The organism is Demequina gelatinilytica (assembly GCF_000971115.1).
Classification (GTDB): domain Bacteria; phylum Actinomycetota; class Actinomycetes; order Actinomycetales; family Demequinaceae; genus Demequina; species Demequina gelatinilytica.
Map to the genome: position 1 here is coordinate 151,453 of NZ_BBLV01000005.1, position 55,759 is coordinate 207,211.

Consider the following 55,759-nt stretch of genomic DNA (forward strand, 5'->3'; position numbering starts at 1 on the left):
CGATCTGCTCGAGCTCATCCGCCACGAGTGGACCCAGCTCCACATCACCGCGCCGCCGGTGAGCATCCAGCCGGGCACGGGCACCGTGGTCGCGACGCTGCCCACCGTCGCCTTCGCCGACGCGGCGCCGCTGACGCACGGCGCCACCCTGCTCGGCGCCGACGTGACCATCCGCGCCACGCCCACCACCTATCTGTGGGACTGGGGCGACGGCGACACCACCACCACGACCGACCCCGGCGCCCCCTACCCGGACGACACCGTCAGCCACGCCTACACCCGTGCCGCCGACGCCGCCACGATCACGCTCCACACCACGTGGACCGGCCACTACCGCATCGGTGCCGGCGCGTGGACCGCGTTCGAGACCACCCTCACCACGGACTCCACCCCCATCCCGCTCACCGTCACGCACCCCCGCACGCGGCTCGTCGACGGACCGCTCGCCGGCTGACAGCGGCCCGGAGCAGGTGACACGGCCTGGTCGCGGTGCCACGATGAGCAGATGCTCGAGATTCCGCATCTCTACCACCTCGCCGTCGCCGCCGAGTGGGATCCCGCATCGACCGCGGACTACACGACGTCGACGATTGGCCGCAGCCTCGCCGACGAGGGGTTCATCCACCTCAGCCTCGCGCGCCAGGTCGAGGGCGTCGCCCAGGCGTTCTACGCGGACCGCGACGTGGTGCTGCTCGAGATCGACCCCGCGAAGGTGACCGCGCGCGTGCAGTTCGAGCGGGTCCCGGACGCGGACGATGCGTTCCCGCACCTGTACGGCCCCATCCCGCGGGCCGCGATCGTCGCGGCCACGCCGGTGCCGCGCGGCACCGGGGGAGCGCTCGACTTCGACGGGCTGCTGCCCGACCCGATCTGACGTGAGCTGATACGAGCAGCGGCGCCCGTCAGCCGACGGTGATGCGCACGATGCGGTCGTCGCCCTTGGGAGCGTCCCCGTCCCCGGTGTTGCCGGTCATGACGTAGAGCATCCCGTCGGTGCCGGCGGCCACGCTGCGGATGTGGCCGAGCCCGTCGAGGAGCACGTGAGGCTCGCCCGTCGCGTCGGCGGTGAGGGGGATGCGCCACACCCGGTCGCCGGCCAGGGCCGACACGTAGATGCCCTCGTGCGTCGCCGCGATGCCGCCGGGTGTCGCATCCGCCGGGTCCCACACGGCCACAGGTGCGGTGACACCCTGCGCGGTCGCACCGAGCTCGGTGCCCTCCGGCATGCCGGTCAGCCCGTCCGCGCGGGGCCAGCCGTAGTCGCCGCCGGCCACGATGAGGTCGAGCTCGTCCGCGGTCGCGCCGCGGTCGCTCGCGTAGAGCCGCCCGTCGCTCACCCACGCGAGACCCTCGACATCGTGGTGGCCGAGCGACCAGACGCGGGACCCGAACGGGTTGTCCGGGGCCTTCCGGCCGTCCTCGTCGCCTCCGGTGGCCACCACGCGCAGGATCTTCCCCGCGAGCGAGCTCTGCTTCGCGGCGAGCGCGGGACGGCCCGAGTCCCCGGTGCCGATGTACAGGTAGCCGTCGGGCCCGAAGGCGAGGCGGCCGCCGTTGGCATCCTTACCGGACGGGATCCCGTCGACTACGACGGTGGGCTGGCTCAGGAGGTCGTCGTGGAGCTCCATGCGCAGCACCGCGTTGTCGTGCGCGCGGGTGACGTACGCGTACACGTAGGTCCGCTCGCCGGGCAGCACCTCGAGCCCCAGGAGTCCGCCCGAGCCCTCGGCGACAGTCGCGGCGCGCAGCGCCTCCGCGCCGGGACCGTTGAGCGGTGTCGCGACGCCCGCCCGGATCCGCTTCACCGCGCCGGTGACCCGCTCGCTCACCAGCAGCGAGCCGTCGGGCATCGTCACCAGTGCGGACGGTGTGGTGAGTCCCGTGGCGACCACCTCGTCCGTGAGGACGGTCGCGGTCACGGGTCCGCCGACCTCGGTGGGCACGGGCGCCGCCTCGGCGGTGGCCGCGCCGCCGTTCCCGGAGACGATGCGCGAGGGGCTCGGCGTGGAGTCGTCCGCCGCTCCCGTGGAGCATGCGGTGAGGACGAGCGGGAGCGCGCACGCGAGCGCGACGATGCGGGAGCGGGACGACATGATCGACCCAGGGTAGGCAGGCCTCACGTCGATGTAAAAGTTGACACCCGGCGAAGTGTCTGATTGCCCCGGGGGGTACGGCGCGGGCGCGCGCCGTCAGGCGAGCACGAGCCTGCGGAGCGTGGAGAGCGGCACGGCGCCGTAGCCGAGCACCGCGGCGTGGAAGTCGCGGATGTCGAAGCCTGCGCGCTGCTCCGCCTCCGCCCGGAGCGCGAGGATCTCGAGCCTGCCGACCATGTAGGCGAGCGCCTGGCCGGGCATCCCGATGTAGCGGTCCACCTCCTGCTCGATGTGGAAGCGGTCCAGCGGCGAGTGCTCGAGGCAGTACTGGATCGCCTGCTCGCGGCTCCACCCGAGCGCATGGATGCCGGTGTCGACCACCAGGCGGCACGCACGCAGGGAGTCCGCGCTCAGCATGCCCACGCGCGAGAGGTCGGACGAGTACAGCCCCATCTCATCGGCCAGCCGCTCCGTGTAGAGCCCCCAGCCCTCGGCGTACGCGGTGCTGAACAGCTCGCGCTGCACCACGTGGAGCGCCTCGTTCTCGGCGTGGAGCGCGAACTGGAGGTGATGCCCGGGGATCGCCTCGTGATACGCGATCGCCTCGAGCTCGTAGGTCGCCCACGCATGGGGGTCGGCGGTCTTGAAGTAGAAGTCGCCCTCCTTGCCGGTCGACGGCACGGGCGCCGAGTAGTACGCCATCGCGCCGAAGTCCGTCGCGTGGCCCAGGCAACGTGCCTGGGGCATCGTCGAGAACCACGCGGGCGAGGCGGCCTCGGCACGCGCGAGGGCCGACTCGGCGTCGCGCACGATGTCCTCGGCGCGCGTGTAGCGCAGCGACTCGTCGTCGCGGAGCTTGGCGTAGATCTCACCGATGTCGTCCGTGCCGAGCAAGGGGCCGGCGACCTCGCGGTACTCGTCCTCGAGGGAGGCGACCTGGGCGAGCCCGAGGGCGTGCACCTCCTCCGGCGTGATGTCGAGCTGGAGGTGCGACCACATGCGGTCGCGGTAGACCGCGGCGCCGCCCGGGAGGTGCACAAGGCCGGGGCGCTCGTCGGGGAGCCCGCGCTCGGCAAGGCGGCGCAGCCGGTCGGCGAAGCGCGCGACGCCCGCATGCACCACCTCCGCGACCACACGGTCCCTTTCGCGCCGCCACTCGGCCTGCGCCGCATCGTCCACCGCGGTGGGCGGAGCCTGCGCGCACAGGCGGTCCTCGCCCGCATGCGCCTCGCGCAGGTAGGACTCGGCGGCACGCGCCGTGTCGAGCAGGTGGCGTTCGAGCGCGACACGGCCCTGGTCCGCCGCGTCCTCGGCCACGTCGAGGAGGTCGTCGAGGAAGCGGGGGAGGTGGCGGAGCTTGGTGAGGTAGTCGTCCCCGTGCGAGGCGGTGCGCAGAGGGAACGCGTCGATGAAGGACAGGATGTTCTCCCACGCGCCCATGGTGGGGTTGAGGTGGAGCAGCTCGGGCTCCCATGCGAGGTGGAGCGCGGTCGAGCGCGCGTGCGATGCGATGGTGTCGCGCAGCGCGAGCGCCTGGAGGTCGTCGCCCGTGTCGATGCCTTGGGCCGCCGCGGCGAACGCCATGAGGCGCTCGTGCGCGCGGGCACGTCCGTCGACGGAGACGTCGTTCCATTCGGCCAGGTGCTCGAGCCTTCCGTCCCACATGAGGTCGAGAGGGCTGAGCGACATGGCGTAGGCGTAGTACTCGTCGGCGAGCGCGCTGAGATCTGTCATGCCTGCGACGGTACCGGCGTCCGGTCAGGCCTCGCCATCGCTCTCCATCACCGCGACCCAGTTGTCGCCCGGATCCTTGAACCACGCGATCGAGGGCATCATGCCGTCCACATCGCGCGCGATCCCGTCCTCGTCGGTCCATGGCAGCTGCGCGAACGCGACGCCCTTGCTGCGGAGCTCGGTGACCGTCGACTCGAAGTCGTCGGTCGCGAAGTTGAGGACGGTGTGCGTCGCCGGGACGTGGTCCTCCTTCTCGTAGACGAGCGTGGAGCCGCCGCCGGGGTGCTGGATGCGCAGCATCGGGCCCATGCCCTCGTCGTCGCGGTACTCGACCTCGAGCCCGAGCGTCCCGCCGTAGAAGTCCCGCGCCTTCGCCACGGAGTCCGTCGAGAAGCTCCCGAACGCCGTGCTGTCCTTGAACATGGTTCCTCCCGCGCGCCTGAGGGGACGCGCGGCGCCCGACGCGCGGGGCGCCGCTCGCTCCAGTGTGCGCCGGGACGATGCGCGGTGCGCGACGAGAGCGCCACAACCCTCAGGGGTGCTCGGTTGTTGTGAGTGCAAGGCGCGGCAACGGGTGCCGTGCGGGACGGGGGGAGACCGTCATGCGCCTGAACACCGATGCACGCCCTGGGGTCCGTCACACGGCCGCGCGAGCGAGGGTCGTCCTCGTGGTGCTCGTGCTCGTCACCGTGGGCGGAGCGGCAGCGGCGGGGCTTGCCGGCCCGGCGGCCGCCGCGTCCTGGCCCACGGTCGCCGCGGGTCCCGGTGCTCCGCCTCGCGGCATGCCGACCATCAACGGCGCGGTGTGCGCCGAGGTCGTGTTCGCCGCGCGGCATCAGGGTCCGGCCTACTTCAAGCCGCCCGACGGCATCGTCCCGGAGCCGTTCCGGGACCTCGAGGTGCGGTGCGCCACCCGGTTCACCGGTGACGGGCCGACGTACGTGCTCATCCTCGACGGCACGGCGGGCGTCGCGCCCGCGGACCTGGTCCGCGCCCTGGCGGAGGAGGGCTGGGGAGTCGTGTCCGCGAGCATGGACGGAGGCGTCGAGGCCTTCCTCGAGGACCCCGCGTGGACGACCCCGCTCGCGGACTATCGGGGTGCCGACCTCGAGCAGGACATCCTCTTCGTGAATCCCGACGAGGCCTCGCCGATCTCGACGGTCGCGATCGAGTTCCCCCAGACCACCGCCTTCGCCGACGGCAGGGCGACCCTCGAGATCTGGGTCCACGCCGAGAGGGAGCTCGCGTTGTCGGCGCCGAGCTCGTTCACCGAGCTGCGTCCGATCGGCCAGGCGATCCACTCCGGCGGCCAGGTGGTGATGATCGCGTGCGCATCGGTGCTCCTCGCCGTGCTCGCCGGCTACCCGAGCGTGCTGCTCAACCGGGTGATCGGCGCCCGGTGGGACCGTCTCCGCACGGAGGTCGGACGTCGTTGGGTGCGCGTGCGCGATCGTGCGGCGAGGATCGCGCCCGTTGCGGCCGTCGCCTCCGCGGTCCGCGGGCTCGGCGTCGCGGTGGGCAGGTCCTTCGCGCGGATGGACGCGGCGATGCGGCGGCGCGCCGGCCACGCCGACGATGCGTCGGTCCGAGCGCCCGACGGTGCGGTGGTGGAGCCGGGCAGCCCGGCTCGGACGCCTACGTCGGTATGGGCCGGATACGTGGTCGCGGCGCTGATCGCGGGCTGCGTCGACCCCGCCTTCGGCTTCAACTGGATGTCCGTGCGCGTGCTGGTCTCGAGCCTCATGGCGTTCGTGGTCTTCACGGTCGCCGTGGCGTTGCTGGTGCGCCGGGTGATGGCGCGGCGGCACCCGGGGATCGCGTCGGTCATCCGGTTCCGCTGGGGCACGCTGCCCATCGTGCTCGCGACCGTCGTCGTCGCGCGCCTCATCGGCATGCACCCCGGCGTCGTGTTCGGCATGGTGGCGGGGCTGGTGCTCCTCGCGACGCTGCCGCTGCGCGACCGCGCGCTCCGTGTGTCGCTCACCGCGGGCTGGGCGCTGGGGATCGCCGCGATCGGGTGGATCGTCTACAGCCTCCTGTCGCTGGTGCCGAGCTCCGTGCTCGCGGTGCCGCTCGCCGGGGTCCCCCTGCAGTTCGCGACCGACTTCGCGGCGCTTCTCGCGATCCAGGGAGTCTCGACGCTTCCGCTCACGCTGCTGCCGGTGACGGGGCTGGACGGCGCGACGCTCGCCGAGTGGGCACGCGAGCAGGAAGGTGCACGGCGTGCGGCCTGGCTAGGCGCCTACGCCGCGGCGCTCGCCGTCTTCATGCTCGTGATCGTGACCGTGCCCGACGGGCTGCAGTTCTACGGCGACTTCAGCCGATGGGCGATGCTGTTCGTGCTCTACGCGGCCGTGGCGGTCGCCGTGTTCGGGGTGCATGTGCTGCTGGTGAGGCGTGCCCGGGAGGCCGCGGCCTCCGAGGCGCCGCCGCCCGATCTCTAGACGCGGGGGCGACCGGCTCCACCGCGTCACCCATAGAGCGTCGCGAGGCTGTCGAGGCTGCCTTCCCAGCCCGCGGCGTGGCGGTCGCGCTGGTCCTCGTCCCAGAGGCGCACGTGGGTGAGCACCACGTGGCAGCCCTCGTCGGTGGGTGAGATCTCGACGGTCACCTCGGTCGAGTCGGGGGTCGTGTCCTCCCAGCCCCACGTGAAGCGCACCAGCCGCGGAGGGTCGAGCTCGAGGTAGGTGCCGTACGCGGTCATGTCGTCCTCGTCGGCGGTGACGCCGGGGATGGTGAGGCGGTACGTGCCGCCCACGCGGGCATCGGCCTCGCAGGTCGACGTCTTGTACCGGTCGATCGATGGCTTGAGCCACGCGGCGAGGTGCTCCGCGGTGGTCCAGAGCTCGAACATGCGGGCGGGGGAGATGCGGTAGTCCCGCTCGAGGGTGAGCGTGAGGCCGGTGTCGGCGATGGTCATGGCTGCTCCTTGTCGAGCGCCTCGGCGTAGGCGCCGAGGCTGTCGAGCGCGCCGCCCCAGAAGGCGCGTGCGCGGTTCATCCAGTCGAGCGCCTCGTCCATCGCGGACGCATCGACGGTGACGCGGCGCTCGCGGCCGCGTGCGACGCGGGACACGAGCCCCGCCTGCTCGAGCGCCGCGGCGTGCTTGTTCAGCAGCTGCGGCGACATGCCGGTCCCGTCGGCCAGCTCCGACATGGTGATCGGTGCCGGGCTCGTCGCCGCGACGCGGAGGACCTCCCGGCGCGCCGGGTGGGCGAGGGCGGCGAAGACCCGGTCGAGGCGCTCGTCGAGCGGCTCCCGCTGGATCGATTGGTAAACCATAAGGTTTAGTATTTGTCCGGACCGTCCGGATGTCAACCGCACAACCTCACGGGTCCGCCGCCTGTTGTCGGGGCAGCGGTCGCGACCGGCCGCGCGGGGAGGTCCAACGTGAGCCGAGACCTGGGAGACGCGCTCGCCGACGCGCTCGACGGGGCCGATGGGCGCGCGGACAAAGGTCCGCACGCGGGCGTCGACCTGTACGTCCGGGCGGTCGCGGCCACCCGCTCCGCGCGGCGTGCACGATGGCTCGCGGCGGCGGCCGGCCTCGCAGTCGCCGTCACCCTCGCGATGTCGCTGTCCGGCGACGATGGTCAGGGGCCCGCCGCCGCGCCGAGCGCCGCGCCGGCCGCTGCTCCGCGCGCCGTCGCGGACCCCGATGCGCGCCCGGGCGAGGCCGGCTGGACGGTCGCGGGCGTCACCATCGATCCCCGCGGCGCGGCGGAGCCGATCGGTCCCGACTCCGTCCTGCCGCACGCGCTGTCCCAGTACTGCCTCGCGCTCGATGCCTTCGCGAGGCTGGTCGGGGCGGTCGACGGGACCGAGGCGTGGCACCCCGGCGCTTTCGTCGGTGTGAGCGGCGCCGCGCTCGACCTCCACGTCCGCACCTTCGACAACGCGCGCATCGCTGCGGAGTACGTGGATGAGGCACGCGTGATCGGCGGCCGCTGCGTCGCGGACCTCGACGCCCGGTGGGTCGACGCGACACTGACGCACAGCGGTGGCAGCGATGCCGACGACGAGGCGCTGTGGCTCGCCGTGGCGACCGGCGAGGGCGCCGTCGATGCCTGGCGGCTGCGGATGCAACGGGAGGGCAGCACGGTCGTGGCGGCCGTCGCGGAGCCCGGTGCGACGGATCGCACCCTCGCGATCGTGCGCGCATGGCTGAGGGATGGTCCCAGGTGAGGCCGCCCGTCACCGATCAGGCACAACCGATCCGTGGTGCCGGCTGTTGGAAGAGGGAAGGGCCCCGGCGCAGGGCCCGGGGGAGGGCCATGAGGGGACCGGCAGGGATCTCGCTCGCCGGGACGGTCGGCGTCGTCGTCGCCGTCACGGCCGGGTGCGATCGGGCCGAGCCTTCCGTCGCCGACGGCACGCCCACGGCGACAACCGCCTCCGCGCAGGCCGTCGCGCCGGCGGACGATCCCGAGCTGCGAGCCCTTCTCGGCTCCTTCGGGCCCGAGATCGAAGGCTTCGAGGTGCCCGCCCGGTTCGCCCGTGGAGGTCCCGAGCCTGCCTCCGCCCTGGTGCTCGACGCGCCGGACGTGGTCGAGCCCGCCGAGTGCACCGGGTTCCATCAGGCGTCTGCGCTCGCGACCCCCGAGGACCTGGGGGCCGCCGCCGACGACCTCCTCTTCGCGGCCGGATGGTTCTTCCCGGGCGGGGCCATGCCCGACGAGCCGCCGTTCGTCCCCAGCATCGAGGTGGCCGCGCGCGTGTTCGACGATGCGGCGGTGGCGGCGGATCTTGTCGGCGCCCTCCTGGGGTCCGGCTGCGAGGCCTACGTGCGCACCGCGACCTGGGACGACGGCTCGAACACGCTCGAGCACGAGGTCGCGGAGGTGGGTGAGATCGACCTTCCGGGCCTCGAGGCGCGCACCGTGCTCATCGTCTGGGCCCGGGGCACCGCGACCCAGTACGACGCCGCGGGCGAGGTGGTCGGCGTCGATACCCGGGAGTCCTGGCGCCAGTACGTGCACGTCGACGGCGTGGACGCGATCTCGATCGAGACCGCGGGCCTCGAGGACGAGCAGATGGTCGCGGATGTGATCGCCCAGTTCCTCGACCACATGGCGACCGGGTGACGAGGCGGGTGGAACGAGGGACCATGGACGGACGGTGCCGACGGCGGGGAGGCGGCTCACCATGAGGGCGTGGAAGGGTGTGCTCGACACGCTCGTCCGCGAGCGCCGCAGCAGGCTTGTCGGGTACGCCTACCTGATCTCCGGCGACCGGCCCACAGCCGAGGACCTGGTGCACGACGCGATCATCCGCACGTTCTCGCGCGCCCGCCGGCTCGAGGACGTCGACCGCGCGGAGGCCTATGTGCGGCGGACCATCCTCACGCAGTACCTCAACCGGCGGAGCTCGCAGGAGGTCGCACGGGCGAAGCAGCATCTGCTGGTCGAGCGCGACGCCGCACCCGCGGATGAGCACGCGGGGGAGCACGATGCGGTGGTCAGCGCGCTGCGCGAGCTTCCCGCACGCCAGCGCGCATGCGTGGTCCTGCGCCACGTCGAGGAGCTGTCCACCGCCGAGACCGCGGAGCGCATGGGAGTGTCGGAGGGCGCCGTCAAGCGCTATCTGCACGATGCGGTGGCGCGCCTTCGGGACCTGCTGGGCGACCTGCGGTCGATGGACGACGAGCCGGAGAGCATCGCGGTGTCCGCGCCGAGGCGAGGCGCGCGATGACGGACGACCTCAGGACCCTGCTGCTCGGTTCGCTCGCCGCCGAGGAGCGCCGCCGGGCCGCCGAGCCTTCTCAGCCGACGGCGACCGGGTACCGGAGCGAGGTCGGGCGCCGTCGAGCCCTGCGGCGTGCCGTCGAGGCGACGGGTGCGCTCATGGTGGCCGGGGTGATCGCGGTCGCCGTGCTCGTCGCGGGCCACTCCACCCGGGACCTCGCACCGGCGCCGCCCGCGGCCTCAGTGCCGGCCGACCCCGCAGAGCGCGAGTGGTCGCCGCCGGGGACGTTGCACCCCGATGGGGTGGTGATGCCCTGGACCGAGTTCTGGGACGTCGCCTCGGAGCAGGTCCCCGGGTGCGCCGCGCTCGATGCGCTGGGCCGGCTCCGGGGTGCGAGCGAGCTGGGCGGCGAGCCCGTCACGCTCGGCACGGTCGAAGGCGAGGACGGAGGCTCGAACCAGGTGGTCGCACGCGTGTTCCCCTCGACGAGCGCGTCCTCGGCCTTCCTCGACGAGTACTCGGCGGCCGCGGTCGCGTGCCAGGACCAGGTGGCTGCGCTGGATGCGGGTGTCACGGTCGACGTCGCGGATGTGGGCGTCGGCGCCGTCGAGGGGACCGGTGTCCGCGTCGACATCGGCGCGGACGACGGCTACGGCGGGCGGTGGACCAGCTGGGTCCATGTGAGCGGCGAGGAGGCGCTCGCGGTCATGGTCGAGCCCGGGGTCGACAACCTCGGATCGCAGATCATCGCCTCCTGGTTCGCCGCCGGGACCGGGTGACGGTCCTGGGATGGCCCCGGTACACTGCTTCCCAGCAGCGTCGACCCGGCCATCACCGGCGAGCTTGCGGAAGAACGGGCTCCGGCCCCAGTAGAACCGCACGGGCAGCCCGTCACAGCGAAGACGAGCGGCGATCGCACCACCCGGGGCGGTCGCAAGCGGGGTGGTACCGCGCATCGTCCCTCGGGGCGGGGCGTCCTCGCATCACAGAAGATCGCCTGGACCACCAAGAGGAACGCATGACCGCGCGCTACCCCCTTCACCGCAGCTCCGAGCCCGGCTCCCACGCCGAGGTGCCGCCGTCGCCGCACTTCCCGTCGATCGAGACGGACGTGCTCGCGTACTGGGAGGCCGACAGGACGTTCCAGGCGTCGATCGACAACCGCCCCGCGCGGACCGAGGACGGCAACAACGAGTTCGTCTTCTACGACGGCCCGCCTTTCGCGAACGGCCTGCCCCACTACGGCCACCTGCTCACCGGGTACGCGAAGGACGTGGTCCCGCGCTTCGAGACGATGCGCGGCAAGCGTGTCGAGCGTCGCTTCGGCTGGGACACGCACGGCCTGCCCGCGGAGCTCGAGGCGGAGCGCATCCTCGGCATCACGGACAAGTCCCAGATCGAGGAGATGGGCATCGCGGCCTTCAACGACGCGTGCCAGCAGTCGGTGCTGAAGTACACCAAGGAGTGGGAGCAGTACGTCACCCGCCAGGCGCGCTGGGTGGACTTCGAGAACGACTACAAGACCCTCGACGTGACCTTCATGGAGTCCGTCATCTGGGCCTTCAAGGAGCTCTACGACAAGGGGCTGGCCTACGAGGGCTTCCGCGTCCTGCCGTACTGCTGGCGCGACGAGACCCCGCTGTCCAACCACGAGCTGCGCATGGACGACGACGTCTACGCGATGCGCCAGGACCCCGCGCTCACGGTGCTGATGCCGCTGATCGACGCGCCCGGCGAGCTCGCCGATGCATCCGTCATCATCTGGACCACCACGCCGTGGACGCTCCCGAGCAACCTCGCGGTCGCGGTCGGACCCGAGATCGAGTACTCGGTGGTGCGCCCCGTCGAGGGCGCCTTCGCGGGACGCAGGCTGGTCCTCGCCTCGGCGCGTGTGGGGGCGTACGCGCGCGAGCTGGGCGAGGGGGCCGAGACCCTCGCGACCATGTCGGGCGCCGAGCTCGCCGGCCTGCGGTACGTGGCGCCGTTCTCCACCTACGCGGACCGCGACAACGTCCACCAGGTGCTCCCCGGCGACTACGTGTCGACGGAGGACGGCACCGGCATCGTGCACCTGGCCCCGGCCTTCGGTGAGGACGACATGCTCGTGTGCCAGGAGGCCGGCATCGAGCCGGTCATCCCGATCGACTCCAAGGGCCGCTTCACCGCGGAGTTCCCGCAGTACGAGGGCATGCAGGTCTTCGACGCGAACCCCCACGTGATCACGGATCTCAAGGAGGCGGGCATCGTCCTGCGCCACGAGACCTACGACCACAGCTACCCGCACTGCTGGCGCTGCCGCAACCCCCTCATCTACCGCGCCGTGGGCTCGTGGTTCATCCGGGTGAGCGAGTTCCGCGACCGCATGGTCGAGCTCAACCAGGACATCACCTGGGTGCCCGAGCACATCAAGCACGGGCAGTTCGGCAAGTGGCTCGAGGGTGCCCGCGACTGGTCCATCTCGCGCAACCGGTACTTCGGCACGCCCATCCCGGTGTGGGTCTCGGACGACCCCGCGTTCCCGCGCACGGACGTGTACGGCTCGCTCGAGGACCTCGAGCGCGACTTCGGCCGGCTGCCGCTGGATGAGAAGGGCGAGCCCAACCTGCATCGTCCCTTCATCGACGACCTCACCCGGCCCAACCCCGATGACCCGTCGGGAAGCGCCACCATGCGCCGCATCAGCGACGTGTTCGACGTGTGGTTCGACTCGGGCTCGATGCCGTTCGCCCAGGTCCACTACCCGTTCGAGAACCGCGACTGGTTCGACGGGCACAACCCGGCCGACTTCATCGTCGAGTACATCGGCCAGACCCGCGGCTGGTTCTACGTCATGCACGTCCTCGCGACCGCGCTGTTCGACCGCCCGGCGTTCAAGACGTGCGTGAGCCACGGCATCGTGCTCGGCTCCGACGGCCGCAAGATGTCGAAGTCCCTGCGCAACTACCCGGACGTCAACGAGGTCTTCCACCGCGACGGCTCCGACGCGATGCGCTGGTTCCTCATGTCCTCGCCCATCCTCCGCGGCGGCAACCTCATCGTCACCGAGGAGGGCATCCGCGAGGGCGTCCGCCAGGTGCTGCTGCCGCTGTGGTCGACGTACTACTTCTTCACCCTGTACGCGGGCGCCGCACGCGGGGGAGAAGGCGTGCTGGCGGCCCAGGTGGACGATGCGCGTGTGGCGTCGCTGCCCGTGATGGACAGGTACGTGCTGGCCAAGACCGCCGAGCTGGTCGCCGACGTCACCGCGCAGATGGAGGCGTTCGACGTTCCCGGCGCCTCGGACTCGCTGCGCCAGTTCATGGACCTGCTCACCAACTGGTACGTCCGCACCCAGCGCGACCGTTTCTGGGACGAGGACCAGGACGCGTTCGACACGCTCTACACCGTGCTGGTGACGCTGACCAGGCTGGCCGCGCCGCTGCTTCCGCTCGCGACCGAGGAGATCTACCGCGGGCTCACGGGTGAGCGCTCCGTGCACCTCACCGACTACCCGGTCGCGCCGGCGGCCTGGGGCGACGAGTCCCTGGGCGGCACCATGGACCTGGTGCGCGAGGTCGTGTCGAGCGCGCATGCGCTGCGCAAGAAGGAGCAGATCCGTGTGCGTCAGCCGCTCCCGGGCCTCGAGATCGCGGTCGAGGCGCCCGAGGCGCTCGTCGACTACGCGGACCTCATCGCGTCGGAGCTCAACGTCAAGGCGGTCGGGATGGTCGCGGTCGACGTGTTCACCGCCGCGAACCCGGTCGAGCGCAGCCTGACGGTCAACGCGCGCGCCGCGGGCCCGCGCATCGGCAAGGACGTGCAGGCCGCGATCAAGGGCTCCAAGACGGGGGACTGGTCCGAGTCCGCGTCGGGCGAGGTCGTGTCCGGCGGCATCGCGCTGGTGGAGGGCGAGTACGAGCTCGCGACCGTGATCGGAGGCGGAGCCGACGGCGAGTCGGCGGCCGCCGTGCTCCCGACCGGAGGCTTCGTGCTGCTCCGCACCGGGATCACCCCCGAGCTCGAGGCCGAGGGCTTCGCCCGCGACCTCATCCGCGCGATCCAGGACGAGCGCAAGAGCGCCGGGCTGAACGTGTCCGACCGCATCGTGCTCACGCTCACCGTCTCGGCGGAGCGGCTGGAGGCGGTGGCGACCCACCAGGAGCTCATCGAGGGCGAGGTGCTCGCGGTCGAGACCCACGTCTCCGCGGGCGAGCAGTCGGTGCGGGTCGCGAAGGCCTGACGCCCGCCCCACCCCCCTGACAGCCACAACGGAGTTCGGCGCGACACGCCGGTGGATCGGTGCCTTCCGGGGCCGGCCACCGGCGTGTCGCGTTCGGATCCGTTGGCGCTGTCGAGGCGGAGCGCGGGTGGCGGGGCTAGGTTGAAACCATGAGCGTCCTCATCTCGGTGCCCGAGCTCGCCGAAGCCCTCGCATCGTCCGCACCGCCGCGGCTCCTCGATGTCCGCTGGTCGCTGGCGCAGCCCGACGGGCACGCCGACTTCGAGGGCGGGCATATCCCCGGCGCCGTCTACGTCGACCTCGACACCGAGCTCGCGGACATCGGCGACCCGGCCCGTGGCCGCCACCCGCTGCCCACGCCCGAGGCGTTCCACGCCGCCGCGCGCGGATGGGGGCTGAACGACGGCGAGGCCGTGGTGGTCTACGACGCAGGCCCGTCCTACGGTGCCGCCCGCGCATGGTGGCTGCTGCGTCACGCGGGGGTCCACGACGTCCGGATCCTCGACGGCGGGTTCGCGGAGTGGGTCGCCGAGCGCGGAGACGTCGAGTCCGGCACGGTCGAGCCGCCGCACGGCTCGATCACGCTCGGCTGGGGCGAGATGCCGGTGATCGACGGTGACGGCGCGGCGGCGTGGCCGGAGCATGGCTTCCTCCTCGACGCGCGCGCACCCGAGCGCTTCCGCGGCGACATCGAGCCCATGGACCCCGTCGCCGGGCACATCCCGGGGGCGGTCAGCGCGCCGACGTCGGACAACCTCGCCGAGGACGGCCGCTTCTACGGACGCGGAGGTCTCGGCGAACGGTTCGCGGACCTCGGGATCGACGCCGCCGACGCGGTCGCGGTGTACTGCGGCTCCGGCGTGACCGCCGCGCATCAGATCGCGGCGCTCGAGATCGCGGGGTTCCGTGCGGCGCTCTACCCGGGCTCGTGGTCCGAGTGGGCGAACACCCCGGGCCGCCCTGTCGGGACGGGGGAGCAGTCCGTGGGCCGCCTCGGCCACCCGCTCCCGCACCCCAAGGGTCACGTCGCACGCCAGCAGGCGCCCTAGGCGGCGGCCGCGCCGTCGCTGGGCACTGCCAACGGATCTCGCCGCGACGCGCCGGAGACGCAAGGGAGATGCGCCTCGCGCATCGGCGTGTCGGGACCAGCTCCGTTGGTGCTGTCCGGGGGTCAGCCGTGATCGAGGATGTCCGCGTTGACCGCCCCGGTGAGGTCGCGGTCGACGGGGTAGGCGCGGCCGTCGAGCTCGCGGATGGGGCGCAGCAGGTTGACGGAGTCCGTGAGCCACAGCGCGTCGGCGCCCTCGAGCTCCTCGACCCGCACATCGCGGTACACGCAGTCGAGACCGCGTGCGCTCAGGGCGTCGAACGCCGCGCGCTGCGCGGTCCCGTGGAGCAGCCCGCCGTCGATCGCCGGGGTGACCACCTGGTCGCCGAGGCGCACCAGCACGGTCGCACGGGGCGCCTCGAGCACGTAGCCGTCGGTGGTGGTGAAGATCGCCTCCTCGGCGCCGCGCGCCTTGACGTGGCGAAGCGCGGCCATGTTGACCGCGTAGGACAGCGTCTTCGCGCCCACGAGCAGCCAGGGTGCCTCGGCCCCGATCCCGTGCGGGTAGCCGCGCGAGAGCGTGAGGACGGCGATGCCCTCGGTGCGCTCGCGCGAGACGTCGGGGTAGACGTCCGCGTAGGCGAAGCCCGTGGGCTGCGCATCGGCGACCCCCTCGAGCCCGCGCGTGTAGACCACCTTGCACAGCGCCGTCGCAGGGACCTCGTCGAGCCCGTCGAGCAGCGTGCGTACCGCGAGCGCGATGGCGTCGCGGAACATCCCGAGGTCGGGCGCCGGGAGGTCGAGCATCGCGGCCGACTGCGCGAGCCTCTCGAGATGCGGCTCGAGATCGTGCATCCGGCCGTGGTGGACGCCGACGGTCTCGAACACGCCGTCGCCGCGGGTGAGCCCCGCATCGGTCACCAGGATCGCCGGGTCGTCGGGCGACGCCAGCACGCACGCGGCGCCCGGCCTTCCTGCGGTGGGCGCCCCGCAGATCACAAGAATGGGCATGCTGACCTCCTGAGACGCCACCGTAGCGCGCCACCGGCGGCCGGGCGACGATGCGGGCGACGATGCGGGCGACGGGTCGCTACGAGGACGTCGCGGGGCTCGTGTCCGTGGTCACCACGGAATCGGGCTGGGGGTGGGCGTCCTGCTCCATCTCCTCGCGCTGCGCCACGAACGCGATGGCGACGAGCGCGACCCCCAGGAGCGCCACCGAGGCGATGATGCCGAGCACGGCGGCGAGGCCGAGCCGGTGCCTGGGCTCCGCGGGCTCGTCGGTGCTCGCGGCGAGCAGGCGCGAGTGCTCGGTCCACGCCGCGCCGTCCCAGTAGCGCAGGAAGCCGGCGCGCTCGGGATCCGCGTACCAGCCCGCGACGGGCTGCGCAGGCGCGTTCCAAGGCGGTTCGCTCACGACACCCCCTCAAGCATCCGCGTCAACCGTGGGCTCAAGGTACCGCCTGCGTGCCGTCCTGTCACCAGCCTCGGGCGCGGAAAGTACGTTCGTCGTGCCTGCTACGCGGGCCCCGGTCAATCCGTCAGGGAGCGGACCGCGATCGCGTCCGGCTCGAGCGGGCCCGCCTCCACGCGGGAGTCGCGCACGGTGAGCGCGCCCTCGGCGGTCTCGTGCTCGATCGCGGCGCCCCGCGGCGCGGTGTTGCCCACCACCATCGCCATCGAGAGCTCGACGTCCGCGTCGGGGGACCTCAGCAGCAGCCCCCCGCCGGCGACGGTGGCGGTGTTGTCCACCACGGTGGTCGCCCGCAGCCGCAGCGGGGCGTCCACGACGGCGAGCGCTCCGCCGAGCCCGCACGAGTTGCCCAGGAAGGCCGCTCCCCGCACCCTGACGGGCGCGACCATGTCGCGCGCGAGCACCGCGCCTCCCGCGCTCGCCTCGGGATCGCTGCAGGTGTTGCCGGCGAAGGTCACCGCGTCGAGCGTGAGCCTGCCGCCGTCCATCGCGACCGCGCCGCCGCCGGTGAGCCGTTCATCGTCCTCGACCACGCGCGGGGCGGCGCCGCCCTCCAGGACCAGCCGCGACAGGACCAGGTGGGGCACCGGCGCTCCGGTGCAGCCTCCTTCGCTCGCGGTGCACCCGCGCGCCTCGATGAGCCGCCCGGCCCCCGCGCCGACGAGCGTGATGGCGTCTCCGCCCTCGATCCGCACGCGCGCCACGGAGGGCTCGCCGGGGGCGCAGCCTCCCGCGGCGCACACCCTCAGGGGCTCGGTGAGGACGATGCGCGCGGGGCCGCCGCAGTCGAAGGTCACCGTGCCGCCGCGGGCGACCGCGCGGCCGAGCGCGGCGGCCGTGCATGACTGCCGGGTGCCGTCGCCCACCACCGCACGCCCGTCGACCACGTGCATCGTGCCTCGTCCCGTGCGGCTCGGGGCGGGCGGGAGCACGTCGGTGGCGTCCTCGTACGGCTGAGGCGGGAGCACGGCAGGTGCCGTGATCGGCGGCTCGACCGTGCGCGCGGCGTGCGGCGCGGGAGGCGTGTCGGAGGAGGGCGGCGGGGAGTGGCGGCTGACGTCGGGCACCGGGGAGCAGGCGGCGGCGGTGATCACGACCGCGACCACCCATGCGTGCCTCGCCCACCCGGTGCGCATGACCAGAGCGTAAGGGATGAAACGGACGATGGCGTGCACGGCCGTGTGTCGAGCCTCTGCGTGTCGCGAGGGCGCCCGGGACGCTACGGTAAAGAGAGAATAATACCTGGTAGCTAACCGATTTTCACGGGTAGGGCAAGCGCTTTCCGGGTTGTGTCACAAGCACTCGATTCCGTGCCGCACAATTGCTTCTCGTGACAACGGATGTCTTCCCCGAATTGAGCCTCGCCGAGGCCGAGCGCGAGATCGACGCGCACATCTTCGCCCGTACGCCCGAGGCCGATCACGAGGCCAAGCTCCTGCGCGTGGCGCAGGCCCTCTCGCTCCTCGGCGACCCCCATCGCTCGCTCGACATCATCCATGTCACCGGCACCAACGGGAAGACGTCGACCAGCCGCATGATCGAGTCGCTGCTGCGCGCCCACGGGCTGCGCACGGGGCTGTTCACGTCGCCGCATCTGACCACGCTGCGCGAGCGCATCATGATCGACGGCGCGCCGCTCGCCCAGGACGCCCTGGTGCGCCTGTGGCAGCAGGTCTCTCCCGCGATCCATGCGGTCGACCAGGCGTCGCTCCAGCGCGGCGGCCCGCGCATGAGCTTCTTCGAGGTGCTCACGGTGCTCGGCTTCGTCGCCTACGCGGACGCGAAGGTCGATGCGCTGGTGCTCGAGGTCGGCATCGGCGGCCTGCGCGACGCCACCAACGTCGCCGATGGACGCGTCGCCGTCCTCACCCCGATGGCGCGCGACCACGACAAGTACTTCGTGGGCGGCCTGCCCGGCGTGGCGCACGAGAAGTCGGGGATCATCAAGCCCGGCGCGACCGTCGTCAGCGCGCTGCAGAAGGACGAGGCGGCGCAAATCATCGTCGCCGCCGCCGCGCAGCGCCAGGCCTCGGTGTTCTGGGAGGGTGCGCACATGTCGGTTGCGTCGCGCCGCGTGGTGCCGGGCGGCCAGGTGGTCACCCTGCGTACGGCGGCCCGCAACTACGTCGACGTGTTCGTGCCGCTGCACGGGGAGTTCCAGGCGCAGAACGCGCTGATCGCGCTCGCCGCCGCGGAGGCGTTCATGGGTGACGGCGTGCCTCGCGCGCTCAGCCTTCCCGCCGTCGCGCGCGGCTTCGCCGGAGCGACGTCGCCCGGTCGCATGGAGGTCGTCTCCGCGGAGCCGACCGTCATCGTCGACGCCGCGCACAACCCGCACGGCATCGCCGCGCTCGCCGACACGCTGCGCGAGACCTTCAGCTTCGACAAGCTCGTGGGCGTGGTCGCGGTGCTCGCGGACAAGGACGCGGACGGCATCCTCACGGGGCTTGCGGGCCTCATCGACGAGGTGGTGATCACGCAGACCCGCTCGCACCGCGCGGCCGATGCCGAGGAGCTCGCCGAGCGGGCGCGCCTCGTGTTCGGCGCCGACCGCGTCCGGGTCGCGGCGTCCGTCCCCGACGCCGTCCAGATGGCCACCGCGATCGCGTCCGAGGCGGAGGGCGAGGCGGGCGTGCTCATCGCCGGCTCGATCACGCTGGTGGGGGAGGCGCGCCGTCACCTGCAGGCGACGCACATGCCCGCGACCGTCGACGCGCACACGGTGGTGACGGCCTCGGCTGCCTCCGACGCGCCCGTCGAGGAGGCGCCGCTGTCCGCACGCGATCAGGGCGTCGGCGACTCGCCGCTCGAGGACGCTGGCGACGCGGGCGCGATCCCGGCCTGACTCACGCCGCCGCGTCGGCGGTCCGTGAGGGCTGCCGCGCGGCGACGCGGGCACCGTCCGTGGCGCCGTCCCGAGCCGCCTGGGCGATCCAGCGGTCGCGGCGCTCGTCGGAGGCATGGCGCGCCTCGGGCAGGCGCCGTACGCCGATGGTCTTGACGCCCACGTAGCCGAGCGTCGCGTACCGCATCGCGGAGACCATCGCGTCGCGGTAGACGATCGCGTTCCACCACGCCGGGGAGTCCATGGTGCACGTGAGGCGCGCGGTCTTCCCGGCCCACAGCTTCGCGGGTGCGCGATCCTCCTTGACGTACGCGACGCCGCTGACGAACGCGCGGTCCACGAAGGCCTTGAACACGGCCGGATAGGTGCCCCACCACTGCGGGTAGAAGAACGCGAGGTGGTCGGACGCGCTGAGCGTGGCGACCATGCGCGCCACCGCATCGTCCAGGTGGGCGAGATCGCCTCCCGGGGCCCGCAGGTCCGCGGGCGCCGACGGGTTCGGGGCGAAGCCGTGCTCAGCGAGGTCGATGACGCGGACCTCGGCGTGCGCCGACGCGGCATCCGCGTAGGCGCGCGCGAGGCGCGAGGTGAGGGTGTCGGGCAGCGGGTGGCCGATGACGACGGCGATGGTGCTCATGGCTGTTCTCCAGGGTCGGTCGGGAGCCCGAGCACGCGGGCGAGCGTGTCGAGCTGGTGGCGCAGGGCGAATTCGTCGAGCTCGGGGTGGAGCGTGAAGAGGTCGGAGAACTCCGCCTCGAGACGGGCGCCCGCGGAGGAGACGAGCTCGTAGGCGCGGGGCGTGGGGACGATGCGCAGCCGGCGCCCGTGATGGGGGTCCGGTTCCGCGGTGAGGTAACCGTCGCGCACCAGGGGCGGGATGCGCTTGCTCGCCGCGGCCTTCGACATGCCCGCGCCGCGCGCGAGGGAGGTCACGTCCGCGCCCGGCAGCGCGGCCGCGACGGCGAGGAAGCCGAACGTCGCGAACGTCACGCCGTGCTCGCGGCGCAGCAGATCGTCGGCGTAGGTGTCCATCGCGACGACGACGCGGTGGAGGAGGAAGGAGGTGGGTTCGCTCACGCCGCCATGTCAACACGTTGACATCATTGTGTCAACTGGTTGACAACATTCGTGCGTCGGGCCCGCGTGCCGCCGTGACAGACTTGTGGGCATGACCGACCTTGACCTCGGTGGCCTGAGCCTCGAGGAGGCCGAGCGCGAGATCTACGCGCACATCGTCTCCCGCAATCCCGAGCACGACTTCGAGCCCACCCTCGACCGCGTCCGTGAGGCGTGCGACCTGCTGGGCAGCCCGCAGCACGCCTACAAGGTGATCCACCTCACCGGCACCAACGGCAAGACCTCCACGGCGCGCATGACCGGGTCGCTGGTGCGCGAGCACGGCCTGCGCACGGGTCTCTTCACGTCGCCGCACCTCACCACCGTGCGCGAGCGCATCCAGATCGACGGCGAGCCCATCTCGCAGGAGGACTTCGTCCGGCTGTGGCTGGACGTCGCACCCATCCTCCACATGGTCGACGTCCGCTCGGCGGCGAACGGCGGCCCGCGCATGAGCTTCTTCGAGGTGCTCGTGGTGCTCGCCTACGCGGCCTTCGCGGACGCGCCCGTCGACGTGGCGGTCATCGAGGTCGGGATGGGCGGCGTGTGGGACGCCACCAACGTGGCGGACGGAGACGTGGCCGTCATCACCCCGATCGGGCTCGACCACCAGGAGTGGCTCGGCGACTCGCTCGCGGACATCGCGGCAGAGAAGGCCGGGATCATCAAGGACGGAGCCGCCGTGGTGCTCGCCCCGCAGTCCGCGTCCGTCGACCCTGTGCTCGATGCGGCGATCGAGGAGCGCGGCGCGCGCGCCTACCGCGAGGACGTCGACCTCGAGGTGGTCGAGCGCCAGCCGGGCGTCGGCGGTCAGCTGGTGACGCTCCGTACGCCCGCCGCCACCTACACGGACATCTTCGTCCCGCTCTACGGCCCGTACCAGGCCCACAACGCGCTGCTCGCGCTCGCGGCCACGGAGCTCCTGCTCGCCGACGGGGGAGCGCCCTCGTCGCTCGCGGGCGAGACCGTCGAGGCGGCCTTCGCGGCCGTGAGCTCGCCGGGACGCCTCGAGGCGGTGCGGACCGCGCCGCTCATCCTGGTGGACGCCGCGCACAACCCGCACGGCGTCGAGGCCATGGTCGAGGCCCTCGACGAGTCCTTCGCGTTCGAGACGCTCGTGGGCGTGGTCGGCATCCTGCGGGACAAGGACGCCGAGGGCATCCTCGCGGCGCTCGAGCCCGCGCTCGCGCATGTGGTGATCACCGCATCGTCCTCTCCGCGCGCCATCCCCGTCGAGGAGCTCGCGCCGCTCGCGCGCGAGATCTTCGGAGAGGACCGCGTGACGGAGACCGAGGCGCTGCCCGACGCGATCGACGCCGCCGTGCAGCGCGCCGAGCGCGACAACGACCTGGGCGCCGGGGTGCTCGTGGTCGGGTCCATCACGCTCGTGGCCGATGCGCGCCTTCTGACCGGCGCGGACCGCCGCAAGGGGACGGGGAAGGCCCGATGACCGCGCGCAAGAAGCGCTCCGCGCGGTTGACGTTCTGCCAGACCGTGCTCGCGCTCCAGTCGCTCGCCGCGTTCTTCGCCACGCTGGTCCTGTGGGGCCTCGACCGCGCGGGCGAGGTCTCCATCCCCGGCCCCGTGCTGTGGGGCGGCGGGCTAGGGATGGTGGTGCTGCTTGGGTACGCCGCCGGGCAGCAGAAGAGGCGCTGGGGGCTCGCGCTCGGCTGGGCCCTCCAGGTGCCGATGCTGCTCGGGGGGTTCATCGAGCCCGACATCGCGGTCATCGGGGCGATGTTCCTGCTCACGTGGCTCGCCGGCGTGCGGCTCGGCGGCCGGATCGACCGCGAGCGCGCCGAGTACGACGCCGCGGCGGAGGCCGCCGCGGGCGAGGTGGCGTGAGCGGCTTCCTGTGGCGCATGGGCGGCGCCCTCGCGCTCGGCCTGCTGGGGCTCACGCTGGTCTTCTGGCAGCTCGAGCACGCGCAGCTCTACGCCTTCGCCGGTCTGGGGCGTCCGTCGCCCGCGGTGTACGCGCTGCTGTTCGCGGGCCTGCTCGCCCTCAACGTCGCGGTCTTCTACGCGCTCACGCGGTGGTCGCGGTTCGTGCGGGAGCACCCGGACACGCGTCAGCTCCCGCCGTGGTTCCTCATCGGGATCGCCGTCGTGTGCGGCGGTGTGCTGGTCACCGGGATCGCGGTGCACGCCGGCTACCTGCGCTCGCTCGATCCGCTGCCCATGACCATCAGCCAGGGCTTCGTCGCGTTCGAGGCCGTGTTCGCGGGCCTCGCGCTGGTCCCGCTGGTGCTGCTCGCGGTGCGATGGTCGACGGGCTACCGGCGCTGAGCCGTCAGACGACCACGACCGACGTCACCTCGTAGCCCTCGAGCGCCTCGCGACCCGGCAGCGCGCCGATCTCGATGAGGAAGCTGAAGCGCACCGAGGCGGCGCCGCCGCGCTCGAGCATCTCCGCCACCGCCCGGGCGGTGCCGCCCGTCGCGAGGACGTCGTCGATCACCAGCACGTGGCGGCCCTCGACGGATCCCGCGCTCACGGCGAGGTCGCGCGCGCCGTACTCGATCTCCGCGGTGGACTCGAGCAGGTCGGTGCCGGGCATCTTGCCCTTCTTGCGGACCATCGCCATGCCCACGTCGAGCGTCTGCGCGACCACGGGAGCGAAGATGAAGCCGCGCGCGTCCACGCCGGCCACGATGTCCACCGTGGCGTCGCTGGGCGGCATCAGCTGGATGCACGCCTCGCGGAAGCGCTCCGGGCTCGCAAGGATGGGCGCGATGTCGTAGAAGAGGATGCCCTCGACGGGGAAGTCGGGATACGTGTCGAAGTCGTCGAGCGTGATCACGGGGTCCATCCTGTCACGCACGCAGCGGGCCGACCCCCGGCGCCGCACCGGGTCCCACCCGCTAGGCTCCGTGCCATGACGGAACGCACCCTCATCCTGGTCAAGCCGGACGGAGTGAAGCGCGCGCTGTCGGGGGAGGTCCTCCGACGCATCGAGGCGAAGGGCTACACGCTGGTCGCGGTGGAGCTGCGCAAGGCGACCCCCGAGCTGCTCGCGGACCACTACGCGGAGCACGTGGGCAAGCCCTTCTACGACCCGTTGGTCGAGTTCATGCTGTCCGGACAGGTGCTCGCCGTCGTCGCCGAGGGTCAGCGCGTCATCGAGGGCTTCCGCTCGCTCGCCGGCGCCACCGATCCGACCGTGGCCGCACCGGGCACCATCCGCGGCGACCTCGCCCGTCAGTGGGACCTGCCGGTGATCCACAACATCGTGCACGGCTCGGACTCGCCCGAGTCCGCCGAGCGCGAGATCGGCATCTGGTTCCCGGGCCTGTAAGGTCTCGCACACCCGCGGCCGCGGCGTGCCTCGCGCGCACGCCGGGCTGCTCGCCGTCCCGTCCCCCCCGGAAGGTCCTGATGCGCACCACCGCCGAGCACGCCCTCGAGCGCGGCCTCTTCGCCACCCGCTGGCTCCTCGCCCCCATGTACGTGGGCCTCGTCGCAGGCCTGGGGGTGGTGCTGGTGAAGTTCTTCCTCGAGCTGTGGCACCTCATCTCCGAGTTCTCGCTCGAGAGCGAGGCCGACGAGATCACGGTCGCGATCCTGTCGCTCATCGACATCGCGCTGCTGGGCAACCTCGTGGTCATCGTCATCTTCGCGGGCTACGAGAACTTCGTGTCGAAGATCGAGGCCGCGAAGGGCAACGAGGACCGTCCGTCGTGGATGGGGCACGTCGACTTCTCGGGCCTCAAGATGAAGCTCATCGGCTCGCTGGTCGCGATCTCGGTGATCCTGCTGCTCAAGGACTTCGTCGCGATCGACGGCAAGGGCGAGGACGCGGACTACACCTCCGTGGCGTGGCGCATCGGGCTGCACTTCACGTTCGTGCTGTCGGGCGTCCTGTTCGCGATCATGGACTACTGGGGCGCCAAGCGTCAGGTGCTGCTCGCGGACGCCCACGCGCACCACCCGGAGCTCGAGGACACGGAGATGGACCGCGTCACGCCGTAGCCGGAGGGCGCCGGTCGCGCCTCGGCTGAGCGGGGGAGCGCCTGCCCTACACTCGCACCCATGCATCTCAAGACGCTGACGCTGCGAGGCTTCAAGTCCTTCGCGTCGGCGACGACCCTCGAGTTCGAGCCGGGTGTCACGTGCGTGGTCGGGCCGAACGGTTCCGGCAAGTCCAACGTGGTGGACGCGCTCGCGTGGGTGATGGGCGAGCAGGGCGCGAAGACCCTGCGCGGCGGGCAGATGGCGGACGTCATCTTCGCCGGCACGTCGGGGCGCGCCCCGCTGGGCCGCGCGGAGGTCTCGCTCACCATCGACAACACCGACGGCGCGCTCCCGATCGACTACACCGAGGTCACCATCAGCCGCACGCTGTTCCGCAGCGGCGGCTCGGAGTACGCCATCAACGGCTCCGCATGCCGTCTGCTGGACATCCAGGACCTGCTCTCCGACAGCGGCCTGGGCCGCGAGATGCATGTGATCGTGGGTCAGGGCCAGCTCGACGCCGTGCTGCGTGCGACCCCCGAGGACCGCCGCCACTTCATCGAGGAGGCGGCCGGCATCCTCAAGCACCGCCGCCGCAAGGACAAGGCGCTGCGCAAGCTCGACTCGATGCAGGCCAACCTCACGCGCGTGCAGGACCTCACGGGGGAGATCCGCCGCCAGCTCGGTCCGCTGGGCAAGCAGGCCGAGGTCGCCCGCCAGGCGCAGCGCATCCAGGTCGACGTCCGCGATGCGCGTTCGCGCCTGCTCGCGGACGACATCGCGACGCTCACCGAGTCGATGTCCAAGGACAAGGCCGATGAGACGGCTCTGCTCGAACGGCGCGCGACCGTCGAGAAGGCGCTCGCGGAGGCGCGCGACCAGCTCGCCGAGCTCGAGCGTCACGCGGCGGAGGCCGCTCCCGCTCTCACCCGGGCGAACGACATCTTCTACCGCCTCAGCGCGATCCGTGAGCGCCTGCGCAACCTCCACACCCTCGCGGAGGAGCGCGTGCGGATGCTGGGGACGCAGACCGATGCGGCGCCGCCCACCGACCTTGTCGACCTCGACGAGCAGGTCGAGCGCGCGAAGGCGGCACGCGCCGAGCTCGAGGCCGAGGTGGCTGCGGCCGCCGATGCGCTCGAGGCGGCGATCGAGGCGCGCAAGGATGCCGAGGACACGGCGTTCCAGTCGGACCGCCACCACGCGAACCTGCTGCGCTCGGTCGCCGACCGCCGCGAGGGCGTCGCGCGCCTCGCCGGCCAGGTCGCCGCGAAGCGCTCGCGCGTCGAGTCCGCCGAGGCGGAGATCGGGCGCCTTGAGGAGCAGCTCGCGGCGGCGGAGCGTCGCGCGCACGATGCGACGGCCGAGTTCCAGCACGTCGAGACCTCGGTCGCGGCGGTCGAGCCCGGCGAGCAGGACCTCGACGTCCAGCACGAGGCCGCGACGCAGGAGTGGGAGGCCGCCAAGACGGCCGTCGCCGAGCTCAAGGACGCGGTCCACCACGCGAGGCGCGAGCGCGACACGTGGGCGGCCCGCGGCGAGGCCCTCGAGCTCTCCCTGGTGCGCAAGGACGGCGCGGGTGCGCTGCTGGCGAGCGGCACGCGCGCGGTCATGGGCACGGTCGCCTCGCTCATCGAGGTGGGCGGCGATGCGGAGGACGCGATCGCCGCCGCGCTGGGCCCGCTCGCGGATGCCCTCGCGGTCGCGACGGTCGAGGACGCCGTGGACGCGATCCGCTGGCTGCGCGACGAAGATGCCGGGCGCGCCCGCTTCCTGGTCGCCGACCCCTCCGCGCGTGCCGAGAACCCGGCGGTCGAGCTCCCGGAGGGATCCGCCTGGGCGACCGACCTCGTGTCGGGGCCGTCGGGACTGGTCGACACCGTCCGTGCGCTCGTCGCGGGCGTCGCGGTGGTCGAGGACCTTGCGGCGGCGCGAGCGCTCGTCTCGGCGCATCGTGAGGTCACGGCCGTCACGCGCCGTGGCGATGTCCTGGGCGGGCGCACCGCATCGGGTGGCGCCGGCGACGCTCCGAGCGTGATCCACATGCAGGCGGCCTACGACGATGCGCGCGACAAGCGCGATGCGGCAGCAGCCGAGCTGGAGAAGGCGCAGGCGCGCCTCGCCGATGCGGAGACGGCGGAGTCGGAGGCGCGCGGTCTGCACGAGCGCACGCTCGCCCGCCTCACCGAGGCCGATGCGAAGGTCGCCGCCGTGGCCGACCAGCTGAGCCGTCTGGGCGCGGAGGCGCGTGCGGCCAAGGCCGAGGTCGAACGCTTCACGGTCCAGCTCGACCAGGCGAGGGAGCGCCTGGCGACGGACGAGGACGAGCTCGCGAGCCTCACCGAGCGCCTCGGAGCCGCGCAGGCCGAGCCGGAGCAGTTCGAGTCGGACACCCGCGAGGCGCAGGAGCGTCGCGACGCCGACGAGGCAGCTGCGCGGGACGCGCGTTCCAAGGAGACCGAGGCACGCCTCGCCCTGCGCACCTCGGAGGAGCGGGCCCGAGCCCTCGCGAGCCGCGCCGAGAGCCTCGAGCGTGCGGCCGTGGCCGAGCGCGAGGCCCGTGCGCGAGCCGAGGCGGCGGCCGCACGTCGCGAGCTGCAGGCCCAGGCGGCGCGTGAGGTGATCGCGGGCAGCCGCGACGCGATCGCGCTCATCGACGTGTCGGTGCAGCATGCTGACGACAACCGGGCGGCCGTCGAGGCCCAGCGCGCCGAGCGCACCGGCACCCTCGCCCAGGTCCGCCGCGCGGTCGACGACCTCTCGACCGAGCACTCCCGCCTCACGGACGACGCTCACCGCGACGAGGTCGCGCGTGCCGAGCAGAACGTGCGGCTCGAGCAGATGCGCCAGCGCGCGGTGGACGAGCTGGGCGTGGACCCCGACCGCCTGGTCGAGGAGTACGGCCCGCACCTGGGAGTGCCCGTGGTCGACGCGGATGCGGACCCGGAGGGGGAGCCGGAGACCGTCCCGTACGTGAGGGAGCAGCAGGAGAAGCGCCTGCGTCAGGCCGAGCGCGCCATGAACCAGCTGGGGCGCGTCAACCCGCTCGCGCTCGAGGAGTTCGCGGCGCTGGAGGAGCGTCACAAGTTCCTCACCGACCAGCTCGCGGATATCAAGCGCTCGCGCGAGGACCTGCTCACCATCGTCAAGGAGATCGACGAGCGCGTCGAGGTGATCTTCGCGGAGGCGTTCGCGGACACCGCGGCGCAGTTCGACCGCGTGTTCCCGCGCCTGTTCCCCGGGGGGGAGGGCCGGCTGGTCCTGACGGACCCGGCGAACATGCTCACCACCGGCATCGAGGTCGAGGCCCGTCCCGCAGGCAAGAAGGTCAAGCGCCTGTCGCTGCTGTCGGGCGGCGAGCGCTCGCTCACCGCGGTCGCCCTGCTGGTGTCGATCTTCAAGGCGCGTCCCAGCCCGTTCTACGTGATGGACGAGGTCGAGGCCGCGCTCGACGACGTCAACCTGGGACGCCTGCTGGAGATCTTCCGCGAGCTCCAGGAGGACTCGCAGCTCATCGTCATCACGCACCAGAAGCGCACCATGGAGATCGCCGACGCGCTCTACGGCGTCACCATGCGCGGCGACGGTGTCACCACGGTCATCAGCCAGCGCCTGCGGGACGACGCCTCCGTCTGACCTGCCTGCTATCCCGCTGATGTGCGGGTGTCGGGAAACTTCCACGCCCGTCGCACGTTAATCAGCCGGACGCCGACGAGCATTCGTCGGACTTGTCCGATCTGTACGGATGCGGCACCATGCTCTGGCACGGGACCGGCGACGGAGGGAGCGGGATGTTCAGCCAGATGGAGGGGACCCTCGTGGTCGCCGGGATCATCGCCCTCATCGTTTTCGCAGCGGCGTTCGCCGCGGAGGGCCGCGGGCGCCGGGTGGTCCGCCTGATGCTGGGCGTCGAGGAGCGGCGGCCCGTGGCCGAGCACCTGTACGACGAGCTGGAGCGCCCCGCGGCGACGCTCGACGTGGTCGGCGAGCTCGGCCGGGAGACCGCCTCGATCCCCGTGGTCGCCCCGAACGTGCGCCACCGCCACTGAACCCCCGGCGGGGCCGGGACGGGCATCCGCCACCGACCTGAGAGACTGTGCCCGTGGACGTCTCATGGATTCCTGGTGACAGCGACCTCCTGGTGACCGTGGTCGCCGGGCTCGTGGTGCTCGGCGGTGTCGGCGCCGCCCTGGTGGGCAGGACGCGCAAGGCGCCTCCCCGGCAGGCCCCGTCCGCGAGGGACGATGCGGCGGTCGCCGCCCCGACGGCGGCACCGGAGGCTCCCGAGGCCGCTGCCGGGCCCGCCGCACCGACGGTCGAGGCGCCGGAGGCCGTGGACCATCGGTTCGGACGTCTGCGCGGGCGCGTCGGCACCGGTCTCGGACAGTCGCTCCTCGCGATCTTCCGCCGCGGAGGGCTGTCGCAGGACGACTGGGACGAGCTCGAGGAGACGCTACTCATGGCCGACGTCGGGGCGGCGGCCACCGACGAGCTCATGGCGGACCTCAAGGCACGCCTCAAGGCCGCGCCCGACGGCGACCCCCGCGAGCTGCTGCGCGCGGCGCTGCTCGACGTGGTCGATCCCGCGCTCGACCGGTCGCTTGCGCTGGGCGAGGCCGGCGACGGCGCGCTCCACTCCGCCGTCGTGGTGGGCGTCAACGGTGTGGGCAAGACGACCACGGTGGGCAAGCTCGCGCGCGTGCTGGTGGCGGAGGACCGTTCGGTGGTGCTCGGTGCCGCCGACACGTTCCGTGCCGCCGCCGCCGACCAGCTCGAGACCTGGGGCTCACGCGTCGGCGTGCCCGTGGTGCGCTCGCACCAGGACGGTGCGGATCCCGCCTCGGTGGCCTTCGAGGCCGCCGACCGCGCGCGTTCCGAGCAGGCCGAGGTGCTGCTGGTCGACACCGCGGGCCGCCTCCAGAACAAGCAGGGGCTCATGGACGAGCTCGGGAAGATCGTGCGCGTGGTGTCCAAGGTCGCGCCGCCCTCCGAGGTGCTGCTGGTGCTCGACGCGACCACGGGCCAGAACGGGCTCACCCAGGCCCGCGTGTTCGGGCAGGTCGCCCCGCTCACCGGCATCGTGCTCACCAAGCTCGACGGCACCGCCAAGGGCGGCATCGTCCTCGCCGTGCAGCGCGAGCTGGGGGTCCCGGTGAAGTTCGTGGGCCTGGGTGAGGGCGCGGACGACCTCGCGCCCTTCGACGCCGAGGGCTTCGTCGACTCGCTCCTGGGCGAGTAGCCGCGCGCCGCGGGAGGTGGCGCTGCCGCACCCGCGGAGCCGCCCCGCTACCAGGCAGGAGCCGGGTTCAAACGGGCGAGGGGCCGGCGGTGTTCCGAATCGTACGTCTGCGCAACGCACCTTTTACCTGCGCAAGGCTGATGTAACCGTTACGAAACACAAGGGTCGTTCAGGGGTAACAGGCGTGCGGGAGTCTTCTTGACGACTAGCCGACGGGCTAGCGAAAAGGAGAAGCAGAATGGATAGCGGCAACATCGCCTGGCTCCTGACTTCTGCCTCGCTCGTGCTCCTGATGACGCCTGCCCTGGCGTTCTTCTACGGCGGCATGTCGCGAAGCAAGTCGGTCCTCAACATGATGATGATGAGCTTCGGTGCCCTCGGCGTCGGCATGCTCGCCTGGGTGCTCTTCGGGTACTCGATCTCGGCGGGCGACACCGTCAACAACCTGTTCGGCGACCCCCTGTCGAACCTCGGCATGGTCGACGTCCTGAACAACTACGCGGAGGACCCCGACTCGGTCATCGCGGCCGGCTTCGGCGCGACCTTCGCGATCATCACCGTCGCGCTGATCTCGGGCTCCGTTGCGGACCGCATGAAGTTCAGCTCCTGGCTGCTCTTCGCGTTCCTCTGGGTCGTCCTGGTCTACTCGCCCGTCTCGCACTGGGTGTGGGGCACCGGTACCGCCGATCAGGGCTTCGACGCGCTCCTCGGCGGCGGCGGTCCGCTCTTCGCCGACCTGCCCGGCCCGTACGACTTCGCGGGCGGCACGGTCGTCCACATCAACGCCGGTGTGGCCGGCCTGGTGCTCGCGCTCCTGCTCGGCGTCCGCAAGGGCTTCGGCAAGGAGCCCATGCGTCCGCACAACCTGCCGTTCGTCATGCTCGGCGCCGCGCTCCTGTGGTTCGGCTGGTTCGGCTTCAACGCCGGTTCGGCCTTCGCCGCCGACGGCTACGCCGCCCTCGCGTGGGTCAACACCACCACCGCCACCGCGGTCGCGATGCTCGGCTGGCTCTTCACGGAGAAGCTGCGCGACGGCAAGGCCACGTCGCTCGGTGCCGCCTCCGGTGTGGTCGCCGGTCTGGTCGCCATCACCCCGTCGTGCGCCTCGGTCGACACGTGGGGCGCGATCGTCATCGGCTTCTTCGCGGGTGTCCTCTCGGCCCTCGCGGTGGGTCTCAAGTACAAGCTGGGCTACGACGACTCGCTCGACGTCGTGGGTGTCCACCTCGTCTCGGGTCTCTGGGGCACGCTGGCCATCGGCCTCGTCGCGTCGGGCACCATCAACGGTGACGCCGGTCTGTTCTACGGTGGTGGCATCACGCTCCTCGGCGTGCAGGCGGCCGCTGCGGCCATCGTCATCGTCTACTCGGCGATCATGACCCTGATCCTCGGCCTGCTGATCAAGTACACGCTTGGTCTGCGCGTCAGCGAGGATGTCGAGGTGTCGGGTATCGACCTCGCCGAGCACGGCGAGACCGCTTACGAGGAGGCGAAGTAACCATGAAGCTGGTCACCGCGATCATCCAGCCCCACCGCGTCGACGAGGTCCGTGCGGCCCTCGAGGCCGCGGGTGTCAAGGGCGTCACGGTCTCCGAGGCTGCCGGTTACGGCCGCCAGAAGGGCCACACCGAGGTCTACCGTGGCGCCGAGTACACGGTCGACCTGGTGCCGAAGACGCGCCTCGAGGTCCTCGTGGACGACGCCGATGCCGCAACCGTGACCGAGGCGATCGTCTCGGCCGCGCAGACCGGCAAGATCGGTGACGGCAAGGTCTGGGTCGTCCCCGTCGACGACGTGGCCCGGGTCCGTACCGGCGAGCACGGCGCGGACGCCCTGTAAGGGTCACCGCATCACGCATGGGCAGCCACGACGGCTCCCGCGCTGAGGTCCCGCACCCCCGTGGGGTGCGGGACCTCAAGCGTGTGAGGAGAGAGCACGCGGAGATGCTGGCCGCGAGCGCGCTCAGCGGGCGCGAGCGCCGCCAGTCCATGAGCGACCTGGTGTTCGCGCACCTCAAGGAGCACTGGGACGAGCACTCCGAGGGGATGCGCGACGGCATCGCCTTCGGCGCGGTCGGATCGGTGGGACGCGGCGACGCGGGACCGTTGTCGGACCTCGACCTCGTGATCCTTCACGATGGCGCCACGCACAAGAAGGAGGCCGTCGCGGAGCTCGCGCAGCGCCTCTGGTACCCCATCTGGGACGCGGGTCTCGAGCTCGACTACTCGACCCGCACGCTCACCGAGTGCCGCCAGGTGGCCTCGAAGGACCTCGCCGCAGCCGCCGGCCTGCTCGACCTGCACCTCATCGCGGGCGACGAGCAGCTGCTGAAGCAGGCGCGCACCCACATCTACCAGGACTGGCGCGCGGCGTCACGCAAGCGCCTGCCCGACCTCCTGGCCGCCTCGCGGGCGCGTGCCGAGCGTCACGGCGAGCTCGCCTACCTGATCGAGCCGCACCTCAAGGAGGCCCGCGGCGGCCTGCGCGACTACGTGAGCCTCACCGCGTTGTCGGCGACCTGGCTGACCGACCGCCCGCATGGCGCGGTCGACGACGCGGGCGAGCTCCTCATGGATGTGCGCGACGCCCTCCAGCTCGAGTCGGGCCGCGCGGTCAACGTGCTGGGCCGGCACGTCGCCCCCGAGGTAGGGGAGCGGCTCGGCTACGACGACCCCGACGACCTCCTGGCCGCGATCGCCGAGGCGGGCCGCACCATCGCGTACGCGCTCGACACGACCGAGCGTGGCGCGAGGCGCTCGCTCGAGCGTTCCGGCGTCGGCTCCCGCGCGTTCCTCGCGCGCCGCCGTGCCGCGGCCCCGCGGCACGTCAAGGTCGCGGAGGGGCTCATCGACGTCGACGGTGAGATCGCGCTCGCGCCAGGGCACCGTGCGGAGGACGATGCGCTGCTGCCGCTGCGCGCCGCCGCCACCGCGGCGTCGACGGGGCTGACGTTCACCCCGACGCTGCTCGAGGCGCTCCAGCGCTGTCCCGACCTGCCGGTGCCGTGGCCCGCCGAGGCGCGCACCTACCTGCGCGACCTGCTGCGCTCGAGCACGCACCTGGTACCCGTGTGGGAGGCCCTGGACCTCCATGGTGCGGTGGTCCGGTGGATCCCCCAGTGGGAGGGCGTGCGCAACCGCCCCCAGCGCAGCCCCATCCACGTCTACACCGTGGACCGGCACATGCTCGAGGCGGTGACGCTCGCCTCGCGGCATCGTCGAGGCGCGCACCGCTCGGACCTGCTGCACCTCGCGGCGCTGCTGCACGACATCGGCAAGCGCGCGGGATCCACCGACCACTCGGTGGACGGCGCGGCGCTGATCCCTGCCATCGCGGCGCATCTGGGGCTGTCGGAGGGCACGGCCCACGACCTCGAGCTGCTGGTGCGCGAGCACCTCACCCTCGCGTCGCTCGCGACCACGCGCGACCCCGAGGACCCCGCGACGGTGGCCGCGCTCCTCGCTGCCGTCGAGCATCGTGCCGACCTCCTCGACATCCTGCGCGCGCTCACCGAGGCGGATGCGAAGGCCGCCGGGCCCAAGGTGTGGACGGCGTGGCGCGCCCAGCTGGTCGACACGCTGACCGAGCGTGCTCGCAGGGAGCTCGCCTCCGAAGGGGGGCCGGCGGGACGGTAGTCTGGTGGGCACGTTGTGAAGGGATATCCGTGTTCGCCAACCTCTCCGATCGCCTGACAGAGACGTTCCGCAACCTGCGGGGCAAGGGCCGCCTGACCGAGGCGGACATCGACGGCACCATCCGCGAGATCCGTCGCGCGCTGCTCGACGCCGATGTCGCGGTCCCCGTGGTCCGCACGTTCACCGGCAACATCCGTGAGCGCGCGCTCGGCGCCGAGGTCTCGGGTGCGCTCAACCCGGGCCAGCAGGTCGTCAAGATCGTCAACGAGGAGCTCATCGCGATCCTGGGCGGCGAGACCCGCCCCATGCGCTTCGCGAAGAACGGCCCGACCGTCATCATGCTCGCGGGTCTGCAGGGTGCGGGAAAGACCACCCTCGCGGGCAAGCTCGCGCACCACCTCAAGGGTCAGGGGCACACCCCGCTCCTCGTGGCCGCGGACCTCCAGCGCCCCAACGCGGTGACGCAGCTCAAGGTGGTCGGCGAGCGCGCCGGGGTCCCGGTGTTCGCGCCCGAGGCAGGCGTGACGCGCGAGGACGAGCGCCCGCGCGGCAACCCGGTCAAGGTCGCCAAGAAGGGCCTCAAGGAGGCCGAGCAGCGCCAGCACAGCGTGGTGATCATCGACACCGCCGGTCGCCTGGGCATCGACCAGGAGCTCATGCGTCAGGCCTCGGACATCCGGAAGGCCACCGAGCCCGACGAGGTCCTCTTCGTCATCGACGCGATGATCGGTCAGGACGCCGTGGCCACCGCGACGGCGTTCCAGGAGGGCGTCGACTTCACGGGCGTGGTCCTCACCAAGCTCGACGGCGATGCGCGCGGCGGTGCCGCGCTCTCGGTCGCGGAGGTCACCGGCCGCCCGATCATGTTCGCGTCCACGGGTGAGAAGCTCGACGACTTCGAGGTGTTCCACCCCGACCGCATGGCGTCGCGCATCCTCGACATGGGCGACATCCTCACGCTCATCGAGCAGGCCGAGCGCACGTTCGACCAGGCCGAGGCCGAGCGCATGGCGGAGAAGGTCACCAAGGGCGAGGACTTCACGCTCGCGGACTTCCTCAGCCAGATGCAGCAGCTCAAGAACATGGGCTCGATGAAGAAGATGCTGACGATGCTCCCGGGCATGGGTCAGATCCGCGATCAGATCGAGAACTTCGACGAGCGCGAGCTGGTCCGCACCGAGGCGATCATCCAGTCGATGACGCCGGCCGAGCGCGACAACCCCAAGATCCTCAACGGCTCGCGCCGCTCGCGCATCGCGGCGGGCTCGGGCATGCAGGTCTCGGACGTCAACTCGCTGGTCAAGCGGTTCGAGCAGGCGCAGCAGATGATGCGCGCGATGTCCCGCGGCGGCGGGATGCCGGGGATGCCGGGCATGCCCGGCGCGGGCGGCGCTCCCGGGGCCTTCGGCGGCCTGCCCGGCGGGAAGAAGTCCAAGGGCAAGCAGGCGCCGCAGCGCAAGGTCAAGGGCAAGTCGGGCAACCCGGCCAAGCGGGCGCAGCAGGAGGCCGATGCCCGGGCCGGTCGTCCCGCGCAGGCACCGTCGCAGGGCTCCGCGTTCGGGCTGGGCGCCCAGCAGCCGCAGGACGTCGACCGGGACGCGCTGAGCGCGGACCTCTCGAAGTACCTGGGAAGGTGACGTGAGCCTCCACCTCACGGGCCCCGTGGTCGTCGGCGACGCCGACGTGCGCGACGAGGCCTGGGTGGTGGACGGGCGCGTCACGTACCGGCGCCCCGAGGAGGCGGTCCAGCACACCGTCGACGGCATCGTGCTGCCCGGGCTCGTGGACGTCCACTGCCACGTGGGGCTCGACAGCGGCGGCGCCGTCGACACGGAGCTCGCCCTCAAGCAGGCCCTGGTCGACCGCGACGCCGGCACGCTCCTGATCCGCGACGCGGGCTCGCCCACGGACACGCGCTTCATCGACGACGTCCCGACGGCGCCGCGGATCATCCGCGCGGGCCGGTTCATCGCGCGCCCCATGCGCTACCTGCGCCACTACGCACGCGAGATCGAGGTCGCGGACCTTCCTCGCGTCATGGCCGAGGAGGCGCGCGCGGGCGACGGCTGGGTGAAGGTCATCGCGGACTGGATCGACCGCGAGGTGGGCGACCTCACGCCGCTGTGGCCGGCCGAGGTCCTCGCCGAGGGCATCGCCGCGGCGCATGAGGCGGGCGCGCGCGTCACGGCGCACACCTTCGCGACAGAGACCGTCGATGCGCTGCTCGAAGGCGGCATCGACTGCATCGAGCATGGCACCGGCATGACCGCGGAGCACATGCAGGAGGCCGCGCGCCGCGGGGTCCCGGTGGTGCCCACGCTCCTCCAGGTCGCGAACTTCGAGGGCTACGCGGCGCAGGGCGAGGCACGCTTCCCGGCCTACGCCGCGCGCATGCGGCCGATGCACGAGCGTCGCCTCGCGCACGCCCTCGCGCTGTACGAGGCCGGTGTCCCGCTGCTCATCGGGACCGATGCGGGCGGCACCATCGGCCACGGCGCGCTGCCGGCGGAGGCCGCGCACCTGGTCGCGGCCGGCATCCCCGCGGCCGAGGTGGTCGCGATGGCCTCGTGGAGGGCCCGCGCCTTCCTGCGCGCGCCCGGGCTCGAGGAGGGTGCTCCTGCCGATCTCGTGGTGTACGCCGAGGACCCGCGCGAGGACATCGCCGCGCTCGCGCGTCCGCGGCACGTGGTGCTGCGCGGCGCGGTCGTCTAGCGACTCCCAGCCAACTCCGAGGATCGGCACCACGCGCTCCCAGGTTCGCACGGTGATATGAGCGTTATGAAGCGCTCCTCAAGCATCATCGTGACCGGGATCTCCGCCACGCTCCTCTCCGTCGGCGCGGTGATGGGTTCGGGCTTCCTCGACACCGGGACCTCGACCTCCACGGCGGCGTCGAGCGGCTCCTCGACCGCGCTCGACGTCCCCTCGGGCACCTCCGCGGAGACGTCGACGGACTCGTCCGCGGACACCTCCACCGACACGTCGACCGACACGGCCACGTCGGACGCGGGCTCCTCGGGTACGAGCGGCTCATCCGGCGGCTCCGGCACCTACGACGGCGAGGCGGTGAGCTCGCGCTACGGCACCTTCCAGGCGGAGATCACGGTCGAGGACGGCGTCATCACCGACATCGCGTGGCTCCAGTCGGGCGAGTCGGACCACCACTCGCAGGCCATCAACGAGTACGCGATCCCCGTCCTCGAGGACGCGATCCTCCAGGCCCAGGACACCAACGTCGGGTACGTCTCCGGCGCGAGCTACACGTCGGAGGCGGTCGAGGAGGCCATCGACAGCGCGATGCAGGCCGCGGGGCTCGCATGACCGCCGTCGCGCCGGGGCGCCCCGGCAGGCAGGCCGCGCCGCGCATCGTCCCCGAGGCGCGCGTGACCGCCCGCGAGGAGCGCGCACCTCGCCTCGGCCGGCGCCGCGACGTGCTCGAGGCCGCCGCGTGGCTCGTCGGCGTCCTCGGGGTGGCCTTCATGCTCGCCTCGGGCAGCGTCGACGTGACGTCGCTCCCGGGCCTGCTCGTCACGCTCGGTCGGGTCGCCGGGATCGCCGCGTCGACGATGATCATGGCGCAGCTCATCCTCATCGCCCGGATCCCGCTGGTCGAGCGCGCGATCGGTCACGACCGCGCCGCCCACCTCCACGGCCAGCTGGGCCGGCTCGGCTTCATCGTCATCCTCGCCCACATCGTCCTGCTGGTGGCCGGGTACGCGATGCCGACGCAGACGGGGATCCTTGCGCAGGTATGGGACTTCGCGATCGGCTGGGGCGGTCCGATGTTCATGGCGAGCGTGGGCTTCCTGGTGCTGGTCGCCGTGGTGGTGACGTCCTACGCGATCGTGCGGCGCCGGTGGCGCTACGAGTCGTGGCATGCCGTCCACATCTTCAGCTACCTCGCGATCGGGCTCTCGATCCCGCACCAGCTCACCGACGGCGAGACCTTCATGTCGATGGGCGTCGCCTGGTGGTACTGGGTGGTCCTGTGGACCGTGGCCGTGGGCGGGCTGCTCGCGTTCCGGGTGGTCCGGCCCCTGGCGCGGTTCCGGCGCCACAGCGTCCGGGTCGCGGCGGTGGGGACGCTCGAGGACGGCTCCACCGTCGTCGCGATGCACGGGCGGCGCCTCAAGGAGCTCGGCGCGAAGGGCGGCCAGTTCTTCCTGTTCCGCTTCCTCCAGCGGGACATGTGGGGGCAGGCGCACCCGTACTCGACCTCGCGGACCGTGCGCGACGGCTGGATGCGGATCACCGTCAAGCCGTTGGGCGACGGCTCCGCGGCGCTCCGCGGGCTCAAGCCCGGCACGCGCGTCATGCTCGAGGGGCCGCTCGGCATCTTCACGGACGACCAGCGCACCGGCGAACGGCTGGTGCTCGTCGGTGCCGGCGTGGGCATCACCCCGATCCTCGCGCTTCTCGAGGATGCGGACATCCGGCCGGGGGAGTGCACGGTGATCGTGCGCGCGCACACCCCGGCGGAGATCCCGCACCTCGACGAGCTCCGCGAGCTCGCGGCGGCGCGCGGTGCGACGCTCCACGTCCTCACGGGCGCGCGCGGCAGCGGCTGGTCGCCGGCGGCCGCGCCGGTCACGCTCGCCGACCTGGTGCCCGGGCTCTCCCGCGCGGACGTCTATGCGTGCGGGCCGGCGCCGTGGATCGAGGCCGTCATGGACGATGCGGCGCGTGCCGGGGTGCCCCAGGAGAGGCGGCACCTGGAGGAGTTCGCCTGGTAGCGCGCAGCGCGCAGCGCGCGCGACCGCGACCTTCAGGGAATCCTCAGGAATCGCACGGCCGCCGCAGAGCCCCCAGCACGTACGATGCACATGCGTTGCCCGGGACGCCTCCTGGGCTGCGCACATGGCAGTCCCCGTCCCCGACCCCCCGGAGGCCACGTGAGCACGCTCGAGGCGTACGCGCGCCGCACCCGCGCGCGCGGATGGTGGCGAGACGGGCTCGAGGCCTCGATCTACCTTGTCGCCGCCGTGGGCGTCGCGTTCATGATCGCCGGGGGCGGGCTGCTCGCGACGGCCCCGCGCGACTACGCCTACGGCCTGGGCCGCATGGTGGGCATCGTCGCGGCCGTGCTGGTGCTCGCGCAGATCACGCTGATCTCGCGCGCCCCGTTCGTCGAGCGGGCCTTCGGGCACGATCGCGCCGCGGCGGTCCACACGCGGCTCGGCAAGGTCGCCTTCATCCTCATGCTCGTCCACGTCGCCTTGATCCTGGTGGTCTCCGCGCAGTACGACGGCCGCTCGATCCTCGCGCAGACCGTCGCGTTCTGGGACCTGGGCTGGTTCATGGTTGCGGCGCAGGTGGGGCTCGCGCTGTTCGCCGTGGTGGTCGCCACCTCGCTCGTCGCGGTCAGGTCGCGGTGGCGCTACGAGCGGTGGCACGCGGTCCACCTGCTCGTCTACCTGGCGATCGCCGCCGTGGTGCCCCATCAGTTCCTCGAGGGGGCGACGTTCCGCGGCGCCGGTGCCGCCTGGTGGTTCTGGCTCGCGCTGTACGTCCTCGCGATCGGCTCCTTCGTGATGTTCCGCCTGGTGCGCCCGCTCGTGCTGCTCGCACGGCACGGCCTCCGTGTCGCGGAGGTCGAGGGGCTGCCCGACGGGTCCACCAGCATCGTCGTGTCGGGCCGCGGGCTCGACAGGCTCGGCGCGAGGCCCGGGCAGTTCCTGCTGTGGAGGTTCCTGGACCGCGAGAGGTGGACGCAGGCGCACCCGTGGTCGCTGTCGCGTGCGCCGCGCCCGGACTCGTTGCGGATCACCGTCAAGCCCTCGGGGGACACCTCCGCCGCGGTGCGCGACCTCCGCGTGGGCACGCGCGTGCTGGTGGAGGGTCCGCTCGGCATCTTCACCGAGGCGTCCCGCACCAGGCCCGGTGCGGCGCTCATCGCGTCGGGGATCGGCGTCACGCCCATCCGGGCGCTGCTCGAGCAGGCGGAAGGGCCCTGCACCGTCGTCTACCGGGTACGCTCGCGCTCCGAGGCGCCGCTGCTCGAGGAGGTCGAGGAGCTGGCCGCCGCGCGCGGCGCGGAGCTCGTGGTGGTCAGCGGTCCCCGTGGGACGGGCTGGGGCACGGCGGCGGGGGAGAGCCTCGCGGCGCTCGTGGCCGATCTCGCCGACAGGGACCTGTACATCTGCGGTCCGCTGCCGTGGGCCGATGCCGTCGAGGCGGACGCGCGCGCGGCAGGCGTGCCCGCCACCGCGATCCACCGCGAGCGGTTCGCGTTGTAGGGAGAGGGAGACACGATGAGGACGATGACCAGGACCGCGGGGGCGCTCGCCTTCGCCGGCGCCGCGAGCACCCTGCTCGCCGGCTGCGGCGGGGACGCCGAGGCGGGGACCGCGGATGCAGTCGCGACGAGCTACGCGGACGGCACCTACGACGGCGCGCGCGTGGTCAACGAGAAGGGCGGCTTCCAGGCCCAGGTGATCATCGAGGGCGGCGAGATCACCAGCGTCGCAGCGATCGAGGCCGGTACCCAGGATCCGCAGTCGACCACGATCAACGCCACGGCGATCCCCGAGCTCGCGGAGAAGGTCGTCGCCGCGCAGAGCGCCGACGTGGACGCGGTCTCCGGCGCCTCGTACACGTCGCCCGGCTTCCTCGAGTCGGTCGCGGACGCGCTCGCGCAGGCGGCGGGGTAGGCGATGCGTACGTCCCGTGCCGTGATGGTCGCGGGCGGCTGCGCCGCGATCGTCGGCGCGGGCTGGGCCGCCTCGCCCAAGGAGCTGCCCACGCTCGAGCTTGTCGCGCCGTCCACGCCCGAGCCGTCCGAGAGCCCGAGCGTCGCGGCCAGCCCCGAGGAGAGCCCCTCGCCGTCACCGTCCGCGGTGGTCGAGGAGGACGACGACCACGACGATGACGACGCCGGGGACGACAAGGGCGGCGAGCGCGACGACGACGAGAGCGACGACGTCGCCACGCCCGCGCCCGCGCAGCCGGAGCCGGTGGTGACGCCCGACCCCGTCGTCACGCCCCCTCCGGCCGAGGAGCCCGCGGCGCCCGCCGCGCAGACGTTCGACGGGCCCGTGGTGACCAACGCGCGCGGCGAGTTCCAGGCGCGGATCACGGTCGAGGGCGGCGTGGTGACCGAGGTGCAGGCCGTGGCTGCCGGGACGCAGGACGCCCAGTCCGTGCAGATCAACGCGAACGCGATCCCGATCCTGCGCGAGGAGATGCTCGCAGCCCAGAGCTGGGACGTGGCGGCGGTGAGCGGGGCCTCGTTCACCTCGCCCGGGTTCATCGAGTCCGCTCGCGGGGCGTTCGGCAAGGCGGGGCTGTGACCGGCACCTTCCGCACCACCGTCCACGCGATGGCCATGCCGTTCGTGGTCGAGCTCGACGAGCCGGACCCCGTCGAGGTCGAGCCTGCCGTCGCGGAGTTCCATGCGAGCCTCGTGTGGGCCGACGAGGTCTTCTCGCTCTGGAAGGACGACTCGTACCTGACCGCGTACCTGCGCGGCGACCTCATGCTCGACGAGGCACCGCAGGAGCTGCGCGAGGTCCTCGAGGCGTGCGAGTGGTACCGCGAGGCGACCGGCGGTGGCTTCGACGCCCGCCGTGCCGACGGTGTCCTCGATCCGACAGGGCTGGTCAAGGGCTGGGCGGTCGCGCGTGCGTCCGCCCACCTGCGCGCGGCGCGTGCGAGCGGCTGGATGGTCGGGGCCTCGGGCGACATCCTCGTCTCGGAGGGCTGCCGGCGCCGCATCGGGATCGCCGACCCGCGCGTCCAGGGAGACCCCCAGGGGACGCCGGTGGTCGACGTGGTCGAGCTGGGAGGGACGTTCACCGCGCTCGCGACCTCGGGCGGCGCGCAGGTGGTCGATCACATCTGGGATCCCGTGACCGGCGACGTGGCGCGCCACTACATGCAGGTCTCGGTCGCCGGACGGGACCTCACCGCATGCGACGCGTGGGCGACCGCGATCACGGGCGGCGGGCCGCGCATCGTGCCTCTCGCCCTCGCGCAGGGGCTCGAGGTGCTGCTCATCACGGGGGGCCGCTACGACGGCACCTTCGACGCCCAGACCAGCCCCGGGTGGCCGAGCGTGCGATGACGCGCACGGCGTTTGGCCGTGCGAGGCCGGTTCTGGCACAATGGGTCGCTGGCACGCGCGGCCCTCTACCCGTGCATGCCTATTCGTCTTGTCAGTGCGCGACACCGTGTTTCCCCGCGGCGAGCGCTCCGGCTCACACCGAATTCAGAAGGAGACAGCCATGGCTGTGAAGATCCGCCTCAAGCGCTTCGGCAAGAAGCGCGCCCCGTTCTACCGCGTCGTCGTCATGGACTCGCGCACCAAGCGCGACGGCCGTGCGATCGAGGAGATCGGCAAGTACCACCCCACCGAGGAGCCCTCGGTCATCGAGATCGACTCCGAGCGCGCGCAGTACTGGCTCTCCGTGGGCGCGCAGCCCACCGAGCAGGTCGCCGCGCTGCTCAAGCTCACCGGCGACTGGGGCACCTTCAAGGGTGAGAAGGACGCCAAGAGCACCGTGAAGGTTGCCGGCGCCAAGGCCGACGCCGCCGACGCCATCAAGGCGCACGCGGACGCCGCGGAGAAGGCCAAGGCCGACGCCGCCGCCAAGAAGGAGGCCGCCAAGGCCGAGGAGGCTGCCGCCGCCGACGCCGACGAGGCCACCGACGAGGCCGCCGAGGCCCCTGCCGAGGAGAACTGACGATGGTCGTCGACGCTCTCGAGTTCCTGGTCCGCAGCATCGTCCGCAACCCGGACGACGTCCGCGTGACCGAGCGCTCCGGGCGTCGCGGCACCACCCTCAACGTGGTGGTGCACCCTGACGACCTCCCCCGGGTCATCGGTCGCCGCGGTCGCACCGCGACGGCGATCCGGACGGTCGTCGAGGCCGTCGCGAGGGACGACGTCCGCGTCAACATCGTGGACGTCGCCTGACCTCAGGCATCGAGCAGTCGAGAACGCCCCTCCCCACCGGGAGGGGCGTTCTTGCGTGTCGGAGGGACGAGGCGGCGGTCAGGTGGCGGGCGCGCCGCGGAACCACGCCGACGCGCGTCGCGTCGACAGCAACGCGATGACCACGAGCGCGAGCGGGATCTCGATCGCGGCCTGCAGCGCGAAGGTGCCGCCGATGCTGCCCAGCCCGTATGCGGCGGCGGCGATCCGCACGATCATCACCAGGATGACCAGCACGCGCGCCCCTTGGGAGCCCATCGCGAGCCCGGCCGCGACCGCGGCGGTGAACACCGCGATCGCGAGCGTGGTGAGCCCGTACCAGAGCAGGTTGCCCGCCTCGATCTCATCGCTGAGATCCTCCGGGTGGTAGTAGAGCCAGATCAGCGCGGCCCCCGCGATGAGGTCCATCGCGGCGGCGAGCCACGTGAGTGCCGAGACGATCGTGACGGATCCTGGACGGTCCTGTGCCATGGCGTGCTCCTTCGTAGCGGCGCGTATCGCGCCTGCTCTCAGGATGACCGGAAGTACGCGAAAGCGCGCGGCGTGGCGAGCGCGACGATGACGAGCACCGATCCGAGCAGCTGCCCGGGGACCTGCCACCGCACCAGCTCGCCCAGGACGCTCGTCGCGTAGACCGCGCCCGCGATGCGCCCCGCCATGAGGAGCATCACCAGGACGCGCGAGAGCTGCGAGCCCGCGCCGATCCCGAGCGCGAAGGCCGCCGCAAGGAGCCCGCTCGCGAGCAGGGCGAAGCCGTAGCCGCGCGTCTCGGACTCCGTCAGCGGGATCGACGCCCGCTGCATGTGCAGGCTGAGCCACACGAACGCCGCGCCTGTCACCAGATCGGTGACGGCGGCCACCCACGTGAGGATCACGGCGAACGTGACGCCCGCCGGGCGCCCCACGGTGTCGGCCATCGTGCTCCTCTCCGAGTGTCGGGTCAACGCTAGCGTGCGGCCGGGTCTGTTCCGGGGTGAAAGTACGCTGGTGTCATGAGATTGACCGTCGCCCGCATCGGCCGTGCCCATGGGCTCAAGGGGGAGGTGTCCGTCGAGCTCCGGACCGACATCCCCGAGGAGCGCCTGGTTCCCGGCGAGGTGTTCGAGACCGAGCCCCCGTCCGCAGGCCCTCTGACCGTCGCCCGGGTACGCGTCCAGGCGGGGCGCTGGTACGTCCACTTCGCCGAGCTGGGCGACCGCAATGCCGCCGAGGCCGCTCGTGGAGTGGAGCTCACCATCGAGGGAGCCGAGTCGGACGAGGAGGACGCGTGGTACGTCCATGAGCTCGTGGGCCTCGCGGCGGTGCGCCCGGACGGCAGCGCCGTCGGCGAGGTCGTCGACCTGGTGACGATGCCCGCGCAGGACCTGCTGGTGGTCAAGCAGGCGGGGGGTCACCGCGCGATGATCCCGTTCGTCGAGGAGTTCGTGCCGGAGGTCGACCTCGAGGGCCGGCGCGTCGTGGTGACGCCGCCCTACGGCCTCCTCGCGGGTGAGGAGCCCGAGGTGACGGGGGAGACCGCGTCATGAGGATGCGGATCGACGTCGTCACCATCTTCCCCGAGTTCTTCGGGGTGCTCGACGTGTCGCTGCTGGGCAAGGCGCGCCAGAGCGAGCTGGTCGAGACCCATGTGCATGACCTCCGCGACTACGCGGCGTTCAAGGCGGACGGCTCGCCCGATGTGCACCGTACGGTCGACGACGCCCCGTTCGGCGGCGGCGCCGGCATGGTGATGAAGCCCGACGTGTGGGGCAAGGCGCTCGACGACGTGCTGCGGCCCACCGGGGTGCTGGTGATCCCCTCGCCGGCGGGCGTCCCGTTCACCCAGGCCCTCGCGGCCGAGCTCTCCGAGGCGCCGCAGCTGGTGTTCGCCTGCGGGCGCTACGAGGGCATCGACGCGCGCGTCGCGGAGCACTACGCCCAGGACGGCTACCGCGTGGTCGAGGCGAGCCTCGGCGACTACGTGCTCAACGGGGGAGAGGTGGCCGCGGTCGCGATGATCGAGGCGATCACGCGGCTCATCCCCGGCTTCATGGGCAACGCCCAGTCGATCGTCGAGGAGTCGCACTCGGACGGCCTGCTCGAGTACCCGTCCTACACGCGGCCCGCATCGTGGCGCGGCCTCGACGTGCCCGACATCCTGCTGAGCGGGCATCACGCGAACATCGCGACGTGGCGCCATGAGCAGCAGCTCTCCCGCACGCGCGAGCGGCGGCCGGACCTGCTGCCCCCCGGGGAGGACGGCGCCTGGTGACCGGGCCCGCCGTCGCGTCCCTCGCATCGTCCGGGCACGGTGTGGCAGAATAGACCCTCGGTGCGCGCGGAGCCACGGCCTGCCACAGGGGGCCCGGCTCGGGACGCGACGCATCATCCACTATCGATCGCCGCAAGGCGGATACCGTATGTGACCTGTGGCATGTGCGAGGAGAGACAGTCATGCAGAAGCTTGACAACGTGGTCGCGGGCCAGCTCCGCGACGACATCCCGGCGTTCCGCGCCGGTGACACCGTGAAGGTCCACGTCAAGGTCATCGAGGGCAACCGCTCGCGTGTCCAGGTGTTCCAGGGCATCGTGATCGCGCGTGCCGGCCAGGGCATCGGCGAGACCTTCACCGTGCGCAAGATCTCGTTCGGCGTCGGCGTCGAGCGCGTCTTCCCGATCCACGCCCCCACGATCGAGAAGATCGAGGTCGAGCGTCGCGGCGACGTGCGTCGCGCGAAGCTCTACTACCTCCGCGGCCTCCGCGGCAAGGCGGCGCGTATCCGCGAGAAGCGCGAGAACTAAGATCGCCACCAGCGCCGACGCACCGGCGGAGGGCTCGCCCTCCGCCGGTCGTCGTGCGTGGGGCTGGGCGAAGGAGGTCGTCCTGGTCATCGCGAGCGCCCTGCTGCTCTCGCTGGTGATCAAGACCTTCTTCTTCCAGTCCTTCTACATCCCCTCGGAGTCGATGGAGCCGACCCTCATCAAGGGCGACCGGATCCTCGTCACCAAGTGGCGACCCGACCCGCTGCCGCTGCGACGCGGCGACGTGGTGGTCTTCAAGGACCCCGCGAACTGGCTCGGCACCCCCGTCGACAACGACACCGCGCTCGAGCGCGTCGCCAAGGACATCCTCACGTGGACCGGGCTCCTTCCCGAGGACGCCGGCGAGCACCTGGTGAAGCGCGTGATCGGGCTGCCCGGGGACGTGGTCGAGTGCACCGATCCCGATGGCCAGGTGACGGTCAACGGCGAGGCTCTCGACGAGTCCTACATCGCCGAGGGCTCGCGCGCGTGCGGCACCGAGTTCCGCGTCGAGGTCCCCGAGGACTACATCTGGGTCATGGGCGACAACCGTGACCACAGCGCGGACTCGCGCGCGCACATGGGCGACCCGGGCGGCGGCACGGTGCCGCTCGACAACGTCGTCGGCACCACCTTCGCGGTCGTATGGCCCTTCGACCGCTTCGGCGGCGTCGGCAACCCGTGGGGCGACGACGCCCCGTCGACGGACGATGCCGCTGCCGCCACCGCGGAGTGACATGAGCGTCTCGCTCACGCATGAGGCGGAGCTCTGGGATGCCGGGCTCCCTGTGGTGGCCGGGATCGACGAGGTCGGCCGCGGCGCGCTCGCCGGTCCCGTCTCCGTGGGCGTGGTCGCCGTGACGCGCTGCGACTCGTGGCCCGAGGGCCTCACCGACTCCAAGCTGCTGAGCGCGGCACGCCGTGAGGCGCTCATCGCGCCGCTCGCGGAGTTCGGCGTCGCGCGTGCGGTGGGGCATGCCTCGTCGGTCGAGATCGACGCGATCGGCATCGTCGCGGCGCTGCGGCTCGCCGCGCGCCGTGCGCTCGATGCGATGGATCTCGAGATCGACGCCGTCCTGCTCGACGGCACGCACGACTGGCTCACGCCGCCGCCCGCGGACCTGTTCTCGGACGATGCGGAGGAGTGGGCCGCGCCGCCGGTCACCATGGTGGTCAAGGGCGACCGCGCATGCGCGTCGATCGCGGCCGCGTCGGTGCTCGCCAAGGTCGAGCGCGACGCCCTCATGGCCGCCGCGCACGCGGAGCATCCCGTCTACGCATGGGACAGCAACAAGGGCTACGGTGCGGCCTCGCACCTCGACGCGCTGCGCGAGCACGGTCCGTCGCCGCTGCATCGCGTGTCGTGGAAGCTGCCGTTCCGCGCATGACGCCAGGTCCCGGCGACCTTCCGGCGCGGGACTCGCACATCGGCGGCGGTTCGCGCCATCATTGACGGGTGAGCCACGAAGACCTCGAGAACTACGAGACCGAAGCCGAGCTCGCCCTCTACCGCGAGTACCGGGACGTCGTCGGGCTGTTCCAGTACGTCGTGGAGACGGAGCGCCGCTTCTACCTGTGCAACAAGGTCGATCTGCAGGTCAAAGCCTCGGGCGGCGACATCTACTTCGAGGTCACCATGGCCGACGCGTGGGTGTGGGACGTCTACCGCAGCGCCCGCCTGGTGAAGAACGTGCGGGTGGTGACGTTCAAGGACGTCAACATCGAGGAGCTCGCGCGCGACGACGACCTCCCGGACATCCGCCAGCTCCGCGGTCGCTGATCCCTGCGCGCGAGCGCCGCGACGCACACGACGGACGGCGATCTCTGCAAATCTGCACTTGACGCAAAAGTGCAGTGACTGCAATAATGGGTGCATGCCCACCTCGACCTCCGACGCCCCCGCCACCGGTCTGCGCGAGCGCAACCGCATCCGGCGGACGCGCCGCGTCGAGCACGCGGCGCTCACGCTCGCCCTCGAGCACGGTGTCGACCACGTCACGGTGGACATGATCTGCGAGGCGAGCGACATCTCGCCGCGCACGTACTTCAACTACTTCGGCACCAAGGAGGGGGCGCTCCTCGGCCAGCCCGCGCCGGATCCCGACGAGTCGCTCGTCGGCGACTTCCTCGCCGCGCACGGGCCGATCGTCGAGGACCTCATGGTCCTCATGGCGCGCACCTTCCTCGCCTCCTCGCCCGATCGGGAGGTGTTCGCCATGCGGCGCCGCCTGTTCGCGCAGGAGCCGGAGCTCCACGCCCTCCAGGTGACCCGCGTCGCGCACAAGCGCCAGGCGACCGTCGCACTGGTGCTGCGCCGCCTCACCGAGCGGTGCCCGGACCTCGACGCCGCGGCGGCGCGCGACCATGCTCAGCTCGTGATGAGCGTGGCTATGGGCGCCTTCCTCGTCGTCAGCCTCAAGTGGGCCGAGGGCTCGGGCGAGCACTCCGACATCGAGACCTACATCCACGCCGCGATCGACCAGATCCGGCGCATCGTCACCCCCTGACGCGCGATCCGCGTCACCGGGTCCTGTGTGAAAGAAGGACCATGACCGACACGACGCCTGCGCGCGCCCGAACGGCGCCCGCCACCGACCGCAGGGGCATCCTGCTGGTCTTCGTCGGGCTCATGACAGCCATGCTGCTGTCCGCCCTCGACCAGACCATCTTCTCCACCGCGCTGCCGACCATCGTCGGCGACCTCGACGGCGTCGACCACATGCTGTGGGTCACCACCGCCTACATCCTCGCCGCGACCATCATGATGCCGGTCTACGGCAAGGTGGGCGACCTCATCGGCCGCAAGCCCCTGTTCATGATCGCGATCGGGCTCTTCATGCTCGGATCCGTGGTGGGCGCGCTGTCCACCGGGATGACCGAGCTCATCGTCGGCCGCGCGATCCAGGGCCTCGGTGGCGGAGGGCTGATGATCCTCTCGCAGGCCGTGATCGCCGACATCGTGCCGGCTCGCGAACGCGGCAAGTACATGGGGCTCATGGGTGGCGTGTTCGCGCTCGCCTCCGTGGTCGGCCCGCTGCTGGGCGGCTGGTTCACCGAGTCGATCGGCTGGCAGTGGTGCATGTGGATCAACGTGCCGCTGGGCCTCATCGCCATGGCGTCCGTCGCGATCTTCCTGCACCCCGCCCCGCGCGACCGCGCCAAGCCGCGCCTCGACGTGGCGGGCATGGCCCTCATCGCGATCGCCTCCGCGTCGCTCGTGCTCTTCACCTCCTGGGGTGGCGGCACCTACGAGTGGACCTCGCCCATGATCCTGGGCCTCATCGCGCTGACCCTCGCAGCGGGGGCCGCGTTCGTCGCGGTCGAGCTGCGTGCCGCGGAGCCGATCATGCCGATGACGCTGTTCAAGGAGCGCAACTTCACGCTCACCACCGCGGCCGGCCTGCTGACCGGCATCGCGATGTTCGGCACGCTCGCCTACATGCCGACCTACCTCCAGATGGTGGCGCAGGTCGACGCGACCACGGCAGGCCTGCTGATGATCCCGATGATGGGCGCGATGCTCCCGACCTCGATCATCGTGGGCCGCGCGGTCTCCCGCACCGGCCGCTACAAGGTGTACCCGCTCGTCGGGGCATCGGTGATCGCTGTCGGCATGTTCCTGCTGTCGACCATGTCCTACAGCCAGCCGGTGTGGGTCACCTGCGTGTACCTCGCGGTGTTCGGCATGGGGCTGGGCTTCGCGATGCAGACGCTCGTGCTCATCGTGCAGAACACCTTCCCGCTGACGATGGTCGGCACCGCGACGGCGGCCAACAACTACTTCCGCCAGATCGGCGCCTCGCTGGGCGCCGCGGTGGTGGGCTCGATCTTCACCAACAACCTCATCGCGCTCCTCGCGGAGCGTGCCCCGGAGGGTGCGGCGAGCCTCGGTGGTGCCAACAGCCTCACGCCGGAGGCCGTGCAGCAGCTCCCGCAGCAGGCGCAGGACGTCATCGTGAGCTCGTACAACGACGCGCTCACGCCCGTGTTCCTCTACATCGTGCCGCTCGCGCTGCTCGCGCTCGTGCTCCTCATGTTCGTCAAGGAGGTGCCGCTGCGCACCACGCTCGAGCGTGACGCCGCCGCGCCGGGTGTCGACGCCGACGGGTCCATGCCCCTCGTGGCCGACGAGGCCGCGGGCGAGGCGCCGGGCGCCGGGGACGGCGAGCGTCGGGAGCCGTCGCTGGTCTGATCCGTCCGCGGGCGGCAGCGCGAAGGGCGAGGAGGGGAGACCCTCCTCGCCCTTCCGTGCGTCATACCTGGTGCGAGGGTGCACTTGACGCAAACTTGCAGAGACTGCAATGATGCGTCGTGTGCACGATGCGCCGCTGCGCCGTGCCGAGTCCCCACCGACGCGCCCGACGCGTCCGAGTCCCCTGAGGAGGATCCACTCGATGACGACCACGCTCGACAGATCAGCGAAGGCGCCCGCCGCCTCCAAGGGGGTCATCCCGGTCTTCATCGGCCTCATGACGGCGATGCTGCTCGCCTCGCTCAGTCAGACGATCTTCGCGACGGCGCTGCCCACCATCGTGGGCGAGCTCGACGGGGTGGACCACATGCTGTGGGTGACCACGGCGTACATCCTCGCGTCGACCATCATGATCCCCGTCTACGGCAAGCTCGGCGACCTCATCGGCCGCAAGCACCTGTTCATGGCGGCCATCTCGATCTTCGTGATCGGGTCCATCGTCGGCGGCCTCGCGACGTCGATGCCGCTGCTCATCACCGCCCGCGCGATCCAGGGCATCGGCGGTGGCGGCCTGATGATCCTGTCGCAGGCGATCATCGCGGACATCGTGCCGGCGCGCGAGCGCGGCAAGTACATGGGCATCATGGGCGCCGCGTTCGCGGTGTCCTCCGTGGCGGGCCCTCTGCTGGGCGGCTGGTTCACCGAGGGCATCGGCTGGCGCTGGGGCCTGTGGATCAACATCCCCCTGGGCATCCTCGCGATCGTCATGGCCGCTGCCTTCCTCCACCCGGCCCCCGAGGACCGTGCGAGGCCGCGCCTCGATGTCGCCGGCATGGCGCTGCTCGCGATCGCGACCACCGCGATCGTGCTCGTGACGTCCTTCGGCGGACGGACCTACGCCTGGGACTCCCCCCAGATCATCGGTCTCGGCGCCGTCACCGTGGTCGCCGCCGTGGCGTTCGTGCTGGTCGAGCGTCGGGCCGCCGAGCCGGTGATGCCGCTGCATCTGTTCCGCTCGCGCACCTTCAACCTCACCACCATCGCGGGCATGCTCACGGGCGTCGGGCTGTTCGGCGTGATCGGCTACATGCCCACCTACCTCCAGATGGTGGCGTCCGTGGACGCGACCGAGGCGGGCCTGCTCACCGCGCCGATGATGCTCACCATGCTGGTGACCTCGACCGTGACCGGCTTCATCGTGTCCAGGACCGGCCGGTACAAGTGGTACCCCGTGGCCGGCTCGGTGCTCATCGCGATCGCGCTCTACCTGCTGTCGACCCTGGAGTTCGACACGTCGATCTGGATCACGGTGGCCTACCTCGCGATGCTGGGCCTGGGCCTCGGCTTCTCGATGCAGACCATCGTCCTCATGGTGCAGAACGCGTTCCCGCTGCGCATCGTGGGCACCGCGACGGCGGGCAACAACTACTTCCGTCAGGTGGGTGCCTCGCTCGGCACGGCGGTGGTGGGCTCGATGTTCACCACGCGTCTGCTCGACCTCCTCGCCGAGCGGCTGCCGGCCGAGGCGCTCCAGGGCGGCGGCGGGTCGAACTCGCTCACGCCGGCGGCCGTCGCCGAGCTGCCGGACCAGATCCACGACATCATCGTCGGCGCGTACAACGATGCCCTCACGCCCGCGTTCCTGCTCATGGCGCCGCTCGCGGTGATCGGGGCCGTGCTGCTCCTGCTCGTCGAGGAGACGCCGCTGCGGACCACCGTCGCGAAGGACGCGGTGCCCGAGTCGCTCGAGGTCGACGGCGCGAGCTCCGAGTACCTCGAGCCGCATGACGCCGAGGTCGTCGAGGACGGCGCGCTGCCCGCACGCCGCTGACACGTCGACGGGAGGGCGGGGAGCGCGCTCCCCGCCCTCCCGCCATGTCCGGGGACGATGCGTCGGGCCGACCGCGTCCTTGTGCCGATGTGCACGGGGCACGCATCCGCGCATCCCCTCCACACGCGGAGGTGCGTCGTACCTCGCATCGCCTTCGCGTCCTCCACCGTGGGCCGCGGAGGTGACGCATGGCGGTCAAGGATGCGGTCGGACGGTACGGCGAGGACCTGGTGGTCCGCACGCTCGCGGAGGACGGCTGGGAGGTGCTGGCGCGCAACTGGCGCTGCCCGCTCGGTGAGATCGACATCGTCGCGCGGGACGGGACCGCGGTGGTGTTCGTCGAGGTCAAGACGCGACGCTCGGACGCGTTCGGCGGGGCGCTCGCGGCCGTCACACGCGGCAAGCTCGCGCGGCTGCGCCTGCTCGCGGGGGAGTGGGTCGCCGGTCAGGCCGCGCGGTGGCCGGAGATGCGGATCGACGTGGTCGGCGTGACCATCCCGCGCTCCGGGCGCGCGGTGATCGAGCACCTGCGAGGCGTCGGGTGATCGGGCGCTGCAGGTCGGTGGTGCTCACCGGGCTCATGGGCCACGTGATCGACGTCGAGGCCCACGTAGCGCGCGGGCTGCCCGCCTTCGCCATCGTCGGGTTGCCGGACGCGTCGCTCGCGGAGGCCAAGGATCGGGTCCGTGCCGCCGTCGCATCCTCGGGCGTGGAATGGCCGCGCCATCGGATCACCGTCAACCTGTCGCCCGCCTCGCTGCCCAAGTCCGGATCGGCGACGGACCTCGCGATCGCGGTCGCCGTGCTCGCGGCGGCCGGTGTGGTCGATGCGGGCCTGGCGCGAGAGCTCGTGCTGCTGGGCGAGCTGGGCCTCGACGGCCGGGTCCGGCCTGTCCGCGGCGTGCTCCCCGCGATCGCGGCGGCGGTCCAGGCGGGGGCCGCACGCGCGGTGGTGCCCGCGGGGAACGCGCGCGAGGCCGCGCTGGTCGCGGGCGCGCAGGTGGAGGGAGCCATCGCGCTCGCGAGCGTCCTCGGCGCGCTCGGGGCGGAGGCGACCGCCGAGTCGCTCGAACCCGTGCCGGCGCCCGCCATGCGGGTGCAGCGCGCCGTGGCGCGCGATCTCGCGGACGTCCGCGGTCAACCGCTCGCACGCCACGCGCTCGAGGTCGCGGCCGCGGGCGGGCATCATCTCCTCATGGTCGGTCCCCCCGGCGCGGGCAAGACCATGCTCGCCGAGCGGCTGCCCGGCATCCTCCCTGACCTCGACGACGCCGAGGCGGTCCGCGTCACGGCCGTCCACTCGCTGGCCGGCACCTTCGACGCGGGGGCGGGGCTCATGCGCCGGCCACCCCTCGAGGCACCGCACCACACCGCGTCGTCGGCGGCGATCGTGGGAGGCGGCAGCGGACTCGCGCGCCCGGGGGCCGTCTCGCTCGCGCACGCGGGTGTGCTCCTCCTCGATGAGGCGCCCGAGTTCCCCACCCGCGTGCTCGACACGCTGCGCCAGCCGCTCGAGCGGGGCGAGATCGTGCTGCACCGCGCGCACGGCGCGACCCGGTACCCGGCCCGCTTCCAGCTGGTGATGGCGGCCAACCCGTGCCCATGCGGGATGTTCGCGGGCACGGGGGAGGGCTGCAGCTGCACGGCGTTGGCGAGGCGGCGCTACCTGGGCCGCCTCTCCGGGCCGCTGCTCGACCGGGTCGACATCCGCGTCGAGGTGGGCGCCGCGGCGCGCGCGGACCAGCCGGGGGAGCCCACGGCCCGGGTCGCCGCTCGGGTCCGGGAGGCGCGCGACGCTGCTCGCGAGCGGCTCGCTCCCCATGGATGGACGCTCGCCGGCGAGGCCACGGGTCCATGGCTGCGCCGCGCCACGTCCCGAACCGCATGCGCGGGGCTGTGGCGCGCGGTCGAGCGCGGCGCGCTCACCGCGCGCGGCTTCGACCGCTCCCTCCGCCTCGCGTGGACCCTGTGCGACCTCGAGGGTGCCGCGTCTCCCGGGGTCGAGCACATCACGCAGGCGCTCGCCTTGCGCGAGGGTGCGGCCTCGTGACCAGCGAGGCGGACGCCGCGGTCGCGTGGAGCGCGCTCGCGGAACCCTGCGATGCGGCCGCCCTCGCCCTGATCCGTGTGCTGGGCCACGCCGGCGCGCTCGTCTGGGTGCGTGAGGCGGCAGAGGACCTCACCGCTGCCGCGTTCGAGCTCGCGTCGGTCCCCGAGACCGCCCGACGGGTCATGCCGGCGTGCGAGCGCTGGATCGCGCGGCTCGGGATCGCGGAGCCCGATGCTCTGCGTGCGCGCGCGTCACGCGTGGGAGCGCGGGCGATCACGCGCGGCGAACCGGGGTGGCCCGCGAGGCTCGCCGATCTCGAGGACGCGGAGCCGCATGCGTTGTGGGTGCGCGGATCGATCGACCTCGACGTGGCATGGTCCGCCTCCGTGGCGATCGTCGGCGCGCGCGCGGCCACGGCGTACGGGGCGCACATCAGCGCCGAGCTCGCCGCGGTCGCGGCGGAGGCCGGCCTCGCCGTCATCAGCGGCGGCGCGTACGGGATCGACGCTGCCGCCCATCGGGGCGCGCTCGGGGCGGGCGGGGTGACGGTCGCGGTCCTCGCCGGCGGGGTGGACCGCCTCTACCCGGCCGGCAATGCTCCGCTCCTCGAGCGCATCGCAGCCACCGGGGCCGTGGTGAGCGAGCTGCCGCCTGGCTTCGCGCCGCATCGTTCACGCTTCCTGCGGCGCAACCGGCTCATCGCCGCGGCGCGGGCGACGGTGGTGGTGGAGGCAGGTCTTCGCTCGGGCGCGCTCAGCACGGCGCGCGAGGCGCGCGAGCTGGTCCGTCCGCTCGGGGTGGTGCCGGGCCCGATGACGTCCGCGTCCTCGGCAGGGTGCCACGCGCTCGTGCGAGACCACCCCGAGAGCGTCGTGGTCCTCGGATCGCCGTCGCATGTGCTGGAGCTCGCGCGTCCCATCGGCGAGGCGCCCGAGCCGGACCTCCCGCGCGGCGGACCCGACTTCGGCTCGGAGCATGAGCGCCAGGCCTATGGCGCCATCCCGCTCCGTGGGGCCTCCGCGGCGGTGATAGCGATCGCCGCCGGGCTTACCGGGAAGGAGGCGACCGAGGCGCTCGCGGCCTTGCGAGGCCGCGGTCTCGCGACCGTCGCGGCCGGCGTCTGGAACCGCGCCGATCACCCTGATCCGCCTGATAAACCGGACAATACCCGACAAAGCCGCAGTGAATTCTGAGGTTGGTGTGACAAATGTTACTCAAGGTATTGATTTGACTGATGTGACGGTGCCATGGTGGCCGCATGGTCACCACGGACGCCGCCGCGAGCGAGCTGCTCGCCGCCTTCGAGAGGCACCTGCGCCACGAGCGCGGCCTCTCGGGGAACACGGTGCGCGCCTACCTCGGCGACCTGGTGCACCTCGGCACGCATCTGGGCGCCGCCGGTGACGGCCTGGACGCCGCGCTGACGGCCGTGACCCTCGCCGACCTGCGCACGTGGCTCGCGGCGATGGCGGAGGAGGGTCTCAGCCGGACCACGCTGGCGCGCCGCGGTGCCGCCGCCCGTGCCTTCTTCGCGTGGGCGGCCGACACGGACCGCATCGTCCCCAACCCTGCTCTGCGCCTCGCCTCCGCGCGACCCGCCACGGTGCTGCCGACCGTGCTGTCGCCGAGCGACGTGGTGACGCTGCTCGAGGTCGCGCGCACCCGCGCCGACGACGGCTCAGCGGTGCACCTGCGCGACTGGGCGGCGGTCGAGCTGCTGTACGCGACCGGGATGCGCGTGGGCGAGCTCGCGGGGATCGACCTTGCCGACCTCGACCTCGACCAGCTGCTGGTGCGCGTGGTCGGCAAGGGAGACAAGGAGCGCGTGGTGCCCTTCGGGACACCCGCCGCTGCCGCGCTTGCGGAGTGGATCGAGCGCGGCCGGCCGGAGCTGGTCGGCGCCGCGACGGACTCCGCGCTGTTCCTGGGCCGTCGCGGGCTGAGGGTCGACCAGCGCCAGGTGCGCGAGGCCGTCCACGAGCTCTGCAGGCTCGCCGGGGTCGCGGAGGTCGCGCCGCACGCGCTGCGTCACACCGCAGCGACGCATCTGCTCACGGGAGGCTCCGACCTGCGGAGCGTCCAAGAGGTCCTGGGTCACGCGAGCCTCGCCACGACCCAGCGCTACACGCATGTATCCGCCGAGCGGCTCCGCGCCGCCTACCACCTCGCCCATCCGCGCGCCTAGAGGGAGACGCCGATATGAACGAGCTCAACACGATGCTGTCCGAGGCCGAGCCGGAGACGCCGCTGGCCGTCCCCGACGCGACCACCGAGTGGTGGGAGCTGCTCGCGGCACGGGGCGCCGACGCCCCCGCCGCGCGCGACGCCCTCATCACGCACTACGCGCCGCTCGTGACCCATGTCGCGACGCGCATGATCGGCAAGCTCCCCGACACCGTCGAGCTCGCCGACCTCGTCTCCTACGGCATGTTCGGCCTCATCGACGCCGTCGAGCGCTTCGAGGCGGCGCGTGGCTTCAAGTTCGAGACCTACGCGTCGACGCGTATCCGCGGCGCGATCATCGACGAGCTCCGTGCTGCGGACTGGGTCCCGCGCTCGGTGCGGTCCAAGGCGAAGACCCTCGAGCACGCGACGCGCTCGCTCGAGCAGGAGCTGCTCCGACCCGTGACGGACGAGGACGTCGCGCAGCACCTCGGATGGGAGACGGCCGAGGTGCGGACCGTGCGCGCCCAGGTCGCGCTCTCGCACGTCGCCGCGCTCGACGGCATGCCGGCCGAGCCCGATACGCAGCCCATCCCCACGCTCGGGTCGTCCGCGATGGTGCAGGCCTCCGCACGGCTCGAGGCCCGTGAGACCTCGACGCTCCTCGCCGCCGCGGTGCAGGGCGTGCGGGACCGCGAGCAGGAGGTCCTGCGCCTCTACTACTACGAGAACCTCACGCTCGCGCAGATCGGATCGATCCTGGGCGTGA

At 72.2% G+C, this 55,759-nt stretch carries 58 protein-coding genes (2 of these 58 running past the window's edge); 45 read left to right on the forward strand and 13 right to left on the reverse strand.

The features are described 5' to 3' along the window. Both AOM00_RS05690 and AOM00_RS05695 read left to right on the forward strand, forming a co-directional pair. Positions 1 to 454, forward strand: partial view of a hypothetical protein gene (locus AOM00_RS05690; RefSeq protein WP_156159053.1) — the 3' portion only. 344 nt of this gene lie to the left of the window's left edge; only the last 454 of its 798 coding nucleotides appear in the window; its start codon lies off the left edge, out of view; the stop codon is at positions 452 to 454. 51 nt (positions 455 to 505) lie between these two features. Then, a complete protein-coding gene (locus tag AOM00_RS05695; protein WP_082096657.1) occupies positions 506 to 874 on the forward strand; it encodes a DUF952 domain-containing protein in 369 nt (122 codons plus the stop codon). A gap of 28 nt (positions 875 to 902) precedes the next feature. Here the strand turns inward: AOM00_RS05695 and AOM00_RS05700 are convergent, their stop codons facing one another. The 3 genes from AOM00_RS05700 to AOM00_RS05710 all read right to left on the reverse strand — a co-directional run bounded on the left by AOM00_RS05700 (position 903) and on the right by AOM00_RS05710 (position 4,250). Continuing rightward, the gene (locus AOM00_RS05700) at positions 903 to 2,093 is read right to left on the reverse strand and encodes a PQQ-dependent sugar dehydrogenase (protein WP_062516867.1); all 1,191 of its coding nucleotides are present in this window, start codon (positions 2,091 to 2,093) and stop codon (positions 903 to 905) included. Positions 2,094 to 2,189: 96 nt separating this feature from the next. Continuing rightward, complete coding sequence (locus AOM00_RS05705; RefSeq protein ID WP_062516868.1) at positions 2,190 to 3,827, reverse strand: DUF885 domain-containing protein; 1,638 nt, start codon at positions 3,825 to 3,827, stop codon at positions 2,190 to 2,192. A 24-nt stretch (positions 3,828 to 3,851) separates the two neighbouring features. Beyond that, complete coding sequence (locus AOM00_RS05710) at positions 3,852 to 4,250, reverse strand: VOC family protein (RefSeq protein ID WP_062516869.1); 399 nt, start codon at positions 4,248 to 4,250, stop codon at positions 3,852 to 3,854. 245 nt (positions 4,251 to 4,495) lie between these two features. Here AOM00_RS05710 and AOM00_RS05715 point away from each other — a divergent pair, with 245 nt between their 5' ends. Beyond that, on the forward strand, positions 4,496 to 6,271 hold the full coding sequence (locus AOM00_RS05715) for a hypothetical protein (RefSeq protein WP_156159054.1): 1,776 nt from the start codon (positions 4,496 to 4,498) through the stop codon (positions 6,269 to 6,271). Positions 6,272 to 6,297: 26 nt separating this feature from the next. On the opposite strand, the gene AOM00_RS05720 is transcribed toward AOM00_RS05715, so the two are convergent. Both AOM00_RS05720 and AOM00_RS05725 read right to left on the reverse strand, forming a co-directional pair. After that, the gene (locus AOM00_RS05720; protein ID WP_062516871.1) at positions 6,298 to 6,747 is read right to left on the reverse strand and encodes an SRPBCC family protein; all 450 of its coding nucleotides are present in this window, start codon (positions 6,745 to 6,747) and stop codon (positions 6,298 to 6,300) included. Beyond that, positions 6,744 to 7,109: an ArsR/SmtB family transcription factor gene (locus AOM00_RS05725; RefSeq protein ID WP_062516872.1), complete on the reverse strand. Its 366-nt coding sequence runs from the start codon at positions 7,107 to 7,109 to the stop codon at positions 6,744 to 6,746. The genes AOM00_RS05720 and AOM00_RS05725 overlap by 4 nt, the downstream gene beginning before the upstream one ends. A gap of 108 nt (positions 7,110 to 7,217) precedes the next feature. On the opposite strand from AOM00_RS05725, the gene AOM00_RS05730 reads away from it, so the two are divergent. The 6 genes from AOM00_RS05730 to AOM00_RS05755 all read left to right on the forward strand — a co-directional run bounded on the left by AOM00_RS05730 (position 7,218) and on the right by AOM00_RS05755 (position 14,780). Then, the gene (locus AOM00_RS05730) at positions 7,218 to 8,012 is read left to right on the forward strand and encodes a hypothetical protein (protein ID WP_062516873.1); all 795 of its coding nucleotides are present in this window, start codon (positions 7,218 to 7,220) and stop codon (positions 8,010 to 8,012) included. 89 nt (positions 8,013 to 8,101) lie between these two features. Continuing rightward, positions 8,102 to 8,911, forward strand: coding sequence for a hypothetical protein (locus AOM00_RS05735; protein WP_062516874.1), 810 nt, complete (start codon positions 8,102 to 8,104; stop codon positions 8,909 to 8,911). 61 nt (positions 8,912 to 8,972) lie between these two features. After that, positions 8,973 to 9,518: a sigma-70 family RNA polymerase sigma factor gene (locus tag AOM00_RS05740; protein WP_062516875.1), complete on the forward strand. Its 546-nt coding sequence runs from the start codon at positions 8,973 to 8,975 to the stop codon at positions 9,516 to 9,518. After that, a complete protein-coding gene (locus AOM00_RS15385; RefSeq protein ID WP_062516876.1) occupies positions 9,515 to 10,291 on the forward strand; it encodes a hypothetical protein in 777 nt (258 codons plus the stop codon). Before AOM00_RS05740 ends, AOM00_RS15385 begins: the two co-directional genes overlap by 4 nt. 239 nt (positions 10,292 to 10,530) lie before the next feature. After that, positions 10,531 to 13,731 carry an isoleucine--tRNA ligase gene (ileS, locus tag AOM00_RS05750; RefSeq protein WP_062516877.1) on the forward strand — a complete coding sequence of 1,067 codons (3,201 nt, stop codon included), beginning with the start codon at positions 10,531 to 10,533 and terminating at the stop codon, positions 13,729 to 13,731. 149 nt (positions 13,732 to 13,880) lie between these two features. Then, a complete protein-coding gene (locus AOM00_RS05755) occupies positions 13,881 to 14,780 on the forward strand; it encodes a sulfurtransferase (protein WP_062516878.1) in 900 nt (299 codons plus the stop codon). A gap of 122 nt (positions 14,781 to 14,902) precedes the next feature. Here AOM00_RS05755 and AOM00_RS05760 read toward each other — a convergent pair whose 3' ends face one another. The 3 genes from AOM00_RS05760 to AOM00_RS05770 all read right to left on the reverse strand — a co-directional run bounded on the left by AOM00_RS05760 (position 14,903) and on the right by AOM00_RS05770 (position 17,389). Next, entirely contained in the window at positions 14,903 to 15,790 is an 888-nt protein-coding gene (locus tag AOM00_RS05760; protein ID WP_082096659.1) for an aminotransferase class IV, read from the reverse strand. A 79-nt stretch (positions 15,791 to 15,869) separates the two neighbouring features. Continuing rightward, positions 15,870 to 16,196 (reverse strand): DUF2510 domain-containing protein, encoded by a 327-nt coding sequence (locus AOM00_RS05765; RefSeq protein WP_062516880.1) that lies wholly within the window; start codon positions 16,194 to 16,196, stop codon positions 15,870 to 15,872. Between the two features lie 116 nt (positions 16,197 to 16,312). After that, the gene (locus tag AOM00_RS05770) at positions 16,313 to 17,389 is read right to left on the reverse strand and encodes a hypothetical protein (protein WP_156159055.1); all 1,077 of its coding nucleotides are present in this window, start codon (positions 17,387 to 17,389) and stop codon (positions 16,313 to 16,315) included. Between the two features lie 194 nt (positions 17,390 to 17,583). Between AOM00_RS05770 and AOM00_RS05775 the strand changes: the two genes are divergently transcribed. Continuing rightward, complete coding sequence (locus AOM00_RS05775; RefSeq protein WP_169746816.1) at positions 17,584 to 19,098, forward strand: bifunctional folylpolyglutamate synthase/dihydrofolate synthase; 1,515 nt, start codon at positions 17,584 to 17,586, stop codon at positions 19,096 to 19,098. Between the two features lies 1 nt (position 19,099). Here AOM00_RS05775 and AOM00_RS05780 read toward each other — a convergent pair whose 3' ends face one another. After that, positions 19,100 to 19,735, reverse strand: a complete 636-nt coding sequence (locus AOM00_RS05780; protein ID WP_062516882.1) for an NAD(P)H-dependent oxidoreductase — start codon at positions 19,733 to 19,735, stop codon at positions 19,100 to 19,102. After that, positions 19,732 to 20,175 (reverse strand): MarR family winged helix-turn-helix transcriptional regulator, encoded by a 444-nt coding sequence (locus AOM00_RS05785; protein ID WP_062516883.1) that lies wholly within the window; start codon positions 20,173 to 20,175, stop codon positions 19,732 to 19,734. Before AOM00_RS05785 ends, AOM00_RS05780 begins: the two co-directional genes overlap by 4 nt. 91 nt (positions 20,176 to 20,266) lie before the next feature. On the opposite strand from AOM00_RS05785, the gene AOM00_RS05790 reads away from it, so the two are divergent. From AOM00_RS05790 to AOM00_RS05800, 3 genes are read left to right on the forward strand one after another with little or no spacing between them, the layout of a single operon-like run. Further along, positions 20,267 to 21,664 (forward strand): bifunctional folylpolyglutamate synthase/dihydrofolate synthase, encoded by a 1,398-nt coding sequence (locus tag AOM00_RS05790; RefSeq protein WP_062516884.1) that lies wholly within the window; start codon positions 20,267 to 20,269, stop codon positions 21,662 to 21,664. Then, positions 21,661 to 22,059, forward strand: a complete 399-nt coding sequence (locus AOM00_RS05795; RefSeq protein ID WP_062516885.1) for a DUF4233 domain-containing protein — start codon at positions 21,661 to 21,663, stop codon at positions 22,057 to 22,059. The genes AOM00_RS05790 and AOM00_RS05795 overlap by 4 nt, the downstream gene beginning before the upstream one ends. Beyond that, positions 22,056 to 22,502 (forward strand): hypothetical protein, encoded by a 447-nt coding sequence (locus AOM00_RS05800; protein WP_062516886.1) that lies wholly within the window; start codon positions 22,056 to 22,058, stop codon positions 22,500 to 22,502. Before AOM00_RS05795 ends, AOM00_RS05800 begins: the two co-directional genes overlap by 4 nt. Before the next feature lie 4 nt (positions 22,503 to 22,506). Here AOM00_RS05800 and AOM00_RS05805 read toward each other — a convergent pair whose 3' ends face one another. Beyond that, on the reverse strand, positions 22,507 to 23,016 hold the full coding sequence (locus AOM00_RS05805; protein ID WP_062516887.1) for an adenine phosphoribosyltransferase: 510 nt from the start codon (positions 23,014 to 23,016) through the stop codon (positions 22,507 to 22,509). A gap of 75 nt (positions 23,017 to 23,091) precedes the next feature. On the opposite strand from AOM00_RS05805, the gene ndk reads away from it, so the two are divergent. The 18 genes from ndk (at position 23,092) to AOM00_RS05895 (ending at position 41,955) form a co-directional block, all read left to right on the forward strand. Then, positions 23,092 to 23,511: a nucleoside-diphosphate kinase gene (gene ndk, locus AOM00_RS05810; protein WP_062516888.1), complete on the forward strand. Its 420-nt coding sequence runs from the start codon at positions 23,092 to 23,094 to the stop codon at positions 23,509 to 23,511. 80 nt (positions 23,512 to 23,591) lie between these two features. Continuing rightward, on the forward strand, positions 23,592 to 24,185 hold the full coding sequence (locus AOM00_RS05815; RefSeq protein WP_062516889.1) for a TIGR00645 family protein: 594 nt from the start codon (positions 23,592 to 23,594) through the stop codon (positions 24,183 to 24,185). A 60-nt stretch (positions 24,186 to 24,245) separates the two neighbouring features. Further along, on the forward strand, positions 24,246 to 27,803 hold the full coding sequence (gene smc, locus AOM00_RS05820; protein WP_062516890.1) for a chromosome segregation protein SMC: 3,558 nt from the start codon (positions 24,246 to 24,248) through the stop codon (positions 27,801 to 27,803). Between the two features lie 119 nt (positions 27,804 to 27,922). Continuing rightward, positions 27,923 to 28,216, forward strand: a complete 294-nt coding sequence (locus AOM00_RS05825; RefSeq protein ID WP_156159056.1) for a hypothetical protein — start codon at positions 27,923 to 27,925, stop codon at positions 28,214 to 28,216. Between the two features lie 53 nt (positions 28,217 to 28,269). Next, entirely contained in the window at positions 28,270 to 29,406 is a 1,137-nt protein-coding gene (gene ftsY, locus AOM00_RS05830) for a signal recognition particle-docking protein FtsY (RefSeq protein ID WP_228373421.1), read from the forward strand. 238 nt (positions 29,407 to 29,644) lie between these two features. Next, the gene (locus AOM00_RS05835; RefSeq protein WP_062516892.1) at positions 29,645 to 30,904 is read left to right on the forward strand and encodes an ammonium transporter; all 1,260 of its coding nucleotides are present in this window, start codon (positions 29,645 to 29,647) and stop codon (positions 30,902 to 30,904) included. A 2-nt stretch (positions 30,905 to 30,906) separates the two neighbouring features. Continuing rightward, a complete protein-coding gene (locus AOM00_RS05840) occupies positions 30,907 to 31,245 on the forward strand; it encodes a P-II family nitrogen regulator (protein WP_042215355.1) in 339 nt (112 codons plus the stop codon). A 104-nt stretch (positions 31,246 to 31,349) separates the two neighbouring features. Continuing rightward, complete coding sequence (locus AOM00_RS05845; RefSeq protein ID WP_228373422.1) at positions 31,350 to 33,041, forward strand: [protein-PII] uridylyltransferase family protein; 1,692 nt, start codon at positions 31,350 to 31,352, stop codon at positions 33,039 to 33,041. 29 nt (positions 33,042 to 33,070) lie between these two features. Then, positions 33,071 to 34,678, forward strand: coding sequence for a signal recognition particle protein (ffh, locus tag AOM00_RS05850; protein ID WP_062516894.1), 1,608 nt, complete (start codon positions 33,071 to 33,073; stop codon positions 34,676 to 34,678). A 1-nt stretch (position 34,679) separates the two neighbouring features. Then, positions 34,680 to 35,753: an amidohydrolase family protein gene (locus AOM00_RS05855; RefSeq protein WP_062516895.1), complete on the forward strand. Its 1,074-nt coding sequence runs from the start codon at positions 34,680 to 34,682 to the stop codon at positions 35,751 to 35,753. 66 nt (positions 35,754 to 35,819) lie between these two features. Further along, complete coding sequence (locus AOM00_RS05860; protein ID WP_062516896.1) at positions 35,820 to 36,362, forward strand: FMN-binding protein; 543 nt, start codon at positions 35,820 to 35,822, stop codon at positions 36,360 to 36,362. After that, positions 36,359 to 37,774, forward strand: coding sequence for a ferredoxin reductase family protein (locus AOM00_RS05865; protein WP_062516897.1), 1,416 nt, complete (start codon positions 36,359 to 36,361; stop codon positions 37,772 to 37,774). Before AOM00_RS05860 ends, AOM00_RS05865 begins: the two co-directional genes overlap by 4 nt. 159 nt (positions 37,775 to 37,933) lie before the next feature. Then, a complete protein-coding gene (locus tag AOM00_RS05870) occupies positions 37,934 to 39,277 on the forward strand; it encodes a ferredoxin reductase family protein (protein ID WP_062516898.1) in 1,344 nt (447 codons plus the stop codon). Positions 39,278 to 39,301: 24 nt separating this feature from the next. Continuing rightward, on the forward strand, positions 39,302 to 39,691 hold the full coding sequence (locus AOM00_RS05875) for an FMN-binding protein (RefSeq protein ID WP_169746817.1): 390 nt from the start codon (positions 39,302 to 39,304) through the stop codon (positions 39,689 to 39,691). 3 nt (positions 39,692 to 39,694) lie between these two features. After that, the gene (locus tag AOM00_RS05880) at positions 39,695 to 40,330 is read left to right on the forward strand and encodes an FMN-binding protein (RefSeq protein ID WP_062516900.1); all 636 of its coding nucleotides are present in this window, start codon (positions 39,695 to 39,697) and stop codon (positions 40,328 to 40,330) included. After that, a complete protein-coding gene (locus tag AOM00_RS05885; RefSeq protein ID WP_062516901.1) occupies positions 40,327 to 41,103 on the forward strand; it encodes an FAD:protein FMN transferase in 777 nt (258 codons plus the stop codon). Before AOM00_RS05880 ends, AOM00_RS05885 begins: the two co-directional genes overlap by 4 nt. A 160-nt stretch (positions 41,104 to 41,263) precedes the next feature. Further along, positions 41,264 to 41,722: a 30S ribosomal protein S16 gene (gene rpsP / locus AOM00_RS05890; RefSeq protein WP_062516902.1), complete on the forward strand. Its 459-nt coding sequence runs from the start codon at positions 41,264 to 41,266 to the stop codon at positions 41,720 to 41,722. 2 nt (positions 41,723 to 41,724) lie between these two features. Continuing rightward, positions 41,725 to 41,955 carry a KH domain-containing protein gene (locus tag AOM00_RS05895; protein ID WP_062301210.1) on the forward strand — a complete coding sequence of 77 codons (231 nt, stop codon included), beginning with the start codon at positions 41,725 to 41,727 and terminating at the stop codon, positions 41,953 to 41,955. A 78-nt stretch (positions 41,956 to 42,033) separates the two neighbouring features. Here AOM00_RS05895 and AOM00_RS05900 read toward each other — a convergent pair whose 3' ends face one another. After that, entirely contained in the window at positions 42,034 to 42,444 is a 411-nt protein-coding gene (locus tag AOM00_RS05900) for a hypothetical protein (RefSeq protein ID WP_062516903.1), read from the reverse strand. 38 nt (positions 42,445 to 42,482) lie between these two features. Continuing rightward, entirely contained in the window at positions 42,483 to 42,890 is a 408-nt protein-coding gene (locus AOM00_RS05905; protein WP_062516904.1) for a hypothetical protein, read from the reverse strand. Positions 42,891 to 42,965: 75 nt separating this feature from the next. On the opposite strand from AOM00_RS05905, the gene rimM reads away from it, so the two are divergent. From rimM to AOM00_RS15770, 14 genes are all read left to right on the forward strand, one after another. Continuing rightward, on the forward strand, positions 42,966 to 43,499 hold the full coding sequence (gene rimM, locus AOM00_RS05910) for a ribosome maturation factor RimM (RefSeq protein WP_062516905.1): 534 nt from the start codon (positions 42,966 to 42,968) through the stop codon (positions 43,497 to 43,499). Positions 43,500 to 43,501: 2 nt separating this feature from the next. After that, complete coding sequence (gene trmD / locus AOM00_RS05915) at positions 43,502 to 44,224, forward strand: tRNA (guanosine(37)-N1)-methyltransferase TrmD (protein WP_062516906.1); 723 nt, start codon at positions 43,502 to 43,504, stop codon at positions 44,222 to 44,224. Between the two features lie 182 nt (positions 44,225 to 44,406). Next, positions 44,407 to 44,754: a 50S ribosomal protein L19 gene (rplS, locus tag AOM00_RS05920; RefSeq protein ID WP_062516907.1), complete on the forward strand. Its 348-nt coding sequence runs from the start codon at positions 44,407 to 44,409 to the stop codon at positions 44,752 to 44,754. Positions 44,755 to 44,836: 82 nt separating this feature from the next. Next, a complete protein-coding gene (lepB, locus tag AOM00_RS05925) occupies positions 44,837 to 45,490 on the forward strand; it encodes a signal peptidase I (RefSeq protein ID WP_267127710.1) in 654 nt (217 codons plus the stop codon). A 1-nt stretch (position 45,491) separates the two neighbouring features. Continuing rightward, on the forward strand, positions 45,492 to 46,142 hold the full coding sequence (rnhB, locus tag AOM00_RS05930; protein ID WP_062516908.1) for a ribonuclease HII: 651 nt from the start codon (positions 45,492 to 45,494) through the stop codon (positions 46,140 to 46,142). A gap of 68 nt (positions 46,143 to 46,210) precedes the next feature. Next, positions 46,211 to 46,534: a DUF2469 domain-containing protein gene (locus tag AOM00_RS05935; RefSeq protein ID WP_042215380.1), complete on the forward strand. Its 324-nt coding sequence runs from the start codon at positions 46,211 to 46,213 to the stop codon at positions 46,532 to 46,534. A 94-nt stretch (positions 46,535 to 46,628) separates the two neighbouring features. Further along, positions 46,629 to 47,261 (forward strand): TetR/AcrR family transcriptional regulator, encoded by a 633-nt coding sequence (locus AOM00_RS05940; RefSeq protein ID WP_062516909.1) that lies wholly within the window; start codon positions 46,629 to 46,631, stop codon positions 47,259 to 47,261. Between the two features lie 41 nt (positions 47,262 to 47,302). Then, entirely contained in the window at positions 47,303 to 48,946 is a 1,644-nt protein-coding gene (locus AOM00_RS05945; protein WP_082096671.1) for an MDR family MFS transporter, read from the forward strand. Positions 48,947 to 49,148: 202 nt separating this feature from the next. Continuing rightward, positions 49,149 to 50,777 (forward strand): MDR family MFS transporter, encoded by a 1,629-nt coding sequence (locus AOM00_RS05950; RefSeq protein ID WP_082096673.1) that lies wholly within the window; start codon positions 49,149 to 49,151, stop codon positions 50,775 to 50,777. Between the two features lie 188 nt (positions 50,778 to 50,965). After that, positions 50,966 to 51,322 (forward strand): YraN family protein, encoded by a 357-nt coding sequence (locus AOM00_RS05955; RefSeq protein WP_062516910.1) that lies wholly within the window; start codon positions 50,966 to 50,968, stop codon positions 51,320 to 51,322. Further along, positions 51,319 to 52,827, forward strand: a complete 1,509-nt coding sequence (locus AOM00_RS05960) for a YifB family Mg chelatase-like AAA ATPase (protein ID WP_082096675.1) — start codon at positions 51,319 to 51,321, stop codon at positions 52,825 to 52,827. Before AOM00_RS05955 ends, AOM00_RS05960 begins: the two co-directional genes overlap by 4 nt. Then, positions 52,824 to 54,020, forward strand: a complete 1,197-nt coding sequence (gene dprA, locus AOM00_RS05965) for a DNA-processing protein DprA (RefSeq protein ID WP_062516911.1) — start codon at positions 52,824 to 52,826, stop codon at positions 54,018 to 54,020. The genes AOM00_RS05960 and dprA overlap by 4 nt, the downstream gene beginning before the upstream one ends. A gap of 65 nt (positions 54,021 to 54,085) precedes the next feature. Further along, on the forward strand, positions 54,086 to 55,012 hold the full coding sequence (locus AOM00_RS05970; protein ID WP_062516912.1) for a tyrosine-type recombinase/integrase: 927 nt from the start codon (positions 54,086 to 54,088) through the stop codon (positions 55,010 to 55,012). Between the two features lie 14 nt (positions 55,013 to 55,026). Beyond that, positions 55,027 to 55,759 carry the 5' portion of a sigma-70 family RNA polymerase sigma factor gene (locus AOM00_RS15770; protein ID WP_062516913.1) on the forward strand. The gene runs 83 nt beyond the window's last position, so only the first 733 of its 816 coding nucleotides appear in the window; it begins with the start codon at positions 55,027 to 55,029; its stop codon lies off the right edge, out of view.

Bases quoted from the DNA above. Each gene is read 5' to 3' on its own strand.
- AOM00_RS05950 (WP_082096673.1), top strand. From the start codon at position 49,149: ATGACGACCACGCTCGACAGATCAGCGAAGGCGCCCGCCGCCTCCAAG.
- AOM00_RS05720 (WP_062516871.1), bottom strand. From the start codon at position 6,747: ATGACCATCGCCGACACCGGCCTCACGCTCACCCTCGAGCGGGACTAC.
- AOM00_RS05860 (WP_062516896.1), top strand. From the start codon at position 35,820: ATGAAGCGCTCCTCAAGCATCATCGTGACCGGGATCTCCGCCACGCTC.
- AOM00_RS05795 (WP_062516885.1), top strand. From the start codon at position 21,661: ATGACCGCGCGCAAGAAGCGCTCCGCGCGGTTGACGTTCTGCCAGACC.
- rpsP (WP_062516902.1), top strand. From the start codon at position 41,264: ATGGCTGTGAAGATCCGCCTCAAGCGCTTCGGCAAGAAGCGCGCCCCG.
- AOM00_RS05945 (WP_082096671.1), top strand. From the start codon at position 47,303: ATGACCGACACGACGCCTGCGCGCGCCCGAACGGCGCCCGCCACCGAC.
- AOM00_RS05695 (WP_082096657.1), top strand. From the start codon at position 506: ATGCTCGAGATTCCGCATCTCTACCACCTCGCCGTCGCCGCCGAGTGG.
- trmD (WP_062516906.1), top strand. From the start codon at position 43,502: ATGCGGATCGACGTCGTCACCATCTTCCCCGAGTTCTTCGGGGTGCTC.
- AOM00_RS05780 (WP_062516882.1), bottom strand. From the start codon at position 19,735: ATGAGCACCATCGCCGTCGTCATCGGCCACCCGCTGCCCGACACCCTC.
- AOM00_RS05845 (WP_228373422.1), top strand. From the start codon at position 31,350: ATGCTGGCCGCGAGCGCGCTCAGCGGGCGCGAGCGCCGCCAGTCCATG.
- AOM00_RS05840 (WP_042215355.1), top strand. From the start codon at position 30,907: ATGAAGCTGGTCACCGCGATCATCCAGCCCCACCGCGTCGACGAGGTC.
- AOM00_RS05955 (WP_062516910.1), top strand. From the start codon at position 50,966: ATGGCGGTCAAGGATGCGGTCGGACGGTACGGCGAGGACCTGGTGGTC.
- AOM00_RS05755 (WP_062516878.1), top strand. From the start codon at position 13,881: ATGAGCGTCCTCATCTCGGTGCCCGAGCTCGCCGAAGCCCTCGCATCG.
- AOM00_RS05895 (WP_062301210.1), top strand. From the start codon at position 41,725: ATGGTCGTCGACGCTCTCGAGTTCCTGGTCCGCAGCATCGTCCGCAAC.
- AOM00_RS05875 (WP_169746817.1), top strand. From the start codon at position 39,302: ATGACCAGGACCGCGGGGGCGCTCGCCTTCGCCGGCGCCGCGAGCACC.
- AOM00_RS05725 (WP_062516872.1), bottom strand. From the start codon at position 7,109: ATGGTTTACCAATCGATCCAGCGGGAGCCGCTCGACGAGCGCCTCGAC.
- ndk (WP_062516888.1), top strand. From the start codon at position 23,092: ATGACGGAACGCACCCTCATCCTGGTCAAGCCGGACGGAGTGAAGCGC.
- AOM00_RS05790 (WP_062516884.1), top strand. From the start codon at position 20,267: ATGACCGACCTTGACCTCGGTGGCCTGAGCCTCGAGGAGGCCGAGCGC.
- rimM (WP_062516905.1), top strand. From the start codon at position 42,966: ATGAGATTGACCGTCGCCCGCATCGGCCGTGCCCATGGGCTCAAGGGG.
- AOM00_RS05740 (WP_062516875.1), top strand. From the start codon at position 8,973: ATGAGGGCGTGGAAGGGTGTGCTCGACACGCTCGTCCGCGAGCGCCGC.
- AOM00_RS05700 (WP_062516867.1), bottom strand. From the start codon at position 2,093: ATGTCGTCCCGCTCCCGCATCGTCGCGCTCGCGTGCGCGCTCCCGCTC.
- AOM00_RS15385 (WP_062516876.1), top strand. From the start codon at position 9,515: ATGACGGACGACCTCAGGACCCTGCTGCTCGGTTCGCTCGCCGCCGAG.
- smc (WP_062516890.1), top strand. From the start codon at position 24,246: ATGCATCTCAAGACGCTGACGCTGCGAGGCTTCAAGTCCTTCGCGTCG.
- AOM00_RS05760 (WP_082096659.1), bottom strand. From the start codon at position 15,790: ATGCCCATTCTTGTGATCTGCGGGGCGCCCACCGCAGGAAGGCCGGGC.
- AOM00_RS05705 (WP_062516868.1), bottom strand. From the start codon at position 3,827: ATGACAGATCTCAGCGCGCTCGCCGACGAGTACTACGCCTACGCCATG.
- AOM00_RS05970 (WP_062516912.1), top strand. From the start codon at position 54,086: ATGGTCACCACGGACGCCGCCGCGAGCGAGCTGCTCGCCGCCTTCGAG.
- AOM00_RS05905 (WP_062516904.1), bottom strand. From the start codon at position 42,890: ATGGCCGACACCGTGGGGCGCCCGGCGGGCGTCACGTTCGCCGTGATC.
- AOM00_RS05865 (WP_062516897.1), top strand. From the start codon at position 36,359: ATGACCGCCGTCGCGCCGGGGCGCCCCGGCAGGCAGGCCGCGCCGCGC.
- AOM00_RS05735 (WP_062516874.1), top strand. From the start codon at position 8,102: ATGAGGGGACCGGCAGGGATCTCGCTCGCCGGGACGGTCGGCGTCGTC.
- ileS (WP_062516877.1), top strand. From the start codon at position 10,531: ATGACCGCGCGCTACCCCCTTCACCGCAGCTCCGAGCCCGGCTCCCAC.
- AOM00_RS05835 (WP_062516892.1), top strand. From the start codon at position 29,645: ATGGATAGCGGCAACATCGCCTGGCTCCTGACTTCTGCCTCGCTCGTG.
- AOM00_RS05815 (WP_062516889.1), top strand. From the start codon at position 23,592: ATGCGCACCACCGCCGAGCACGCCCTCGAGCGCGGCCTCTTCGCCACC.
- AOM00_RS05880 (WP_062516900.1), top strand. From the start codon at position 39,695: ATGCGTACGTCCCGTGCCGTGATGGTCGCGGGCGGCTGCGCCGCGATC.
- AOM00_RS05710 (WP_062516869.1), bottom strand. From the start codon at position 4,250: ATGTTCAAGGACAGCACGGCGTTCGGGAGCTTCTCGACGGACTCCGTG.
- rplS (WP_062516907.1), top strand. From the start codon at position 44,407: ATGCAGAAGCTTGACAACGTGGTCGCGGGCCAGCTCCGCGACGACATC.
- AOM00_RS05900 (WP_062516903.1), bottom strand. From the start codon at position 42,444: ATGGCACAGGACCGTCCAGGATCCGTCACGATCGTCTCGGCACTCACG.
- rnhB (WP_062516908.1), top strand. From the start codon at position 45,492: ATGAGCGTCTCGCTCACGCATGAGGCGGAGCTCTGGGATGCCGGGCTC.
- AOM00_RS05825 (WP_156159056.1), top strand. From the start codon at position 27,923: ATGCTCTGGCACGGGACCGGCGACGGAGGGAGCGGGATGTTCAGCCAG.
- AOM00_RS05940 (WP_062516909.1), top strand. From the start codon at position 46,629: ATGCCCACCTCGACCTCCGACGCCCCCGCCACCGGTCTGCGCGAGCGC.
- AOM00_RS05770 (WP_156159055.1), bottom strand. From the start codon at position 17,389: ATGCGCACCGGGTGGGCGAGGCACGCATGGGTGGTCGCGGTCGTGATC.